Annotated in this window: 49 protein-coding genes and 1 pseudogene (2 of these 50 running past the window's edge); 34 read left to right on the top strand and 16 right to left on the bottom strand. The window is 68.3% G+C overall.

Going from position 1 to position 56,796, the window contains the following annotated elements; translation table 11 throughout:
• The 6 genes and pseudogenes from SD37_RS21985 to SD37_RS21965 all read left to right on the top strand — a co-directional run.
• A protein-coding gene (locus SD37_RS21985; RefSeq protein WP_044856495.1) for a winged helix-turn-helix transcriptional regulator crosses the window boundary here: on the top strand, positions 1-317 show its 3' portion. 64 nt of this gene lie to the left of the window's left edge; only the last 317 of its 381 coding nucleotides appear in the window; its start codon lies off the left edge, out of view; it ends in the stop codon at positions 315-317.
• 106 nt (positions 318-423) lie between these two features.
• The gene (locus SD37_RS21980) at positions 424-1,800 is read left to right on the top strand and encodes an MFS transporter (protein WP_044856494.1); all 1,377 of its coding nucleotides are present in this window, start codon (positions 424-426) and stop codon (positions 1,798-1,800) included.
• A gap of 121 nt (positions 1,801-1,921) precedes the next feature.
• Positions 1,922-3,181, top strand: a complete 1,260-nt coding sequence (locus SD37_RS21975) for an HNH endonuclease signature motif containing protein (RefSeq protein ID WP_065912922.1) — start codon at positions 1,922-1,924, stop codon at positions 3,179-3,181.
• Positions 3,182-3,274: 93 nt separating this feature from the next.
• Positions 3,275-3,416: pseudogene (locus tag SD37_RS43865) on the top strand (HNH endonuclease); the annotation flags it as partial.
• Between the two features lie 574 nt (positions 3,417-3,990).
• On the top strand, positions 3,991-6,891 hold the full coding sequence (locus SD37_RS21970) for a glycoside hydrolase family 48 protein (RefSeq protein ID WP_044856492.1): 2,901 nt from the start codon (positions 3,991-3,993) through the stop codon (positions 6,889-6,891).
• Between the two features lie 47 nt (positions 6,892-6,938).
• Positions 6,939-8,423 carry a cellulase family glycosylhydrolase gene (locus SD37_RS21965; protein WP_167369600.1) on the top strand — a complete coding sequence of 495 codons (1,485 nt, stop codon included), beginning with the start codon at positions 6,939-6,941 and terminating at the stop codon, positions 8,421-8,423.
• Positions 8,424-8,471: 48 nt separating this feature from the next.
• Here the strand turns inward: SD37_RS21965 and SD37_RS21960 are convergent, their stop codons facing one another.
• The 6 genes from SD37_RS21960 to SD37_RS21935 are packed head-to-tail and all read right to left on the bottom strand — an operon-like array spanning position 8,472 to position 14,815.
• A complete protein-coding gene (locus SD37_RS21960) occupies positions 8,472-9,251 on the bottom strand; it encodes an HpcH/HpaI aldolase family protein (RefSeq protein WP_044856491.1) in 780 nt (259 codons plus the stop codon).
• The gene (gene hpaH, locus SD37_RS21955; protein WP_044856490.1) at positions 9,236-10,021 is read right to left on the bottom strand and encodes a 2-oxo-hept-4-ene-1,7-dioate hydratase; all 786 of its coding nucleotides are present in this window, start codon (positions 10,019-10,021) and stop codon (positions 9,236-9,238) included. Before hpaH ends, SD37_RS21960 begins: the two co-directional genes overlap by 16 nt.
• Before the next feature lie 9 nt (positions 10,022-10,030).
• Complete coding sequence (gene hpaD / locus SD37_RS21950; RefSeq protein ID WP_044856489.1) at positions 10,031-11,125, bottom strand: 3,4-dihydroxyphenylacetate 2,3-dioxygenase; 1,095 nt, start codon at positions 11,123-11,125, stop codon at positions 10,031-10,033.
• A 30-nt stretch (positions 11,126-11,155) separates the two neighbouring features.
• Positions 11,156-12,661 carry a 5-carboxymethyl-2-hydroxymuconate semialdehyde dehydrogenase gene (gene hpaE, locus SD37_RS21945; RefSeq protein ID WP_044856488.1) on the bottom strand — a complete coding sequence of 502 codons (1,506 nt, stop codon included), beginning with the start codon at positions 12,659-12,661 and terminating at the stop codon, positions 11,156-11,158.
• Positions 12,662-12,674: 13 nt separating this feature from the next.
• Positions 12,675-13,346 carry a GntR family transcriptional regulator gene (locus SD37_RS21940; RefSeq protein ID WP_044856487.1) on the bottom strand — a complete coding sequence of 224 codons (672 nt, stop codon included), beginning with the start codon at positions 13,344-13,346 and terminating at the stop codon, positions 12,675-12,677.
• Positions 13,328-14,815 carry a fumarylacetoacetate hydrolase family protein gene (locus tag SD37_RS21935; protein ID WP_044856486.1) on the bottom strand — a complete coding sequence of 496 codons (1,488 nt, stop codon included), beginning with the start codon at positions 14,813-14,815 and terminating at the stop codon, positions 13,328-13,330. The genes SD37_RS21940 and SD37_RS21935 overlap by 19 nt, the downstream gene beginning before the upstream one ends.
• 92 nt (positions 14,816-14,907) lie before the next feature.
• Here SD37_RS21935 and SD37_RS21930 point away from each other — a divergent pair, with 92 nt between their 5' ends.
• Positions 14,908-16,284, top strand: a complete 1,377-nt coding sequence (locus tag SD37_RS21930; RefSeq protein ID WP_044856485.1) for an MFS transporter — start codon at positions 14,908-14,910, stop codon at positions 16,282-16,284.
• A 54-nt stretch (positions 16,285-16,338) separates the two neighbouring features.
• Here the strand turns inward: SD37_RS21930 and SD37_RS21925 are convergent, their stop codons facing one another.
• Positions 16,339-17,028: an IclR family transcriptional regulator gene (locus tag SD37_RS21925; RefSeq protein ID WP_044856484.1), complete on the bottom strand. Its 690-nt coding sequence runs from the start codon at positions 17,026-17,028 to the stop codon at positions 16,339-16,341.
• A gap of 59 nt (positions 17,029-17,087) precedes the next feature.
• On the opposite strand from SD37_RS21925, the gene SD37_RS21920 reads away from it, so the two are divergent.
• From SD37_RS21920 to SD37_RS21895, 6 genes are all read left to right on the top strand, one after another.
• Positions 17,088-17,636: a flavin reductase family protein gene (locus tag SD37_RS21920; protein ID WP_044856483.1), complete on the top strand. Its 549-nt coding sequence runs from the start codon at positions 17,088-17,090 to the stop codon at positions 17,634-17,636.
• A 30-nt stretch (positions 17,637-17,666) separates the two neighbouring features.
• The gene (hpaB, locus tag SD37_RS21915) at positions 17,667-19,127 is read left to right on the top strand and encodes a 4-hydroxyphenylacetate 3-monooxygenase, oxygenase component (RefSeq protein ID WP_044856482.1); all 1,461 of its coding nucleotides are present in this window, start codon (positions 17,667-17,669) and stop codon (positions 19,125-19,127) included.
• Positions 19,128-19,406: 279 nt separating this feature from the next.
• Complete coding sequence (locus tag SD37_RS21910; RefSeq protein ID WP_145926691.1) at positions 19,407-20,120, top strand: hypothetical protein; 714 nt, start codon at positions 19,407-19,409, stop codon at positions 20,118-20,120.
• On the top strand, positions 20,110-21,174 hold the full coding sequence (gene thiL, locus SD37_RS21905; RefSeq protein WP_044856480.1) for a thiamine-phosphate kinase: 1,065 nt from the start codon (positions 20,110-20,112) through the stop codon (positions 21,172-21,174). Before SD37_RS21910 ends, thiL begins: the two co-directional genes overlap by 11 nt.
• Complete coding sequence (locus tag SD37_RS21900) at positions 21,171-21,938, top strand: hypothetical protein (RefSeq protein ID WP_145926690.1); 768 nt, start codon at positions 21,171-21,173, stop codon at positions 21,936-21,938. The genes thiL and SD37_RS21900 overlap by 4 nt, the downstream gene beginning before the upstream one ends.
• A complete protein-coding gene (locus SD37_RS21895; RefSeq protein WP_052675167.1) occupies positions 21,929-22,558 on the top strand; it encodes a class I SAM-dependent methyltransferase in 630 nt (209 codons plus the stop codon). The genes SD37_RS21900 and SD37_RS21895 overlap by 10 nt, the downstream gene beginning before the upstream one ends.
• Here SD37_RS21895 and SD37_RS21890 read toward each other — a convergent pair whose 3' ends face one another.
• Entirely contained in the window at positions 22,559-22,990 is a 432-nt protein-coding gene (locus tag SD37_RS21890) for an HIT family protein (protein WP_044856478.1), read from the bottom strand. It lies immediately after the preceding gene.
• A 92-nt stretch (positions 22,991-23,082) separates the two neighbouring features.
• Positions 23,083-23,757 carry a (d)CMP kinase gene (cmk, locus tag SD37_RS21885; RefSeq protein ID WP_044856477.1) on the bottom strand — a complete coding sequence of 225 codons (675 nt, stop codon included), beginning with the start codon at positions 23,755-23,757 and terminating at the stop codon, positions 23,083-23,085.
• Between the two features lie 867 nt (positions 23,758-24,624).
• On the opposite strand from cmk, the gene SD37_RS21880 reads away from it, so the two are divergent.
• From SD37_RS21880 to SD37_RS21865, 4 genes are all read left to right on the top strand, one after another.
• Positions 24,625-25,056, top strand: coding sequence for a Fur family transcriptional regulator (locus tag SD37_RS21880; protein WP_037319824.1), 432 nt, complete (start codon positions 24,625-24,627; stop codon positions 25,054-25,056).
• Positions 25,057-25,091: 35 nt separating this feature from the next.
• Positions 25,092-27,326, top strand: coding sequence for a catalase/peroxidase HPI (gene katG, locus SD37_RS21875; protein ID WP_044856476.1), 2,235 nt, complete (start codon positions 25,092-25,094; stop codon positions 27,324-27,326).
• Positions 27,327-27,397: 71 nt separating this feature from the next.
• On the top strand, positions 27,398-28,153 hold the full coding sequence (locus tag SD37_RS21870) for a ZIP family metal transporter (RefSeq protein ID WP_044856475.1): 756 nt from the start codon (positions 27,398-27,400) through the stop codon (positions 28,151-28,153).
• A gap of 150 nt (positions 28,154-28,303) precedes the next feature.
• Positions 28,304-28,495 carry a hypothetical protein gene (locus SD37_RS21865; RefSeq protein WP_044856474.1) on the top strand — a complete coding sequence of 64 codons (192 nt, stop codon included), beginning with the start codon at positions 28,304-28,306 and terminating at the stop codon, positions 28,493-28,495.
• Positions 28,496-28,547: 52 nt separating this feature from the next.
• On the opposite strand, the gene SD37_RS21860 is transcribed toward SD37_RS21865, so the two are convergent.
• Together SD37_RS21860 and SD37_RS21855 are read right to left on the bottom strand one after the other, a co-directional pair.
• Positions 28,548-29,003: an ester cyclase gene (locus tag SD37_RS21860; protein WP_044856473.1), complete on the bottom strand. Its 456-nt coding sequence runs from the start codon at positions 29,001-29,003 to the stop codon at positions 28,548-28,550.
• A 102-nt stretch (positions 29,004-29,105) separates the two neighbouring features.
• Positions 29,106-30,119, bottom strand: coding sequence for an SdiA-regulated/phytase-like domain-containing protein (locus SD37_RS21855; RefSeq protein ID WP_044856472.1), 1,014 nt, complete (start codon positions 30,117-30,119; stop codon positions 29,106-29,108).
• A gap of 192 nt (positions 30,120-30,311) precedes the next feature.
• Between SD37_RS21855 and SD37_RS21850 the strand changes: the two genes are divergently transcribed.
• Genes SD37_RS21850 through SD37_RS21830 form a run of 5 tightly spaced genes read left to right on the top strand, consistent with a single transcriptional unit; the run spans position 30,312 to position 34,100 of the window.
• Positions 30,312-31,712 carry a fatty acid desaturase gene (locus SD37_RS21850; protein ID WP_044856471.1) on the top strand — a complete coding sequence of 467 codons (1,401 nt, stop codon included), beginning with the start codon at positions 30,312-30,314 and terminating at the stop codon, positions 31,710-31,712.
• The gene (locus SD37_RS21845; RefSeq protein WP_044856470.1) at positions 31,709-31,903 is read left to right on the top strand and encodes a ferredoxin; all 195 of its coding nucleotides are present in this window, start codon (positions 31,709-31,711) and stop codon (positions 31,901-31,903) included. Before SD37_RS21850 ends, SD37_RS21845 begins: the two co-directional genes overlap by 4 nt.
• A 2-nt stretch (positions 31,904-31,905) precedes the next feature.
• Entirely contained in the window at positions 31,906-33,114 is a 1,209-nt protein-coding gene (locus SD37_RS21840; protein WP_044856469.1) for an NAD(P)/FAD-dependent oxidoreductase, read from the top strand.
• Position 33,115: 1 nt separating this feature from the next.
• Positions 33,116-33,751: a TetR/AcrR family transcriptional regulator gene (locus tag SD37_RS21835; protein ID WP_044856468.1), complete on the top strand. Its 636-nt coding sequence runs from the start codon at positions 33,116-33,118 to the stop codon at positions 33,749-33,751.
• Between the two features lie 46 nt (positions 33,752-33,797).
• The gene (locus SD37_RS21830) at positions 33,798-34,100 is read left to right on the top strand and encodes a DUF1905 domain-containing protein (RefSeq protein WP_044856467.1); all 303 of its coding nucleotides are present in this window, start codon (positions 33,798-33,800) and stop codon (positions 34,098-34,100) included.
• 32 nt (positions 34,101-34,132) lie between these two features.
• Here SD37_RS21830 and SD37_RS21825 read toward each other — a convergent pair whose 3' ends face one another.
• On the bottom strand, positions 34,133-36,220 hold the full coding sequence (locus SD37_RS21825; RefSeq protein WP_044856466.1) for an MMPL family transporter: 2,088 nt from the start codon (positions 36,218-36,220) through the stop codon (positions 34,133-34,135).
• A gap of 106 nt (positions 36,221-36,326) precedes the next feature.
• Between SD37_RS21825 and SD37_RS21820 the strand changes: the two genes are divergently transcribed.
• Together SD37_RS21820 and SD37_RS21815 are read left to right on the top strand one after the other, a co-directional pair.
• Positions 36,327-36,800, top strand: a complete 474-nt coding sequence (locus SD37_RS21820; RefSeq protein ID WP_044856465.1) for a MarR family winged helix-turn-helix transcriptional regulator — start codon at positions 36,327-36,329, stop codon at positions 36,798-36,800.
• A 48-nt stretch (positions 36,801-36,848) separates the two neighbouring features.
• The gene (locus tag SD37_RS21815) at positions 36,849-38,312 is read left to right on the top strand and encodes an SDR family oxidoreductase (RefSeq protein ID WP_044856464.1); all 1,464 of its coding nucleotides are present in this window, start codon (positions 36,849-36,851) and stop codon (positions 38,310-38,312) included.
• Here the strand turns inward: SD37_RS21815 and SD37_RS21810 are convergent.
• A complete protein-coding gene (locus tag SD37_RS21810) occupies positions 38,309-39,304 on the bottom strand; it encodes a LacI family DNA-binding transcriptional regulator (protein WP_044856463.1) in 996 nt (331 codons plus the stop codon). The genes SD37_RS21815 and SD37_RS21810 overlap by 4 nt on opposite strands.
• Positions 39,305-39,445: 141 nt before the next feature.
• On the opposite strand from SD37_RS21810, the gene SD37_RS21805 reads away from it, so the two are divergent.
• From SD37_RS21805 to SD37_RS21780, 6 genes are read left to right on the top strand one after another with little or no spacing between them, the layout of a single operon-like run.
• A complete protein-coding gene (locus tag SD37_RS21805) occupies positions 39,446-40,375 on the top strand; it encodes a carbohydrate ABC transporter permease (protein ID WP_083255037.1) in 930 nt (309 codons plus the stop codon).
• Entirely contained in the window at positions 40,375-41,238 is an 864-nt protein-coding gene (locus SD37_RS21800) for a carbohydrate ABC transporter permease (protein WP_044856462.1), read from the top strand. The genes SD37_RS21805 and SD37_RS21800 overlap by 1 nt, the downstream gene beginning before the upstream one ends.
• Positions 41,239-41,261: 23 nt before the next feature.
• On the top strand, positions 41,262-42,596 hold the full coding sequence (locus SD37_RS21795) for an ABC transporter substrate-binding protein (RefSeq protein ID WP_044856526.1): 1,335 nt from the start codon (positions 41,262-41,264) through the stop codon (positions 42,594-42,596).
• Positions 42,597-42,599: 3 nt separating this feature from the next.
• Positions 42,600-44,144 (top strand): arabinosylfuranosidase ArfA, encoded by a 1,545-nt coding sequence (arfA, locus tag SD37_RS21790; RefSeq protein WP_044856461.1) that lies wholly within the window; start codon positions 42,600-42,602, stop codon positions 44,142-44,144.
• Positions 44,137-45,900: a glycoside hydrolase family 35 protein gene (locus tag SD37_RS21785; protein ID WP_044856460.1), complete on the top strand. Its 1,764-nt coding sequence runs from the start codon at positions 44,137-44,139 to the stop codon at positions 45,898-45,900. The genes arfA and SD37_RS21785 overlap by 8 nt, the downstream gene beginning before the upstream one ends.
• Before the next feature lie 35 nt (positions 45,901-45,935).
• Positions 45,936-47,933: an RICIN domain-containing protein gene (locus tag SD37_RS21780; RefSeq protein WP_044856459.1), complete on the top strand. Its 1,998-nt coding sequence runs from the start codon at positions 45,936-45,938 to the stop codon at positions 47,931-47,933.
• Between the two features lie 59 nt (positions 47,934-47,992).
• On the opposite strand, the gene SD37_RS21775 is transcribed toward SD37_RS21780, so the two are convergent.
• A complete protein-coding gene (locus SD37_RS21775; protein WP_044856458.1) occupies positions 47,993-49,738 on the bottom strand; it encodes a glycoside hydrolase family 6 protein in 1,746 nt (581 codons plus the stop codon).
• A gap of 267 nt (positions 49,739-50,005) precedes the next feature.
• Between SD37_RS21775 and SD37_RS21770 the strand changes: the two genes are divergently transcribed.
• From SD37_RS21770 to SD37_RS21760, 3 genes are read left to right on the top strand one after another with little or no spacing between them, the layout of a single operon-like run.
• Entirely contained in the window at positions 50,006-50,683 is a 678-nt protein-coding gene (locus SD37_RS21770) for a response regulator transcription factor (protein ID WP_044856457.1), read from the top strand.
• A complete protein-coding gene (locus SD37_RS21765) occupies positions 50,676-52,070 on the top strand; it encodes an ATP-binding protein (protein WP_044856456.1) in 1,395 nt (464 codons plus the stop codon). The genes SD37_RS21770 and SD37_RS21765 overlap by 8 nt, the downstream gene beginning before the upstream one ends.
• A gap of 57 nt (positions 52,071-52,127) precedes the next feature.
• Positions 52,128-53,255, top strand: coding sequence for an acyltransferase family protein (locus tag SD37_RS21760; protein WP_044856455.1), 1,128 nt, complete (start codon positions 52,128-52,130; stop codon positions 53,253-53,255).
• Between the two features lie 27 nt (positions 53,256-53,282).
• Here SD37_RS21760 and SD37_RS21755 read toward each other — a convergent pair whose 3' ends face one another.
• Positions 53,283-54,731, bottom strand: a complete 1,449-nt coding sequence (locus SD37_RS21755; protein WP_044856454.1) for a DHA2 family efflux MFS transporter permease subunit — start codon at positions 54,729-54,731, stop codon at positions 53,283-53,285.
• A 219-nt stretch (positions 54,732-54,950) separates the two neighbouring features.
• Here SD37_RS21755 and SD37_RS21750 point away from each other — a divergent pair, with 219 nt between their 5' ends.
• Positions 54,951-55,802, top strand: a complete 852-nt coding sequence (locus SD37_RS21750; RefSeq protein WP_256376512.1) for a maleylpyruvate isomerase N-terminal domain-containing protein — start codon at positions 54,951-54,953, stop codon at positions 55,800-55,802.
• A gap of 51 nt (positions 55,803-55,853) precedes the next feature.
• Here the strand turns inward: SD37_RS21750 and SD37_RS21745 are convergent, their stop codons facing one another.
• Positions 55,854-56,796: the 3' portion of a fibronectin type III domain-containing protein gene (locus SD37_RS21745; protein ID WP_065912921.1), read on the bottom strand. It continues 884 nt past the right edge of the window; only the last 943 of its 1,827 coding nucleotides appear in the window; its start codon lies beyond the right edge, outside the window; it ends in the stop codon at positions 55,854-55,856.

Here is a 56,796-nt window from a genome sequence, read left to right as displayed (position 1 = left end):
AAATCCTCGACCTGATCGGTGACAAGTGGAGCGTCCTCATCGTGGTGTTGCTCGGCAAACGGACCTTCCGGTTCGGCGAACTGCACCGGGGGATCGAGGGGATCAGCCAGCGGATGCTGACCCTGACGCTGCGCGCCCTGGTCCGGGACGGGCTGGTGACGCGGACGCCGTACGCGACGGTGCCGCCGCGAGTCGACTACTCGCTCACCGAACTCGGCCGGACGCTGCTCGTCCCGCTGAGTGCGCTGGACACCTGGGCGAACACGCATCGGGACGACATCCTCGCGGCGCGGGAGCGGCACGATTCGGCCGGTTGACGGTTCTCCCGCGAATGCCCCGCGGTTCGTCCTCTCAATGCGGTGGTTCGGTGTGCGAACCACCGCATTGAGAGGACGAAACGCTCAGGGTGGACGGGGTGACCGCGTGACCTCCAAGTGGGGAGGACTCGCGGCCCTGCTCGCGGGCTTCTTCGTGCTCCTGCTCGATACGACGATCGTCGCCGTGGCGAGCCCGAGCATCCAAGCGGACCTCGGCGGCGACGTCGCCGGGCTGTTCTGGGTGACGGCCGGCTATCTGCTGGCGTTCTCGGTCCCGCTGCTCGTCGCCGGACGGCTTGGTGACCTCTTCGACCCGAAGCGGGTCTACCTCTTCGGCATGGGCGGTTTCGCGGTCGCCTCCGTGCTGTGCGGACTCGCGCCGTCGATCGGCTGGCTCATCGCTTTCCGTGTCCTGCAAGGACTCGCGGCCGCGGCGATGTCCCCGCAACCGCTCACGCTGATCCGGCGGCTCTTCGCCGACGACGAACGTGGTCGCGCCTTCGGCATCTGGGGTTCGGTCGCCGCCGCGGCCACGCTGCTCGGGCCCATCCTCGGCGGTTTGCTGACCGCGAGCCTGGACTGGCGCTGGATCTTCTGGGTCAACGTGCCGTTCTGCGTGATCGCCGTCGTGATGGGGATCCGTCTGATCCCGGGAAGTCAGGGGAGCCCGGCCCGTTTCGATCTCGTTGGTGCCGCGTTGAGCACCGCGGGCTTGAGCCTTCTCGTCTGGGCCCTGTTGTCCTGGCGCACGCTCTCGGCGTCGATGATCTTCGCCGCCATCGCTCTGGCCGTGGTGCTGCTTCTCGTCTTCTACCGTCTATACCGCCTTCGCAGCCGCGCGGAGGTTCTCGCGCCGCTGTGGCTCTATCGCTCGTCCGGCTACCTGTCGGCGAGCCTCGCGATGGCGTCCCTCGGCGCGACGGTACTCGCCATGGCCCTGCCGACCATGCTCTACACCCAACAGGCGCGAGGCTTCGGCCCGATCGAAGCCGCCATGGTCCTGTCGCCGGACGCACTCGTGGCGATCGTGTTGTCGCCCCCGGCAGGCCGATGGGCCGACCGCGTGGGGGCTCGACGGCCGGCGGTACTCGGCATGAGTCTGCTCACGGTGAGCCTTGTGCTGATCGGCTTGGTGGTCGTGCTGAACCTGAGTCCGTGGTGGATCCTTCCCGGTGCCGCGATCCTGGGGGCCGCCAACGCCCTGGCGTGGTCGCCGCTTTCCGCCGTCGCGATGGCTTCGGTGGAGCAGGACGAGGCGGGCAGCGCCTCGGGTCTGTTCAATACCGTGCGGCAGGTGGGCGCGGTGGCGGGAGTGGCGGTGACCGGTGCGATTCTGGCGGGCCTCGAATCAAGTCCGAGGCTGGCGTTTGGAGTTGTTTACGGGTTTATCGGTGTTGTGGCCGCGGCCGGTGTGGTTGCGGCGGTGCGGTTGCCGGTGGTTTTGGCTGCTCCTCGGGAATCTGGGGCGATGAACGCGGCTTGAATTGGGTGAAGTCGTGAATCGGCCTGATGAACGTGGCCTGAATTGCCTGGACTTAATCTGATGTGTCACCCACTAGTAGTAATACGAACACGTGTTCGAATTTCTTTGGTATTATTGAGGTGTGTCCGAGACGATCCTTCCCGAGTTGCCGCAGGAGTTGTGGCGCGCTGGCAAGCTGGAGCTTGCTCATGGCGTGCAACAGTTCCTGCGGGTGATCAGGGTCGCTACCGCCGGGTTGGGCCGGTATTTGGCGGAGATCGAGTCTCGGGGCGCGAAAGACTTGTACGGGTATGGTTCGACGGCCAAATGGTTCGCCGATGTGGCGGGGGTGTCGTTCGGTGAGGCGCGTCCGGTGGTGAATCGGGCGATCGCGCTGAACCCGAGCCGGGCTTTGGATGGGACCGAGCTTCCGCCTTCTGCGCCCGCGACGGCGGCCGTGGCCGCGGAGGGGGCGGTCGGGGACGAACGAATCCAGCAGATTCTGGACTTCCTGGCCAGCTTGCCGCTCGACACGTCAGCAGAGGACCGGGAGCACGCGGAGAAGACCCTGGCCGACCTGGCCCGGCACGCCGGTCCCCGGCAGCTGGCCGAAGCCGAGGAGAACCTACTCGGCTGGCTCGACCCTGACGGGGCCGAGCCGAAGGAGCCTGAGTCGAAGCAGCCGCGTCGCGAGTTGACATTGGAACGCCGCAAAGACGGGTTCTGGAAACTGAACGGGCTCCTCGACGACGAAGCCGGTGCCCGAACCGCCGCCGCCCTCGAGGCCCACGCCGCGCCACGGCCGGTCGACGAATTCGGGCAAGCCGATCTGCGCACCAGACCCGAACGTCTCGGTGATGCGTGGGTCGACCTGGTCGACCTCGCGATCGCCTGCCCCGACCAGCCGGGGACCTCCGGTTACCGGACGCTGGTGCACGTCACCATCGGCCTCGACGAGTTGAAGTCCGGGCTTGGGACGGCGTGTGTGGATTTTGTCGGGACGATGACGGCTCGCGAGGCTCGAATGGCAGCGTGTGACTGTCTGATGTTGCCGGTGGTGCTGAACGCTGCTGGTGAGCCGCTGGATGTGGGGCGTCTGAGACGGTTCGTCACGCCTGGCCAGCGACGGGCGTTGAACATCCGGGACGGGGGCTGCGCGTTCCCGGGTTGTCATCGGCGGCCGAAGAACTGCCACGCCCACCACATTGAGCACTGGGCAGACGGCGGACCGACTGACCTGCGGAACCTCACGTTGCTGTGCGGTTTCCACCACCGGCTGATCCACCACGGCGACTGGCAAGTCCGCATGGCAGCCGATGGGCTACCTGAGTTCATTCCACCCCAATACCTGGACCCGCTACGACGAACCCGGCGCAACACCCTGCACCGCGCCGTTGCTTAAGCCCCCCCGCATCATCCGAGGAGCCCGCGCCAGCCACACCGGCGACGGGTCCCTCGGCATGCCCGCAGACAGACGACCCACCGCAGATGCTCGAGGCTCACACGACTCGTCACCCCAGGCCAACGACGAGCCCTCAACATCCGCGACCGCGGCTGCACCTTCATCACCGGCCGACCCACCACGGCGACTGGGGGGGGTCCGCATGACCGCAGATGGGCTACCGGAGTTCATCCCCCAGTATCTGGCCCTGTCACGAAGAACCCGCGCAACAGCGCCTCCGCCTGACCCCTGCATCCCCCCGAGGAGCCCGCGCCAGCCGCACCGGCGACCGTCACAGACCATCCGCCGCCACTGACGAACGCAGGGGGCGTTACCCACGCCAACGAAGGGTCCTCAATATCCGCGATCCGAGTCGCCACTCCCGAGCGGCCAAAGAACCGGCACCGGACAGGCGGCGGCCCATCGACCTTCGCGACCTGTCCTCAAGTAGGCGACACGTCCCTTGATGCCTTCCATTTGTAAGTTTCACAGCGGGGATCGTGCGTCGCGTTGATCAGAGTGAAGCCCTCATTGCCCCAGGCCCACCTGACCAAGGCCACCCCCTGTCCGACCTCACGACCCTCGCGTTTAGCCGACTAATCACCCACTCCGCCCACCCTCCATCGCAAGCCGCCTCGCCCCAAAGATCCTGATCATCCACAAAGGACAGAAGACTCCGTTCGGCGGAGTGTGTCTTCCCAGAACGTAGCCGCCCGGCTACCCTGCATGGGAGCGCTCCCAGTCGCCCGTCCGGCCAGAGGAGAGGATTCATGAGATCCAGAAGAGCCTTACCCGCCTTACTGCTGACGGTGTTGCTCCCAGTCGCGCTGATGACCGCGGCGCAACCCGCGGCGGCGGCGGTTTCGTGCACGGCCGAGTACGGCGTGACCAACGAATGGGACACGGGTTTCGGTGCCACCGTGACCATCCGCAACCCGGGCACCGAGCCGATCAACGGCTGGGATCTGACCTGGACGTTCGCCGACGGCCAGCGGATCAGCCAGCTGTGGAACGGCGTCCTCACCCAGACCGGGGCCGCGGTTTCGGTCCGCAATGTGGACTGGAACAGGACGATCCCCGTGGGCGGTTCGGCCCAGTTCGGGTTCAACGGTAGCAAGGGGGCCGCGAACCGGGCTCCGGTGGACTTCGCCGTCAACGGGACGGCGTGTACCGGAGCCAACCGGGCGCCGTCGGTCGCCTTGACGAGCCCGGCGAACAACTCCAGCCATCCCTTGTCGACGGTCATCCCGCTCGCCGCGGAAGCGAACGATCCCGATGGCACGGTCGGCAAGGTCGAGTTCTACGCCGGTACCGAACTGCTCGGCACCGACACCTCGGCCCCGTTCCAGCTCGGCTGGACCCCGGCCGCGGCGGGGCAGTATTCGGTCGCCGCCAGGGCTTATGACGACAAGGGCGCGTCCACCGTGTCCTCGCCGATCGCGGTCCGGGTCCTCGCGGCGCCGACGATCGTCGCGACCCCGTCGACCGTCTCGGTCAGACAGGGTACGTCGGCCACAGTGGATGTGACGCTGGCGAGCGCACCGTCGGCGACCGTCCCGGTCACGGTCGCCCGGGCGTCGGGCAGTGCGGATCTCACGGCCGCGCCGACGCAGCTGACCTTCACGACCGCGAACTGGAACGTCGCGCAGAAGGTCACGATCACCTCCGCCGCCAACGGGGGAGCACTCGCCTCGGCGACCTTCTCCGCCACCGCGGCCGGTTATGACGCGGCCACCGTGACGGTGAACGAACTGGACCCGGCGACGCCGGCGTTCAAGACCGCGTTCCTGACGCAGTACAACAAGATCAAGGATCCGGCGAGCGGCTACTTCCGGCGGTTCGGCGACCTGCTCGTTCCCTACCACTCGGTGGAGACCCTGCTGGTCGAAGCACCGGACCACGGCCACGAGACGACGTCCGAGGCGTTCAGCTACTACCTGTGGCTCGAAGCCGCGTACGGCCAGATCCAGGGTGATTGGGCCCCGTTCAACGCCGCCTGGGCGTCGCTGGAGAAGTACATCATCCCGCCGCACGCCGACCAGCCCACCAATGACAAGTACAACGCGAGCAAGCCGGCGACGTACGCACCCGAACATCCCCGGATGGACCGCTATCCGTCCCAGCTCGACTCCGGCGTCTCGGTCGGTTCCGACCCGATCGCCTCGGAATTGAAGACGGCCTACGGTACCGACGACATCTACGGAATGCACTGGCTGCTCGACGTCGACAACACCTACGGCTTCGGCCGGTGCGGCGACGGCAGCAGCACCGCGCCGGCGTACATCAACACCTACCAGCGCGGTTCCTCGGAATCCGTGTGGGAGACGATCCCGCAGCCGTCGTGCGACACGTTCAAGCACGGTGGGCCGAACGGGTTCTTGGACCTGTTCACCAAGGACTCGTCGTACGCGCGGCAGTGGAAGTACACCAACGCGCCGGACGCCGACGCGCGGGCCGTCCAGGTCGCCTACCTCGCCCAGAAGTGGGCGACGGCGCAGGGCAAGGGCACGCAGGTCGACGCGGTCGTGAAGAAGGCGTCGAAGATGGGCGACTACCTGCGGTACGCCATGTTCGACAAGTACTTCAAGAAGATCGGCGGCTGCGCGAGCCCGAGTTGCCCGGCCGGAACGGGCAAGGACAGCGCGCATTACCTGATGTCCTGGTACTACGCCTGGGGCGGCGCGACCGACACCTCGGCGGGCTGGGCCTGGCGTATCGGCGACGGCGCGAGCCACCAGGGTTACCAGAATCCGCTCGCGGCGTACGCGCTGGCCAACGACCCGGCGCTCAAACCGCGTTCGGCGACGGGTGCCGCGGACTGGGCGAAGAGCCTGGACCGCCAACTCGAGGTGCTGCAGTGGCTGCAGGCGAACGAAGGCGGGATCGCCGGTGGCGTCACCAACAGCTGGGAAGGCCAGTACGGCGCGCCGCCCGCGGGGACGCCGACCTTCTACGGCATGTTCTACGACGCGCACCCGGTCTGGCGTGACCCGCCGAGCAACCGCTGGTTCGGCTTCCAGGTGTGGAACCTGGAACGGGTCGCTTCGCTGTACCAGCTGACCGGCGACGCCAGGGCGAAGAAGATCCTGGACAAGTGGGTCCCGTGGGCGATCGCCAACACCACGACCGGCGCGGACTTCAAGATCCCGGCCGACCTGGAATGGACGGGTGCGCCGGAAACGTGGAACCCGGCGAACCCCGCGGGCAACACGGGCCTGCACGTCAAGGTGCTCAATCACAACCAGGACGTCGGGGTCGCGGCCGCGTACGCGAAGGTTCTGCTGAACTACGCGGCCAAGTCCGGCAACGCCGCCGCCAAGAGCACGGGTGAGGCGCTGCTGAACGGGATGCTGGCGCACACCGACACGCTCGGGGTCGCTACGCCGGAGACCCGCGGCGACTACGGCCGGTTCGACGACGCCTACAACTCCACCACCGGTGAAGGTACTTACGTGCCGCCGGGCTGGACCGGGAAGATGCCGAACGGGGACGCCATCGGAGCGAACAGCACGTTCCTTTCGATCCGCTCGTTCTTCAAGAACGATCCGCAATGGCCGAAGGTCCAGGCCCATCTGGACGGTGGGGCGGCACCGACCTTCACCTTCCACCGGTTCTGGGCGCAGGCCGAAGTGGCGACAGCGTTCTCCCTGCACGTCCAACTCTTCGGCTGACCAGGAGGACATCGGTGAAAGCATGGCGTTCACGCACACTGAAGTGCTTGATCGCCGCGTTGGTCGGGCTCGCCTCCTTCACGGCGGTGAGCCCGACCGCATCCGCGGCGGGAACGGGATCCGGCTATTGGAGCGCTCGTGGCGCGCAACTGGTCGATGCCAAGGGCGATCCGGTGCGGATGACCGGCATCAACTGGTTCGGTTCCGAGACGGCGAACTTCACCTTCCACGGCCTGTGGAGCCGTAACTACCGCGACATGGTCGCGCAGATGGCGGGCCTCGGTTACAACACCATCCGGATCCCTTACTCCAACCAGATGCTCGACGCGGGTTCGGCGCCCACGAGCATCGATCTGACGAAGAACCCCGATCTGGCAGGCCTTTCCGGGATCCAGATCATCGACAAGGTGATCGCCGAGGCCGGGACGCGCGGGATGCGGGTGATCCTGGACCGGCATCGCCCGGACGGCGCCGGGCAGTCGCCGCTCTGGTACACCGCCGCCTATCCCGAATCACGCTGGATCGACGACTGGAAGACCCTCGCCGCCCGGTACAAGGGAAACACCACCGTGGTCGGTGCGGATCTGCACAACGAACCGCATGCGGTGTCCGGCGGCGGCGGGGCCTGCTGGGGCTGCGGCGATCAGGCCGTGGACTGGCGGCTGGCGGCGGAGAGGGCCGGTAACGCGATCCTCGCGGTCAACCCGGATTGGCTGATCATCGTCGAAGGTGTCGACTGCGTCGCCGGCACCGGTTCGCCGCAATGCGGCTGGTGGGGCGGGAACCTCTCCGGTGCCCGGCAGTTCCCCGTCCGGCTGAGCAAACCGGGAAAGCTGGTCTACTCGGCGCACGAGTACGCCACTTCGGTGTTCGCGCAGCCGTGGTTCGACGACCCGGCCTTCCCGGCGAACCTGCCCGCGCTGTGGGATCACTGGTTCGGCTATCTGGAGAAGGAGAACATCGCGCCGGTGCTGCTCGGCGAGTTCGGCACCACGCTGCGGGATCCGCGTGACGGCGTCTGGCTCCGGGAACTGATGCGGTACTCGGGATCCGGACCGTCCGGAATGGACTTCACCTACTGGTCCTGGAATCCCAACTCCGGGGACACCGGCGGCATCCTCAACGACGACTGGACCACGGTGAACACGGTCAAGCACGGGTATCTGAGCCCGTACCTGATCCCGCCGTCGGGCGGTGGGACGCAGGAGCCGCGACCGGGGTGCACGGCGGCGTACCGGGTCGAAAACACCTGGAACGGCGGCTTCACCGCCTCGCTCCGGCTGACCAACACGGGAACCGGCGCGATCGCGAACTGGACGGCGACCTGGACCGTGCCGTCCGGTGTGCAGGTGACCGGCGGCTGGAACGCGACGGTGGCCCAGCAGGGCAGCACGGTGACGGCGACCGCTCCGGCGTGGGCGCCGTCGCTGGCGGCCGGGGCGAATGTGACTATCGGATTCCAGGCCAACGGGGCGGCATCCCCGGCGCCGTCGGAATTCCGGTTGGGGACGGCATCCTGCACAGCAGGGTGAAACGCGGTGGGTCGCCGCGATCCGATGGCGTGGCGACCCACCGCCCGGTCAAGGGTTCCGAGGATGGCGCCGGGCGAGGGCCTCCGAACCCTGGGCGAGCAGCGTGACGTCGGCACCGACGAGGACGAACGAGGCGCCGGCGTCGAGGTAGCGCTGGGCCTGTGCAGGGTCGAAGGCGTTGACGCCCACCGGCTTTCCCTGTGCCCGCACGGCCTCGAAGGTGCCGAGGACGGCGGCGGTGACGTCGGGATGTGTCTGCTGTCCGAGCAGGCCCATCGAGGCGGCCAGATCGGACGGGCCGACGAAGACGCCGTCGACGCCGTCGACAGCCGCGATCTTCGCCGCGTCCGCCACCCCGGCCGTGGACTCGATCTGCACGAACAGCGAGGTGAACTCGTCCGCCTTGGTGAGGTAGTCCTCGACCCGGTTCCATCGTGCCGACCGGGAGAGGGCACTGCCGACGCCGCGTACGCCCCGGGGCGGGTAGCGGACGGCACGCACGACGGCCTCGGCCTGCTCCGCGCTGTCGACCATGGGGACGAGCACGTTCTGCGCGCCGAGATCGAGCAGCTGCTTCAGAGCGACGGGGTCGCCGGACGGCGCGCGCACCATCGGCGTGATCGGATAGGCGGCGATCGTCCGCAGCAACGACTCCACCGTCTCCAGACCGGCGGGGGAGTGTTCGGTGTCGACGAGCAGCCAGCCGAGCCCGGAGCCCGCGCAGATCTCCGCGACGACCGGACTGCCCGAGGTGACCCACATGCCGATCAGCGGACGGGCGGACTCGGCCAGTCGCGCGCGGAACGTCGGGGCTAGACGAAGCGGCATGTGATCGCCCCCAGGTCCCGGTAGTCGGCGGTCACCGTGTCACCGGGGTGGACCCACATCGGCCGGGTGAACGACCCGGCCAGCACGATGTCGCCCGGATCGAGCCGGTCGCCGTGTTTCGCGAGTTTGTTCGCCAGCCAGGCGACGCCGTTCGCGGGATGGTTCAGCACCGCGGCCGCGACGCCGGATTCCTCGATGGTCTCGTTGCGGTACAACAGCGCCGACACCCACCGGAGGTCGACGGCGTCCACCGCGACCGGGTTGCCGCCGTAGACCATCCCGCCCATGGCCGCGTTGTCGCTGATCGTGTCCACAATGGTCCGTCCCGCCATCTCGACCCGCGAGGACAGGATCTCCAGCGCGGGCACGACGTATTCGGTCGCACGCAGCACGTCGAACACCGTGGTGTCCGGTCCGGCGAGGGAATCACGCAGCACGAAGGCCAGCTCGACCTCGATGCGCACGTTCGAGAACCGGCCGTGCTCGATGACGGAACCGTTCTCGAACACCATGTCCGCGAAGATCGCGCCGTAGTCGGGTTCCGTTATGCCGGTGGCGGCCTGCATGACCTTCGAGGTCAGCCCGATCTTGCGGCCGACCGGACGGCGCCCCGCCGCGATACCCCGGCGCCGCCATTCGTTCTGCACGGCGTAGGAGTCTTCGACGGTCATGTCCGGATAGCGCGCCGTCAGCAACGGCACCGTTTCCCGGGCCTCCTCCGCGGCCGCCAGTTCGTCGGCGATCGCGGTGATCGTTTCCTGGTCGAGCATGTCCCCGCCTCAGAGCTGGTTGCCGAGTTTGTACTCGCCCTGTTTCCAGGACGGTAGTTCCCCTTCGTCGTCGCCCTTGCGGGTGTAGGAGAAGCCGTCGGCGCCGATGGTGACCTCCAGTTCGCTGTCCTCGGTCCTCGCGGCCACCGGCTGCGGTTTGCCGTCGAGGTCGAGCACGAGGGACGCCTCGGTGTACCACGACGGGACCACCGGCGTGCCCCACCAGTCCCGGCGCTGGTTGTCGTGCACGTCCCAGGTGACGACGGGGTTGTCCGGGTCGCCGGTGTAGTAGTCCTGCGTGTAGATCTCGACGCGGTGCCCGTCGGGATCGCGCAGGTAGAGGTAGAAGGCGTTCGAGACGCCGTGCCTGCCGGGGCCGCGTTCGATGTGGTCCGACATCCGCAGCGAACCGAGTTTGTCGCAGATGGACAGGATGTTGTGCTTCTCGTGCGTGGCGAACGCGACGTGGTGCATCCGCGGGCCGTCGCCGCCGGTCATCGCGGTGTCGTGCACGGTCGGCTTGCGGCGCATCCACGCCGCGTAGGTGACGCCCTGGTCGTCCTGGATGTCCTCGGTGACACGGAAGTTCAGGTCTTCCAAGTGCTTGACCGCGCGCGGGACGTCCGGGGTGACCTGGTTGAAGTGGTCGAGCCGGACCAGCGCGCCCGGTACGTGCAGGTCATAGCGCCAGCTGAGCCGTTCGACGTGCTGGACGTCGTGGAAGAACTCGAGCGGGAAGCCGAGCGGGTCCTGGACGCGCACCGAGTCGCCGATGCCCCTGGTGAACCCGTTCTCCCGGCGCTCGACCCGGCAGCCCAGTTCGGTATAGAAAGCGACGGCCTTGTCGAGATCCTCCGGGGACCGCACCCGATAGGAGAAGGCGGCGACCGCGGCGACCGGGCCCTGGCGCAGCACGAGGTTGTGGTGGATGAACTCGTCGATCGTGCGGAGGCTGATCGTGGTCTCGTCCTCTTCGGTCACCGTCAGGCCGAGGACGTCGGCGTAGAACGCGCGCGAGCGGGCGAGATCGGTGACGACGAGTTCCATGTACGCGCAGCGCAGGACGTCCGGCGGCGGTGCGGACGGGGTGGGGATCGGCTTCATTGCGAAATCCTTTGTGGACGGAGGGAAGGGTCAGCCCTTGCCGAAGGCGGGGTTGTGCACCTCGCCGAGGTTGATGTGCACCGCCTGCTGGTCGGTGTAGAAATCGATCGAGCGGTACCCGCCCTCGTGCCCCAGTCCGGACGCCTTGACCCCGCCGAACGGCGTGCGCAGATCCCGGACGTTGTTCGAGTTGAGCCAGACCATCCCGGCTTCGACGGACTGCGCGAAGTTGTGCGCCCGCTTGAGATCGTTGGTCCAGACGTAGGCGGCCAGACCGTATTTCGTGTTGTTCGCGAGTTCGAGCGCCTCTTCCTCGCCCTCGAACGGCGTGATCGCGACGACCGGGCCGAAGATCTCCTCCTGGAAGATCCGGGCGTCCGGTTTGACGTCGGCGAACACCGTCGGCGCCACGTAGTTCCCGGTCGGGAAGCCGTCCGGGCGGCCGCCGCCGGCGACCAGCCTGCCCTCGGTCTTGCCGATCTCGATGTACTTCATGACCTTTCCGTAGTGCTCGGGGTGCACCAGCGCGCCGACCTCGGTCGCGGGGTCCGCCGGGTCACCGACGACGACGCGTTTCGCCTGTGCGGCGTACCGCTCGACGAACTCGTCGTAGATCGCGCGTTCGACCAGGATCCGGCTGCCCGCGGTGCAGCGTTCGCCGTTGAGGGAGAACACGCCGAAGATGGTCGCGTCGATCGCGGTCTCCAGATCGGCGTCCGCGAAGACGATGGCGGGCGACTTGCCGCCCAGTTCCATCGACAGTCCTTTGAGGAACGGCGCGGCGTTGCCGAAGATGAGGCTGCCGGTGCGGCTCTCACCGGTGAACGAGATCAGCGGGACGTCCGGATGCTTCACGAGCGCGTCGCCGGCGTCCTCACCGAATCCGTTGACGAGATTGAACACGCCCGGCGGGAGCCCGGCCTCCTCGAAGATCTCCGCCCACAGCGACGCCGAAAGCGGAGTGAACTCGGCGGGCTTGAGCACCACGGTGTTGCCGGTCGCCAGCGCCGGGGCGAGCTTCCATGACTCCAGCATGAACGGCGTGTTCCACGGCGTGATCAGCCCGGCGACACCGATCGGCTTGCGATTGACGTAGTTGACCTGGCGGCCGGGCACCTTGTAGGCGTCGTCGGCCTGCGCGACGATCAGATCGGCGAAGAACCGGAAGTTCTCCGCGGCCCGGCGTGCCTGGCCCAGCGCCTGCGAGATCGGCAGGCCCGAGTCGAAACTCTCCAGCGCCGCCAGCCGTTCGTCCCGCGACTCGACGAGGTCGGCGATCCGGTTCAGCACCCGCGACCGTTCGCGCGGCAGCAGCTTCGGCCACGGTCCCTCGGTGAACGCCTTCCGCGCGGCGGCGACGGCGCGGTCGACGTCGGCCTTCTTCCCGGCGGCGGCCCGCACGTAGACCTCGTTGGTCACCGGGTCGAGCACGTCGAAGACGGCGCCGTCCGCCGAATCGACGAGTTCGCCGCCGATGTAGTGCCGGATCCGCTCGGGGACACCGTCCGGGATCGGCCGGGGAGTCGTGCTGGTCAAAAGTCCTCCTCAGTCAGCGGTTCGCGCGCTCTCGAGCGTCCAAAAAGGCCTGCATGGTGGCCCAGCGGTGATTGCGCGCGGCGAATTCGATGTCGAGCGGGTCGGCCTTCTCGGAGATCAGCCGGAGGATCTGTTCGTGTTCTTCGACCGAGTGGTGCGCGCGGTCGGGGACGAACGCGAAGGTGGAGTCGCGCAGTCCGGACAGCCGGGTCCAGCCCTGGTGCACCAGGTCGAGGATCTGCGGATTGGGGCAGCAGGCGAACAGCAGCGAGTGGAACTGCTGGTTCAGCGCGGTGAACTCGTGCGCGTCGAAGTGGTCCAGCAGCGAGATCATGCGCTCGTTCACCCTGCGCGCCTTCGCGATGTCCTCTTCGGTCAGTCCCGGCGCGGACAGCGCGGTGGCGACACCTTCGACCACACCCAGGGTCTGCATGGCGTGGACGTATTCGTTCTGGTCCACCATGGCCACCCGCGCGCCGACGTTGCGCTCGAAGGTCACCAGCCGTTCGGCCTCCAGACGGCGGATCGCCTCGCGCACCGGGACGACGCTCATGTCGAGCGCGCCGGCGATCTCGGCGAGGACGAGCCGGTAGCCGGGTCCGTACTCGTGCCGGGCGATCCGCTCACGCAGCCACTCGTAGGCGAGTTCGGACTTGCTGGCCGTCTTCACTGTTTCTTCTGCCATGCCTCATACCTTTCCCGCCACAACGGGTTCAGCGGGAAGAGCCCCTCGATCGGGCGCCCCTGTCCGACCTGCTCCGCGATCCAGGCGTCTTCGTCCTCCTGGACGAGTGTCGCCGCGACGACCTCTTCGGCCAGCTCCGGCGGGATGACGATCACGCCGTCGTCGTCGCCGACGATGATGTCGCCGGGCAGGACGGTCGCCCCGCCGCAGGCGACCGCGACGTCGGTGTCCCACGGAACGTGCTTCCGGCCGAGGACGGCGGGATGCGCGCCTTGGGAGAACACCGGGAGGCCGGTCGCGGCCACGGCGCCGAAGTCGCGGACGCCGCCGTCGGTGACCACGCCGGCCGCGCCGAGATACCGTGCCCGCATCGCCAGGATGTCGCCGAGCGTGCCGGAACCCGCGTCGCCCCGGGCCTCGATGACGATCACCTCGCCGCTGCTGACCGAGTCGAACAGGCGCTTTTGCGCGTTGTAGCCGCCGCCGTGGGATTTGAAGAGGTCTTCGCGGTTCGGGACGAAACGCAAGGTCCGTGCCGTGCCGACGATCTTCGAGCCGGGGATGTTGGGGCGCACGCCGTCGATCGCGACGTTGTTCAGCCCGCGCTTGCGCAGCTGGGCGGACAGGCCCGCGACGGGCGCGCGCAGCAGCTTGGCCCGGAGTTCTTCGCCGAGCGCGGAAGCAGGCTCTTCCTCCTGCTCGGGGACGACGGGAATGCCCCAGGCTTCGGCGCGCTGCTTATCGTCGACCTCGGGCAGGCCGCCGATGTCCGAAAAGGACCGGATGCCCTGGGTGACGGTGGTGTGGAGCCGTCCGCTGCTGACCGAGGTGCCGGGAACGTCCACTTCGACCACGACGACGTCGCCGGGGGAGACCACGGAGGATCCGGCGGGGGTGCCGGTGAGGATGACGTCGCCGGGTTCGAGCGTGAAGTGCTGGGAGAGGTCGGAAACGAACTGTCGCAACGGGAACAGCAGCCCGGCCGTGGTGTCCTCCTGCACCAGGTCGCCGTTCACCCAGGTGCGGACGCGCAGGGCGGCGGGATCGACGTCGCGAGCGTCGATGAGGCCCGGCCCGAGCGGGGTGAAGCCGTCGCCGCCCTTGGACCGGACGTTGGAGCCCTTGTCCGCGGCGCGCAGGTCGTAGAGGCCGAAGTCGTTCGCGGCGGTGACCGCGGCGACGTGGTCCCACGCCCGCTCCGGTTTGACCCACCGGGCCGCGGTGCCGATGACCAGGGCGATCTCGCCTTCGAAGGCCAGCAATTCGGTCCCGGCGGGGCGTTCGACGGTGCCCCCGGACGTGCCGAGCGAGCTCGACGGCTTGAAGAAGTACGACGGGTTCGCCGGTCGCCGCCCGCGCTGCTCGGCCCGTGACGCGTAGCTGAGATGGACGGCGATGATCTTGCCCGGCTGGATCGCCAGTGGACCGGATCCGCGTCCCGATGGCGCCGGTGCCTCGTATGTGCCCATGTTCCCCTGAATCCTCGACCCTTGCTTCGTATCTAATAACGTATATGATTCTGTGCCACAGTGGCAAGGCGGCCGACGACAAAGGAGTCCACGTGTCGAACCCAGCGCAGGATCAGCGCACCTCCGGTCGGACCGCTCCACCGTCCGCCGAACGGCGTCGCGTCGCCTTCGCGACCGTCGTCGGCACCACGGTCGAGTGGTACGACTTCTTCGTCTACGCGTCCGCCGCCGGTCTCGTCTTCGGCAAGCTGTTCTTCTCCGGCCTCGGGGCGAACAGCACCCTCGTCTCCTTCGCGACCGTGGGCGTGAGCTTCCTGTTCCGCCCGCTCGGCGCCTTCCTCGCCGGGCATTTCGGCGACAAGTACGGCCGTCGCGTGGTCCTGGTGCTCACCCTGATCCTGATGGGCGCGGCGACCACGCTGATCGGCGTACTCCCCACCTTCGACCGGATCGGCGTCCTCGCACCGGTCCTGCTGATCCTGCTGCGGGTCCTGCAGGGTGTCTCGGCGGGCGGCGAATGGGGCGGCGCCGTGCTGATGGCCGTCGAGCACGCGCCGTCGAACCGGCGGGGGCTCTTCGGTGCCTCGCCACAGATAGGCGTCCCGCTCGGCCTGCTGCTCGCCTCCGGGGTGCTGGCGCTGACCAGCCTGCTCGTCCCCGGCCAGGCGTTCCTCGACTGGGGCTGGCGGATCCCGTTCCTGCTCAGCGTCGGGCTGATCCTGGTCGGGCACTACGTCCGGCGCCGCGTCGAGGAGAGCCCGGTCTTCCGGGAGATCGCCGAACGCCGCGAGCGGACCCGGACCCCGATCGTGCGGCTGTTCCGTGAGCACGCGGCGCTCGTGCTGGTGGCCGCGCTGGTGTTCGCGGGCAACAACGCCGTCGGCTACATGACCACCGGTGGCTACATCCAGAACTACGCGACCAACCCGAAGGGCCCGATCGGGCTCGACCGCGGTCCGGTGCTGTGGGCGGTGACCGCGTCGGCGGCGACCTGGCTGGTCTCGACCTGGGCGGCGGGCGCGGTGTCCGACCGGATCGGCAGGCGGCGCACCTACGTGCTGGGCTGGTTCGCGCAACTCGCCGGCGTCGCGGTGCTCTTCCCCCTGGTGGACAGCGGAAACATCGTGCTGCTGGCCTTGGGTCTGGTCATTCTCAGCGTGGGGCTCGGGTTCACCTACGGCCAGCAGGCGGCGTTCTACGCGGAGCTGTTCCCCGCCTCGATCCGGTTCTCCGGTGTTTCGATCTCCTACGCGCTCGGCGCGATCCTCGGTGGCGCGTTCGCGCCCACGATCGCCACCGCGCTGGTCGGGGCGACCGGTACCTCGTGGTCCGTCGCCGTCTACCTGGCGGGGATGACGGTAATCGGCCTGATCGCCACCTTGTTGTTGCGTGACCGGTCGGGAATCCCGCTCGGGCCGGACCACGAAACCGAGCAGGCGGTGAGCCCGCTTCGGTTCGGGAAGCACTGAACGCCGCTGCGGTTGCTCGCCTCTGCAGTCCGTGAAGCGTCCCTTCCCAGACGCTCATCCGCCGAGGGCGTCACGGACGGCCTTCGCCGCCGCTTTGAGCCGCTCCGCGAGTTCGGCGGGGGTGTGCGGGCTGGACAGATAGACCACCGCGAGCGCGGCGGGGTTGTGCCCACGCAGGGGGAGGGGCACGGCGACGGCGCTGAGGTTCTCGATCACCTCACCATGGCTGTCCGCGTATCCGCGGGCGGCCACTTCACGCACGTCCACCGGCCAGTCTTCCGACGGCAGCTGGGAAAGGATCGCGCGGCCAGGCGCGCCCGCGGTGAAGGAGTGCCTGGACCCCGGGCGCTGCGCGACGGACGCGACGGCGTGCCGGGGTTCCACGCTGACCAGGGTCACGCACTCTTCGCGGTCCAGCACCGCTACGAAACAGGTCATGCCGAGTTCGTTCGCGACCGCGGTCAGCTCGGGCAGCGCGGCGGCCTGCAGATCGTGTTTGATCCCCGCCGCGAGCGCGGCAAGTCGCGCGCCCAGTTCGTATTTCCCGGCAGGCTCCCGGGTCACCAGACCGTGGTCTTCGAGTGTGCGGATGAGCCGGTACGCGATCGACCGGTGCACGCCGAGCCGTTCGGCGATCTCGTCGACGCTGAGCGCTTCTTGGGCGTCGGCAAGGACTTCGAGGACGCGGATGCCGCGGCTGAGTGTCTGGGACGCACTCGCGGTCTTGCGGGAGTCCGAAACCATCGTATACGATCCATTTCGATAGTTGAACTGTCTGTTCGATTATAGAACAGGAACCGACGATGATGTCACGCGAGTTCAGTTTTCCGCCGGGTTCGAACCTCTACCGGCCTCCCGCGCAGTTCTTCCGCGGTTGTCTCGGCCGGTTCGCCACGGGCGTCGCGGTGGTGACCTTCGACGCCACCACGACCGACGGGACGGTGAAGCGGCACGGGCTGACGGTGAACTCCTTCACCGCGGTTTCGATGGATCCGCCGCTCGTCCTCGTTTCCATCCAGCGCACCGTGAAGAGTCACGACCTGCTCGAAGGGTGCCCGTTCGCGGTCAACGTCCTCGGCGCCGAACAGCGTGCGCTGGCGATGAACTTCGCCGGACGGCCGACTCCGGAAGGCAGCCCGGTCTGGGTGGAAGGCGGGCACGCGCCACGGCTCGGCGGCGTCCTCAGCTGGTTCGACTGCACGCCGTGGGCCGCTTACGACGGTGGCGACCACACCTTGTTCCTCGGCGAGGTGCGGGAGTTCGACTACCGCTCCGGCGACGCGCTGGGTTTCGTCGACGGGCAGTTCTCGACGATCCACGAATCCGCGCAAGGCCACGAATCCCTGTTCTGACAATGACGTCCACCCGAGAAGGAGCACGACATGGGAGCCCGCACCGGACAGCAGTACCTCGACAAGCTCAACGCGATGACGCCGGAGCTGTACGTCGACGGCGAGAAGGTGACCTCGAAGGTCGCCGAGCACGCGGCGTTCCGCAACAACGCCTTGACCTACGCGAAACTGTTCGACCTCCAGCACGATCCGGCGCACCGCGACGTCCTGACCTACGAGTCGCCGACCACGGGGGAGCGCGTCGGGACGTCGTTCCTCGTGCCGCGCACCGAGGAGGACCTCAAGCGCCGTCGCGCCGCCTTCTCCGTCTGGGCGCGGTACTCCAACGGGTTCCTCGGCCGCACCGGCGACTACATGAACTCGTCGCTCACCGCGCTTTCGACCGCGAAGAAGTTCTTCTCACAGGCGGATCCCGTCTTCGGCGAACGTATCGAGAAGTACTACGAGATGGCGCGTGAGAACGATCTTCTCGCGACCCACACCCTGATCCCGCCGCAGGTCAACCGTTCGGTTTCGGGGAGCCAGCAGGGTGGCGGCAACCTTTCGGCCAAGGTGGTGGAGGAGCGGGCGGACGGCATCGTCGTCCGCGGGGCCCGGATGCTCGCCACGATCGCGCCGATCGCCGACGAACTCCTGGTGTTCCCGTCGACCGTCCTGCGCGGCACCCCCGAGGACGCGCCGTACTCCTACGCCTTCGCCGTCCCGAACGACGCGCCCGGGCTGAAGTACTTCTGCCGCGCCGGACTCCACCACGGCCGTTCGCATTTCGACGAGCCGCTCGCCTCGCGCTTCGAAGAGATGGACGCGGTCGTGGTGTTCGACGACGTCTTCGTCCCGAACGAGCGCGTCTTCCTGCTCGGGCATCCGGAACTGTGCAACGCCTGGTACTCCGAGACCGGGGCGGGCGCCCTCATGACCCACCAGGTCGTCACCCGTACGCTGGCCAAGACCGAGTTCTACCTCGGGCTCGCCAGCGAGATAGCCGCCGCGATCGGCATCGGCGGATTCCAGCACATCCAGCAGGATCTCTCGGAGCTGATCTCCTACGTCGAAATCGAGAAGGCTGTGCTGCGCGCGGCCGAGGCCGACGGCGCGGTGAGCGAGGACGGCGTCTTCCTGCCGAAGTGGGAGGTCCTCAACGCCGCCCGGAACTGGTACCCCACCAAGGTTTCGCCGCGGCTGACCGAGATCATCCGCAAGTTCTCCGCGTCCGGCCTGATGGCCCTGCCGGGGGAGGCGGACTTCGACGCGGAAGGGCGTCCCGACATCGACGTGTACCTCCAGTCGGCCACCCTGCCGGCCAAGGACCGCGCGCGGCTGTTCAAGCTGGCGTTCGACGCGTCGGTCTCGAGCTTCGCCGGGCGGGAGTCGCTGTATGAGTACTTCTTCTTCGGCGACCCGGTGCGGATGGCGGGCGCCCAGGTGAACGCGTACCCGCGCGAGGCCTTGCAGGAGCGCGTGCGCGAACTCCTGGCACGGGAAGGCTACTAGGAGAGAAGGCGCGGATTTCGTCGATGGATCGCCGTTCGCGCGCGATTTCATCGGCGATTCCCCGGGCGCGCGCCCGGGGCGACGATCCACTCTTCCGGCGGCCGGTGTTTTCGCCCATGATGTGTCCCGAATTTGTCCAAAGTTCCGTTATCACGAAGCGATGAGCGCGTTGCGACGTTCGAGCTAATCTCCGCATTGACCGTTCAAGTCCGCCATATCGGTGCGCAAAAATCCAGGTGCCCTGATCGACGATGGCCAGGACGAGCGGCAGGGGGAGACATGATCGAAACCGTGCAGTGCGCGGGCGCGGATTTCTGTGAGGAGCTTTCGGGCTCGGGTGACACGTCCTTCACCCGTTTCTACGAAGGCGACCCACCGTCACGACTAATATATTCGACGGAAAGTTTGACCTTAATGGCCGACATGTCACCGCTCGTCCTCGGGCATCTTCTGCTGTTGCCGTCCAGCCACTACCTGTCGTTCGCGCAGGTACTTTCCCTCCACGTGGCGGAGGTCCGCGATCTTCTGGCCGGTTTCCTGCCCCTGTACCGGGAAACCTTCGGTGAACCGCTGATCTTGGAGCATGGGTCGAGCGCTGGGCAGGGAAGCCATGCCTGCATCACACACGCGCATCTGCATTTCCTCCCCGTCGACGGCGACGCCGTCGACGCTCTCCTTGTCGGGGATTCCCTCACTTACCTGGATTTGGGCGATCTCGGCGAACTCGCACTCCCCCCGTGGCCTTCTTCGGCTTATTTCCTTCGTGTGTACCGGGAGAAATATCGGGTCTATCGGCCGACCGGCGAACAGAAAAGGCAGTATCTGCGCTCGATCGTCGGAGCCGTGCTGGCGATCGAAGAACCCGAATGGGATTACGCGGTGGTGATGCGGAAGGCCGCGCTCCGCGAGACCATGCGAATGGTGGACTACTGGCCGGGGAAACTCGGCGAGACCGTCATGACCGCCGATGCGGAGGTGGCCCGTGTCCGCTGAGAACTTCTCCGACGAGCCGACCCGCCTCGCCGAGACGATCGTGCCGCTGTTCGCCCGGCAGGCCGGTGCGTTCACCCCGGTCGCGGCCCCGGACGGCAGCCGGGTGGAGCTGATCACAGGCGCCGACGACCAGGACGACTGCGCGGTCTTCCGGCTGACCGGGAACCACGATCTCGTGGTGGGCACCGATTACGTCCGCGGCCCTAAGTTCAGGTTGTACGAGATGGGCCACCTCGACGAGTACGACCTCGGGTACTACCTGGTCGCGGCCAACCTGAGCGATATCGCGGCGATGGGGGCGAAACCGATCGGCCTGCTCTCGGTGGTCAGGTATCCGGCCGAGATGGACGACGTCCTGTTCGGATTCGTCATGAAGGGTATCCACGACGCGTGCGCCGCGTTCGGCTGTCCCAACGTGGGCGGTGACATCGGCGGTGCGGAACGGCTGATCCTCGCGGCCTCGGCGCTGGGTGTGTGCCCCGCGGGCGGTGCGTTGCTGCGGTCGGGGGCGAAACCGGGTGACGTTGTATGCCTCACCGCACCGACGGGGCTCGCCGGCGCCGCGATGGCCTATCTGCGGGCGGGGATTCCGGACCCGGTGATCGAAGGGCTCCTTCCGTCTTTGCTCGCCAACTGGAAACGACCGGTGGCGCGGATCGGCGAAGGACTCGCGCTCGCGGCCAGCGGGGTGGTCAGGAGCTGTCAGGACACTTCGGACGGACTGAAGGCCACCTTGCTGAGCATCGCCGACCTCAGCGGTGTCGGGATCGCCGTCGACGAGCGGGCGGTCCCCGTCCCGGGGTCCGTGGCGGCCGTGGCCGCGCACGTCGGCGTGGAGCCGCTGGCCCTGGTCCTGGGCGATTCGGTCGATTTCGAACTCGTCTTCACCGTGCCGCCCTGCCGGGTGGACGAACTCGCGGAATCGGTGGATTTCCACCGGATCGGCGAGGTCGTCGAGGAACAGGAAGTGGTACTGGTGGGCGAGGACGGCAGCCGTGCGGCGTTGCCCGGAAAGGCGTGGCGGCACCAGGGCGGCGGCGACGGGAAGGCATGAGCCGGATGACGGCCAAGGCCGCCGACAAGGTGATCCTGCTTTCGGCGACGTTGTTCTTGGCGGGCAAGGCCTACAACATTCCGTCGAAGGCTTTCTGGGATTCTCTCCTGAGTGGCCGCGGCTATCTGCTGTTGATCTTTCTCGTGGTGGCCGGCGTGTTCGGCGCGTTCACTCCGTTCGAAAGCTGGCGGCGGCGTTCGTTCGTGGACCGGAATGTCATCATGCGCCGCCGGGTGCTGTCCACCTTCGGCAGGCTGCTGGAGATCAGTGCGGAAATCGAGCCGCCGTTGGAAATCGGCGATCTGGCCCTCCATCTGTGGCGGCGGAAGCGGACTCTGCGGCATCCGGTCCACGGTGTGCTCAAGCGCCTCTCCTCCTATCGGATGTCATCCTTTCCGGCGACCCGGACCTTCGCGCCGGTCCGCGGTGTCGGCGCGGTGGGACTGTGCTGGCTCCACGATCGTGAGGTGGCGATCGACGTCGCGCCGCTGGCCGCGGCCCTCACCGACCCGGCGAAATACGACGACCACGTGGCGCGGCACGGCAAGGAATCGGTGATGAACCTGTCCTGGGAGCAGTTCCAGGCGCTCAAGCATCGAACCGCGCTTTTCGTCACCCCGATCAGGAGCGGGCGCAACAAGTTCGTCGGCTGCGTGAGCGTCGACGCCGGCCGTGGTCACGAAGTGCTCAACCGGCGGCAGCTGCTCGAGGAGATGACCAACCTGGGGATGGCCGTGGGCCGTGAGGATTTCGAATGCACCTGAACGGCGAGGATCTGCGCGCACTCGTCTCGAAGACTCGCCGGACCTATGACGAGCATGCCGCGATCTACGTCCGGACCACCGGGACGCTCGACATGTTCCCCGGTCTTGATCGGGAGCTGGCCCGGTTTTTCGGGGCCCTCCCCGGCGGTGTGGTCCTGGACCTCGGTTGTGGCGCGGGACGCGACTCCGAGTATCTGATCGGGCTGGGCGCGGCTGTGCTCGCGGGTGACGTCAGCGAGGAGATGCTGCGGATCACCCGGGGCCGTTGCGGTGTCTTCGGTTCGGTGCAGTGCGACCTGCTGGCGTTACCGCTCGCGGCCGGGGTGTTCGATGGCGTGTGGGCTTGTGCGAGCGTGCTGCATCTGCCACGCCGGGTACATCCCGCTGCCTTCTCCGAAATCCACCGGGTGCTCGCGCCGGGCGGGGTCGCCGCGATCAGCCTCAAGGCGGGGGAGGGCGAAGGATGGGTACGGGACGTCCGGATGCCGTCCGCGCGATGGTTTTCGTTGCGCAGGCCCGAATCCGTGCTCGAAGAACTGCACGCCGTCGGCTTCGGGACGGCCGAGGTGCTGCCGAGCGGCAGAGGTGACTGGTTCGTCGTGGAGGCGGTGAAGACCTGATCAGGCCCATTCGTCGGGGTCGATCCCCGGCAGGATCTGGCGGATGCCGCCCCGGGGGTCCGCCACATCGCCTTCGTAGCGCGGGATCAGATGGATGTGCAAGTGGTCGATGGTCCGGCCCGCGGCCCTTCCTTCGTTCACCCCGATGGTGTAACCGGCAGGCTGGAACTGTTCTTCGATCCGTTGCCTTGCTTGCTTGATCAGAGTGTAGACCTCGGCATGTTCGGACTTGGTGAGGTCGAAGTAGGACTCGACATGTCTTTTCGGGACGACTTCGACATGACCTTTGGCGAGGGGGTAGTTGTCCCAGCGGACGTAGATTTCGTCGCCATTGATCACCAGGTCATTGACGTCGGGATCATGAATCTGACAAAAGAGGCATTTGCCGGTGGCCGGCTCGGCTTCGTGTTCTTTCGCCATCGCCGGTTCCATCACTAAATACTCCTTGTCATTGATCGATCACTTGAAGTCATACCCGGTGGTCAACTTAGCTTCGTCGCAGACAAAGCAAAAGCGTACTCGCACTATCGGTTGATCTCTAAGCCTCGGTTGAGACACGCCGAAGACATCCGGCTCACCACCTGATCGAGAGTGAGACCGGAGGTGTCGATCCTGATGGCGTCCTCGGCGGCTGCCAACGGCGAGACCGCGCGGGACATATCGGCTTCGTCCCGGCGGATCACGTCTTCGAGCACGTTCTCGTAGGAGCCGGCCCGTTCTTGGCGTACTCGCCGCATCGCCCGGACTTCGGGTGTCGCGGTCAGGTAGAACTTCACGGGCGCGGTGGGGAAGATCGTGGTGCCGATGTCCCGTCCTTCGATGACGCACTGCGCCTGGGATTTGGCCCAAAGCCTGATGAGGCTGGTGACGCGCTGCCGGACGTCCGCGATCTTGGCCACGGCCGAAACGGCCACGTTGACCGGGGTCGCCCGCAGTTTGTCCGGGGCGTAGCGCTCGGACGTCAGCAGTCCGGCGGAGCGGCTTTCCCTGATCAGGTCATCACAGAGGCCGGTGACCTCGCGCGCATTGTCGACAGGAATCTCGCGTCGCAGCGCTTCGAAGGCGATAATGCGATAAGTCCGGCCGCTTTCGAGGTAGCGCAGGCCGAAGATTTCCGCCAGTGCCAGGCAGGTGGAGGTCTTGCCCGCCGCCGCCGGCCCGTCCACCGCGATGACCGTGCTGACGCCTGGTTCGGGCATGTCAATTCCTTGCTGGTGAGCGGGCGCCGGAGTTGGATCGAATGAGCAGGGCGCAGACGCTACCACGGAAGGAATCGGTACGTGGCAACGTCTTGCGTACGGTCGAGAGGCGAGTTGGCGACGCTCTGGTGATACTCGCTCACCCGTACAGGGTATTCGATGAGCCCCGGATGGGTTGATGCGTAACCAAAGTGCTCTCCGACGGCGGAAAGCGCACCGCGCGGTCGTAAGCGGTCGAGTGAACTCCTTGCCACGAGAGGAAGTTTCGCCAGGAGTTCGCACTTCGGTGGTGCCGGGGTCGTGAGTGGCAAGTGTCGTTCTAGCGACACTTGCCACTCACGACCAGGCCTGACTTCGCAAGTAGTCGACTACGTGCGACATCCCGCACTGAGCCGTCTCAACCTGGTATGGCTCGGGGCTGAAGGGCGCTTTCCCCGCATCGCATGCGGTGAAAGCGCCCTTCGTCGCGTGAGATGAGGGGAAAGTTCCCTTCAGTCACGCCCGTCGCGACCTTGGCCGGTCACTCGAGACCGCAGCGCGCCTCGCTCCCTCGGAACCCCCGGGTGAAAAGGTTCAGTGCAGGTCCAGACCAGTAGCCGGGGCCGCGCGGGCAGGGCGCTCGGGTCTTTTCGGGAAAAGTGCAAACGGTGCCGAGAGAATATGTTTTTCCGCAAACCGGATGTCCTGGGGGCAAAATCTCCGAATGGTTTTTGTAACGAAAGCCACAAAGATGACGTCAGTAGTGGCAACCGCCCTTGAAGGGCCAGGCGGCTCGCGGAGCACCCCGTGAAGCCCGCGTGAAGCGGGCGGGACACGCCCGGGATCCACGAACTTGATTCATTCCAGAAAATGGGCCAGACTGCGGCGGTGCCCACGACCCCGGACTTCGAGCGGATGCTGCGCGGGGCCGCCCTGCGCGTGACGCGTCCCAGGGTGGCCGTGCTGACAGCGGTACGCGACCATCCGCACGCCGACACCGACTCGATCATCGGTGCCGTGCGCGCGGAGCTCGGTGAGGTCTCTCACCAGGCGATTTACGATGTGTTGCGGGCACTGACCACCGCGGGCCTCGTCCGGCGCATCCAGCCGGCCGGGTCCGTGGCACGCTACGAGTCCCGGGTCGGGGACAACCACCACCACGTCGTGTGCCGATCATGTGGTGTCATCGCCGATGTCGACTGCGCCGTCGGTCCCGCACCCTGTTTGAGCGCGTCGGACGACCACGGCTTCGTGATCGAAGAGGCCGAGGTCATCTACTGGGGCCTGTGTCCCGACTGCGCGACGAAAGCCCGTTCCTGAGCCCTGCAAAGCTCGAATACTCCGGAAGGATTCCCGTGTCTGACAGCCCGGACGCCGTCGTCGGCGAAATGAACGAAGAGAGCGCGGGCGGCTGCCCCGTCTCGTCGGGCCGCCGCAACCACCCCACCGAAGGGGCGGGCAACCGTGACTGGTGGCCCAACCAGCTCAACCTGAAGATCCTCCGGAAGCATTCCGCCGCCTCCGACCCGATGGACGCCGGGTTCGACTACGCCGCCGAGTTCAAGACCGTCGACCTCGACGAACTCGCCAAGGACGTCGACGCCGTCCTCACCACCTCGCAGGACTGGTGGCCCGCGGACTTCGGCCACTACGGCGGCCTGATGATCCGGATGGCGTGGCACAGCGCGGGCACGTACCGCATCGAGGACGGCCGCGGTGGCGCGGGCGCCGGCATGCAGCGGTTCGCCCCGCTCAACAGCTGGCCGGACAACGGCAACCTGGACAAGGCCCGCCGCCTGCTGTGGCCGGTGAAGAAGAAGTACGGCCGCAAGATCTCGTGGGCCGACCTGATGATCTTCACGGGCAACCGCGCCCTGGAGACCATGGGCTTCAAGACCTTCGGCTTCGCCGGTGGCCGCGCGGACGTGTGGGAGCCGGACGAGGACGTGTACTGGGGCCCGGAGCGCACCTGGCTCGGCGACGAGCGGTACACCGGTGACCGCGAACTCGAAGACCCGCTGGCCGCCGTGCAGATGGGTCTCATCTACGTCAACCCGGAAGGCCCGAACGGCAACCCGGACCCGCTGGCCGCGGCCCGCGACATCCGCGAGACCTTCCGCCGGATGGCGATGAACGACGAGGAGACCGTCGCGCTGATCGCCGGCGGCCACACCTTCGGCAAGGCGCACGGCGCGGCGAACCCCGACGAGTACGTCGGCGCGGAGCCCGAGGGCGCCTCGATCGAGGAGCAGGGCCTCGGCTGGAAGAACTCCTTCGGCAGCGGCAAGGGCCGGGACACCATCACCAGTGGTCTCGAAACCACCTGGACCTCCACGCCGACCCAGTGGAGCCACGGCTTCTTCCAGAACCTGTTCGGCTACGAGTGGGAGCTGACCAAGAGCCCCGCCGGTGCCCACCAGTGGCAGCCGAAGGACGGCGCGGGCGCGAACACCGTGCCCGACCCCGAGACCGGCGAGCTCACGCGTCCGCCGACGATGCTCACCACCGACCTGGCGCTGCGCTTCGACCCGGTCTACGAGCAGATCTCGCGTCGCTTCCTGGACAACCCGGACCAGTTCGCGGACGCCTTCGCCCGCGCCTGGTTCAAGCTGACCCACCGTGACATGGGGCCGATCCAGCGCTACCTCGGCCCGCTGGTCCCGCAGGAGACGCTGATCTGGCAGGACCCGGTGCCCGCCGTCGACCACGAGCTGATCGACGACGCGGACATCGCCTCCTTGAAGGAGAAGCTGCTCGCTTCGGGCCTTTCGGTCTCGCAGCTGGTCTCGACCGCGTGGGCGTCGGCTTCGACGTTCCGCGCCAGCGACAAGCGCGGTGGCGCGAACGGGGCCCGCATCCGTCTCGAGCCGCAGCGTGACTGGGAGGTCAACGACCCGCAGACGCTGGCCCAGGTGCTGCGGACCCTGGAAGGCGTCCAGGAGTCGTTCAACAGCGCACAGACCGGTGGCAAGAAGGTCTCGCTGGCCGACCTGATCGTGCTGGGTGGCGTCGCCGCCGTCGAGCAGGCCGCCAAGGACGGCGGCCACGAGATCAAGGTGCCGTTCACCCCGGGCCGCACCGACGCGACGCAGGAGCAGACCGACGTCGAGTCGTTCGCCCCGCTGGAGCCGACCATCGACGGGTTCCGCAACTACCGCGGCAAGGGACACCGTCTCCCGACGGAGTACCTGCTCATCGACCGCGCGAACCTGCTGAACCTGAGCGCGCCCGAGCTGGCCGTCCTCGTCGGTGGCCTGCGTGTCCTCGGCGCCAACGCCCAGCAGTCCACCCACGGCGTGTTCACCGCGAAGCCGGGGTCGCTGACCAACGACTTCTTCGTGAACCTGCTCGACATGGGCGTCCAGTGGACCGCCGCGTCCGGTGACGCGGAGACCTTCGAGGGCCGCGACACCGCGACCGGCGAGGTCAAGTGGACCGGTACCCGGGCCGACCTCGTGTTCGGCTCGAACTCCGAGCTTCGCGCTGTGGCGGAGGTCTACGCCAGCGATGATGCCAAGGAGAAGTTCGTCCGCGACTTCGTGGCGGCGTGGGACAAGGTGATGAACCTCGACCGGTACGACCTGGTCTGAGTTCGATCTCCGACGTCCGGGCCCGTCGCGCTTCGCGGCGGGCCCGGACGTTTTCTTTTGGAGGGGGTTGGATGGGCGCGGTGCTCGAAGCGGGCGGCTGGGGTCTGCTGGCCGGGTCGGCGTTGCTGTTCGGCGCGCTGCTCGGGTTCCTGGTGCGGATTCCGAGCAGGGCCGTGGCCAGCGTGATGGCCTTCGGCAGCGGGGTCCTGATCTCCGCGGTGTCCTTCGAACTGATCGCCGACGCGCACGAACGGGGCGGCTTCCTGCCGACCGCCTTCGGCGCCTTGAGTGGGTCGCTGATCTACACCCTCGCCAATATCGTGCTCGCCAAAAGAGGCGCGCGTCATCGCAAACGCTCGGGCGGCCAGCAGCCGTCCGAGACCGAGCAGGCCGGCTCCGGTACGGCCATCGCGCTCGGCGCGCTGCTGGACGGCGTCCCCGAATCGATGGTGATCGGCACCAGCCTGCTCGGCGGTGGGAGTGTCAGCGTCGTGACCGTGGCGGCCGTCTTCATCAGCAATGTCCCGGAAGGACTCTCCAGTGCCGCCGGGATGAAGCGGGCCGGCCGGAGTCCGCGCTATGTTTTCGCGCTCTGGAGTGGTATCGCCGTGATCAGCGGGGTCGCCGCACTGCTCGGCTACGGGCTGCTGGGCGGCGCGTCCGGCACCGTCATGGCCGTGATCACCGCACTCGCGGGCGGGGCGATCCTCGCCATGATCGCCGACACGATGATCCCCGAGGCCTTCGACGACGCGCACCTGTGGACCGGGCTGATCACCGTCGCGGGCTTCCTCACCGCGTTCGGCCTTTCGCGCCTCGAAGGCTGAGCGCGGGGAGCCCGGGCGGCCGTACGCTGTCACGCGTTCGGCGTAGTCGAAAAGCACGAAGCTGGGATGATGGATAGCACTGGATGCGAAGGCCCTGGTGACGGACGATTTCGCTGCCGACGAAACACCGAACGCCTGGGAGCGAGTCGCATGACGAACAAAGCCGCCGACACCATCACCCTGCTCTTCACCGGCCTCGGGATCGACACCGCGAAGGCGGGCAGCGAGATCGAACTCGTGATCGACCGCTTCGACAACTGGACCGACAAGGCGAGGGTGGACGCCTTCAGGTGTTTCACCGGTGCTTGCTGCGTCGTCCCGCCGCTGGCCGAAGCCAGGTGACCCGCTGATCACGTCTCGCGTCCTTCGGCGGGCGCGAGACGTGACCGCCGGTTCAGGCTTCGCCCGCCGCGAGCATCGTCAGCAGTTCGGCATGCCCGGCCTGGGTGATCAGGCCGGCGGCGTCGAAATAGACCCGCTCGTTGGTGATCCTGTCGTCGTCGAAGAAGAACACCGCGATGATCGGTACGCGGAACGCCTTGCCGGTGGGCGGGCGGCCGTAGAACTCGCCGAGGTTGGTGCCGAGCAGATCGAACTCGACGATCACCGTTTCGTCGGCGAAGTGGTAGCGGACGTTCTCGTGCCGCTGGTCCGGGAAGGCCGTGCGGGTCATGCGGTAGTAGCCCATGACCTCTTCGCCGCCGTCGAAGATCTGCCCGGTCGCCATGATCTCGTAACGCGGATGACCGTTGAAAGTGCCCAGTGTGCGGTCGAACTCCTGGGTCACCTCGGTGTCCATGTGCTCTTCGATGATCTTGAGGCGCCGCTCGCGCAGGTCTTCGGTGATCACTGTTCCTCCATGATCCGGAGCCTACCGCCCGTCTCGTGAGTGGTAATGACGGTTCTAACCGTCATTACCACTCACGAGGCACTCGCGAGGCGCGTCGCGGGGTCAGCAGGGCAGGGTGCCGGCGCGGAGCGCGTGGCCTCCTTCGTTCCCGTCGTCGGCCCAGATCACCTGCTTGCTCCCGGCGGAACAGGTCGACGCGGGCGCGATGGCGAAGCCTTCGTTGTTGTAGTCCGGCATCCCGCCCGGCCGGTCGTACGTGCCGGTCACGGCGAACTTGCCGGTCGCGGAGACGGCGAGTGTCGTCGAGTCACCGCCGCAGTTGTCGTCGCAGACCGCCCACAGCCTGCCGGTCGAAGCCTCGAACTCGAGTTCCATGATCGAGTCGAGCCCGCTCGCGAAATTGGCGACACGGGTGTACTTGCCGCCGGCCTGGTCGAGCGCGTAGGCGTAGATCATCCCGTTGCTCTCGAGTCCGACGAAGTAGAGGCCGCTGCCGTGGCCGGGATAACCGGCCGGGTTGTACGGCGCCTTCGTCCGCCCGTCCACGAACCCCTTCGCGGTGAGGACGCTGTCCGGAACCCAGGAGACGGCTTCGAGGCCGTCGTTGGCCGAGACCTTCGGCAGGTCCGCGGTCAGGTTCCATTCCGCTTTGGCGGTGAGGCTCTTCGCGGTACCGGACACGTCGTACCGGAGCACCTTGAGCGCGCTCGTCTTGTCGTTGTCGCCGTCGCGTTCGGTGGCCACGACCACGCCGTCCGGGGTGGCCACGACGGCTTCGGCGTCGGGGTCGCCCTTGCCGTCGCGGTAGCGCAGGGATTTGCCGGAGGACCAGCCGTTCGCGGTGTCGGGCTGCCACTTCGTGCCGTTGCGCACGAGGCGGTACAGCGTGCCGGGCCCGTTCTTCACCGCCCACAGGACGCTGGGGCTTTCGAAGGACAGGCCGCTCAGGTTGCCGCCGAGGACGTTCGAGCCGTCGGCGTTCGTGACCGCGGACGAGCCCGGCCACGGGCTGTTCGCCGCCTCGGCGGCGGTCGCGGTGGTGACGGGCAGGGCCAGCAGGGCGACGGACAGGGCGGCCGTGGCGGCGGATCGGATCGTGCGGGGTGATCGGGGCATTCGCGCTCCTCCGGGGCGGACGAAGGTGAACCGCGGCGTGGTGCACAAGTTAAGTAAGTTTCCTAACGAAGAGAAGATATCGCCGAATTCTTACGAAGGGAAGCAACGGCAGGTTTACAAAAGATGATGACTTGTCAAACTGGGTGTACATCACCTACAGTTTTGTAAACCCAGCCAACGGAGGAGGGTGCGATGAGCGAGATGACGGGCACGGTCCCGGCGGGCTCGACCGAACGATGGACGGACCGCAAGCGATACCTGTGGCTGATCGGGCTGGTGGTGCCTTCGCTCGCGTTCCTCGCCATCGGGCTGCACGCGGCCACCGGCTGGGGCGTGTGGTTCTGGATCGGGCCGATCGTGATCCTCCTCGTCGTCCCGCTGATCGACCTGGTCGCCGGACTGGACCGCGACAACCCTCCGGACGACGTCATCGAACGGCTGGAGCGGGACCGCTACTACCGGTGGATCACCTTCGCGTTCCTGCCCATCCAATACGCGGGCTTCGTGGCCGCGTTCTGGCTGATCGCCCGCGGCGATCTGTCCGTTGTGGACAAGGTCGGCCTGGCGATCTCGATCGGCTGCATCGGCGGTATCGGCATCAACACCGCGCACGAGCTGGGACACAAGAAGGAGAGCCACGAACGCTGGCTGTCGAAGATCGCGCTGGCGCAGAGCTTCTACGGTCACTTCTACATCGAGCACAACCGCGGGCACCACGTCCGGGTGGCGACCCCGGAGGATCCGGCCAGCAGCAGGGTGGGGGAGAGCTTCTACCGGTTCTGGCCACGCACGGTGTTCGGCTCGCTGAAATCGGCGTGGGGCCTGGAACGCAAGCGGTACGCGCGCCGCGACCGGCATCCGTTCCGGATCGGCAACGACGTGCTCAACGCCTGGCTGATGTCGGCGGTGCTGTGGGCGGCGATGACCGTGTGGCTGGGCCCGGGAATCCTGCCGTACCTGGTGATCCAGGCCGTGATCGGTTTCTCGTTGCTGGAGGTCGTGAACTACATGGAGCACTACGGCATGCGACGGCAGAAGGTCGGCCCGCCGAACCGCCGCCGCTACGAACGGGTGGATCCCAGCCACAGCTGGAATTCCAACAACATCGCCACCAACGTCCTGCTGTACCACCTGCAGCGGCACAGCGACCACCACGCCAACCCGACCCGCCGCTACCAGACGTTGCGCGACTTCGCGGAATCACCGGTGCTGCCGACGGGATACGCCGGGATGATCGTGCTGGCCCTGTTCCCGCCGGTCTGGCGCCGCGTGATGGATCCGCGGGTACTCGCGCATTTCGACGGCGACATCTCCCGGGCCAACATCCAGCCGTCGAAACGCGCCAAGATCCTGGCCCGCCACGGAACTCGCGTCACCGCACCGTCCCGGGTGGTCGCCGACACGCACGGGGACGCGACCGAGGGTGGCATGTGCCCGGGCTGTGGCTACGTGTACGACGAGGAACGCGGCGACCCGCGTGAGGGCTTCCCCGCCGGCACGCCGTGGTCGGCGATCCCGGATTCGTGGTGCTGCCCCGACTGCGGGGTGCGGGACAAGGTCGATTTCGTGGCACCGGGAAGGGTCGGAGCATGATGAAGATCGAGGCGGACCGCGCGAAATGCGACGGCCTGGGCATGTGCGAGGCGATGGCACCCGACTTCTTCGAAGTGGGTGACGACGGCACCGTCGTGGTGCTCGACGAGCGGCCCGGCGAGGAGCACCGGCAGGACCTGGCGGCCGCCGTCGACGCCTGCCCGGTCCTCGCCCTGAAACTGCGGGACTGACCATGGCCCTGGTCGTGGTGGGAGCGTCGCTGGCGGGCCTGCGCGCGGTGGAGGCCGCGCGTCGCGACGGGTACCGCGGGCGGATCGTGCTGATCGGCGCGGAGGAGCACCCGCCCTACGACCGCCTTCCGCTGTCGAAATCGTTCCTCGGCGCGGAAGGACCCGGACGGGTCGAGCCGTTCCACAGCGTGTCCGTGCTGCGCGACGAACTGGGTATCGAAGTGCTGCTCGGCGAGCCCGCGGAGGGGCTCGACACCACCGCCCGCGAGGTGTCGGTGGCGGGCCGGACCGTGCCCTACGACGCGCTGGTGATCGCGACCGGGGCCACCGCGCGGCGACTGCCGGGAAGCGAGGGGATCGCCGGGGTTCATCCGCTGAGGACGGCTGAAGACGCCCTCGCGATCCGGTCCGCGCTCGATCGTGGGGCGCGCACGGTCGTGATCGGGGCGGGCTTCATCGGCTCGGAAGTCGCCGCCGCGGCCAGGAAACGCGGGCTGCCCGTGACGATCGTGGAAGCGCTCGACGTGCCGCTCGCCCGATCCGTCGGGGCCGAGGCCGGTGCGGTGTGCGCCTCGCTGCACCGGGAGGCGGGGACGGAGCTGCGGTTGTCCACGGAAGTCACCGGCCTGGAGTCCGCCGGGGGCGTGGTGACCGGCGTCCGGCTCTCGACCGGCGAGGTGCTGCCCGCGGATCTGGTGGTCGCCGGTATCGGCGTCGTCCCGGCGACCGGCTGGCTGGCCGGGAGCGGGGTGCCGCTGCACGAGCGTGACGGCGGCGTGGTGTGCGACGCGACGCTCGCGACCGGGGTCCCCGGCGTGTACGCCGCGGGCGACGTCGCGCATGTCGAGAACCCGTTGTTCGACGGCGAGTCGATGCGGCTCGAGCACTGGACGAACGCCGCGGAGCAGGGTGCCGCGGCCGCTCGCCACGCGCTCGCCCCGGAGTCGGCGCGAGCGCTGACTCCGGTGCCGTACTTCTGGTCGGACTGGTACGACCACCGGATCCAGTTCGTCGGCACGCCGCGCGCGGACGAGGTGGTGACCGCGGTCCCGGCTTCCGGCGGGTTCACCGCGCTGTACCGGCGCGGGGACCGGATCGTCGGCGCGCTGACCGTCGACCGGCCGCGCGAGATCATGAAGTACCGCCGCCACATCGCCGGGCGGGCACCGTGGCCCGAGGCGCTGGCGTTCGCGGCCGGGACGGCGGCCTAGAATGACGATCATGAGCGAGGCACCGTCAGTCGCGGTCACGGGTGGCCCGTACCGTCAGCCGATCGTCGCGTCGGCGATCGAACTGACCGTGCGTTCCGGCTGGTCCTCGGTGACGATGAGCAAGCTGGCGGAGATCGTCGGCGTCAGCCGTCAGACCGTCTACAACGAGCTGGGTTCCAAGACCCAGCTGGCCGAAGCGATGATCTCGCACGAACTCGCCCGGTTCCTCTCGGTCGTCCGGGAAGCCTTCGAACGGCACCCCGACGACCTCGTCGAGGCGATCCACGACGCCGTCCGCGGCGTCCTCGAACTCGCCGACGACAATCTCCTGCTGCGCGCCATCGTCTCGGCCACGCACGGCGCCGACACCGAGCTGCTGCCGCTGCTGACGGTCCGGGCGGGCAGCTTGCTGAGCGAAGCGACGGTCATGTTGCGCGGGCGCGTCCGCGCCTACGATCCGCCGCTGGACGCCTCGCAGTTGGACGTGGCGATCGACGTCGTCGTCCGGACCGTGCTGAGCCACATCATGCAGCCGTCGGACACCCCGGCACGCACGGCCGACGGGCTCGCTTGGATGGCGTCGCGCGTACTCGGCACGAGCACCACCCGCTCACTGCGGCATCCTTCGCGGGACTAGCGCCGCTGTCGGCGATACTGTCGGTCCCTTGTGCGACCCTCCACGGATGATCGTCGTGTTCGATGCGGAACTCTGGGTGTGGGACGCCCGCCGCGAGGAGACCTGGACCTTCGTCAGCCTGCCCAAGGACGTCTCCGAGGAGATCCGCGAGATCACCGACGGACCGAGGCGCGGGTTCGGCGCGGTCCGAGTCCAGGTCGGCATCGGTGGCAGCAAATGGAAGACGTCGATCTTCCCGGATTCCCAACGAGGCGCCTACGTGCTGCCGGTCAAGAAAGCGGTCCGCAAGGCGGAAGGGATCGAGGAGGGGGATGTAGCGAAAGTGACCGTGGAGCTGATCGACCTCTGAGCGTCAGAGCAGGCTCTCGCCGAGCGGGGTCGTCAGGTAGAGGTGGTGCGAGCGCCACGCTTGAGGCGGTGATCGTCCTCGGCAGGGCGCGGGGGACACCCGGCTTTCGCCAGCTTCGAGGGCCACCAGATCTTCCGTCCGACATCCACCGCGAGAGCCGGTACCAGCAGTGAACGCACCAGGAGGGTGTCGAGCAGGACGCCGAACGCGACGATGAACGCCAGCTGCGCCAGGAAGAGGATGGGCAGGACGGCCAGCGCGGCGAAGGTCGCGGCGAGCACGACGCCGGCGGAGGTGATCACGCCGCCGGTGACGCGCAGTCCGCGCAGCGTCCCTTCCCGCGTGCCGATCCTGCCCGCCTCTTCGCGGACCCGCGTCATCAGGAAGATGTTGTAGTCGATCCCCAGTGCGACAAGGAAGACGAAGCCGAACAGCGGGACGACGGGGTCGGCGCCGGGGAAGTCGAAGACGTGGTTGAACACCAGCGCCGAGACGCCCATCGTCGCGGCGAAGGACAGCACCACCGTGCCGATCAGCAGCAGCGGTGCCAGCAGTGAGCGCAACAGCAGGGCGAGTACCAGGAAGATCACCACCAGGACGATCGGGATGATCACCATCCGGTCGTGCTCGGAGGTCGTCCTGGTGTCGAGCAGGGTCGCCGTCGGCCCGCCGACCTTCGTGCCCTCGACCGGCCGCACGGCCGCGCGGATCCGTTCGACCGTCGCGACGGCGGCGTCGGAGTCCGGGGGATCGGCCAGTACGGCGTCGATCTTCGCGAGGCCGCCCGCTTCGGTGCCCTGCCGTACGTCCGAGACGCCGGGCACGCGCGCCAACCGGGCGACCGTCTGGGCCTGCGCCGCCGGGGTGATGATCACCGTGGGGGAGCCGGAACCACCGGGGAAGTAGCGGGAGAGGACCTCCTGGCCCGCGACGGAGTCGACCGGCGTGAGGAAGACGTCCGACTGCGCGGTGCCGGAAGCCTTGAGCTGCGGCAGGAACGCGCCGCCCGCGAGGAGGACGACGGTGGTGACGATCCAGATCGTGCGGGGAGCGCGGGCGACCCAGCCGGAGACGCGGCCCCAAAGCCCGCCGGTCTCTTCGCGGGAAGTGGTCACCGCCGGACGGAAGGGCCAGAAGGCGTTGCGCCCGCACAGGGCCAGGACGGCGGGCAGGAACGTGACGGTGGTGAGGAAGGCGGCGCCGATGCCGATGGCGGCGACCGGACCGAGTCCCTTGTTGGAGTTCAGGTCGCTGAACAGCAGGCAGAGGACGCCGAGGATCACGGTCCCGGCGGAGGCCGCGATCGGCTCGATCGTCGAACGCCACGCGGTGCGCAGGGCCTCGCGGGTGTCGTCGGTCGTCCGGAGTTCTTCGCGATACCGCGAGATCATCAGGAGCGCGTAGTCGGTGGCGGCGCCGAAGACGAGGATGAAGAGGATCCCCTGGCTCTGCCCGTTCAACGCCAGGACGTCGTTGTCCGCGAGCAGGTACACCGCGAGACTCGCCGTCCCGAGGGCGAACACGGCCGACAGCAGGACGAGCAAGGGCAGCAGCGGGCTTCGGTAGACGATGATCAGGATGAGCGCGACCACCGCGCCCGCGACCAGGAGCAGCAGCCCGTCGATCCCGCCGAACGCCTCCTTGAGGTCGGCGACCTGCGCGGCGGGGCCGGTCACCAGCACCTTCAAACCGTCGGGCGTCTCGCGGGCGAGCGCGTCGCGTAGGGTCTCGACGCCGTCTCCGGGGTCGCCCGTGGCATCCAGCGGTACGACCACCTGCGCGGCGGCGGCACTGCCCGGGGCGGGGATGAGCCTGGCCTGAGAAGTCCGGTCAGCGAGGAACCGCTTGTCGCCGTCGGTCAGGCCCGACGGCCGTTCGGCGACGACGATCGCGGGGATGACGGTGGCACTGGAGAACTGCTTCAGGAGTTCGCCGACCTCGGTGGCCTCGGCCGAAGCAGGCAGGAAACTGCTGCTGTCGTTCTCCGTGACCTGGCTCAGCTTGCCGGCGTACGGGCCGCTGAACCCGCCGAAGATCAGCCAGGCGACCGCGACCAGAGCGGGGAGCAGCCAGCGCAGACGTGACCGCGTGCGTGCGGGGCGTTCGACTTCCGAGATCATGGGCGGATGGCTCCTGTGGCGACGCTACTTCGACGAGTGAATAGTTCGACCATCGAAATAGTAGAGTGTTCACCCGGACGGGGCGCGGTGAGGGGAGATTCCGGGCATGGCCGATGACGCCGAACAGGTCACGGACGACCTGCTCGTCCTCCTGCTGCGGCAGCTGACCGTCGAATCCGACCGGTTCGCCGAGATGTTCGGGGAGGCGCACGGCCTGCACCGGACCGACCTGAACGCGCTCGCGGTGATCATGGACGCGGCCAGGATGGGCACACCGATGAGCCCGAGCAGGCTGGCGGAGGCCCTGCACCTCAGCGCGTCCGCGACGACGTCGGTGCTCGACCGGCTCGAACGGGCGGGCCACCTCTACCGGGACCGCAGCTCGACCGACCGGCGCAAGGTCGAACTGCGCATGCACGACCAGGCACGCCGGATCGGTGCCGAGTTCTTCCTGCCGCTGGGTGAGCGCTTTTCCGCCGCGTGGCGGGACCTGGGTGAGGACGAGCGCCGGACGGTCGCCCGGTTCCTCCGCAGCAGCATCGCCGCGACGGTGGAGGTCCGGGGACGGCTGGCACCCTGACGGGCCACTCGGGCTGCGCGCCGCGGCTTCGCCGGGAAGACTCGGGGAATGCGATGTGTGGTGCTCGGTGCGACGGGATACGTCGGCGGACGGCTGGTGCCGCAACTGCTCGACGCGGGCCACGAGGTGCGCGTGGTGGCGCGGTCCCCGGAGAAGATCGCCGAAGAGCCGTGGCGTGACCGCGTCGAGGTCGAACGCGGCGACGTCACCGATCCGCCGTCGATCGAGCGGGCGCTGACCGACGGCGAGGTCGTCTACTACCTGGTGCATTCCCTGGCGCGCAAGGACTTCGTCGACGTCGACCGGGAGGCGGCCCGGACGGTCGCCGAGGCCGCGAAGACGGCGGGCGTCGGGCGGCTGGTGTACCTGGGCGGCATCGTGCCCGACGACGAAGAGCTGTCGCCGCATCTCGCGTCCCGGGCCGAAGTGGGGCGGGTCCTGCTGGAATCCGGTGTCCCCGCCGTCGTCCTGCAGGCCGCGGTGATCATCGGTTCCGGTTCGGCGAGCTTCGAGATGCTGCGGTACCTGACCGAGCGGCTGCCGGCGATGATCACCCCGCGGTGGGTGCACAGCCGCATCCAGCCGATCGCCATCCGCGACGTGCTGCACTACCTCGTGCACGCCGCGGAGCTGCCGTCCGACGTGCAAGGTGCCTTCGACATCGGCGGCCCCGACGTACTGACCTATTTGGACATGATGCGCCGCTACGCCGTCGTCGCCGGGCTGCCCCGGCGAGCCGTCGTCCCGGTGCCGGTGCTGACGCCGTGGCTTTCGGCGCAGTGGGTCAATCTCGTCACGCCCGTGCCGAAGTCGATCGCCGTCCCGCTGATCGAATCGCTGGTGCACGAGGTGGTCTGTCACGACCACGCGATCGCCGAGCACATCCCCGATCCGGAAGCGGGCCTGACCCACTACGAACACGCCGTCGAACTGGCGCTCACCCGGATCCGCAACGCCGACGTGCCGACCCGGTGGTCGGACGCGTCGACGGCGTCCGCGCCCTCGGATCCGCTGCCGAGCGACCCGGAGTGGGCGGGCGGGACCGTGTACGAGGACAAGCGCGAGCAGAAGACGGACGCCTCGCCGGAAGCGCTGTGGGACGTCATCGAGTCCATCGGCGGCGAGCACGGCTGGTACTCGTTCCCGCTGGCGTGGTCGGTCCGCGGCTGGGCCGACCGGCTCGTCGGCGGTGCCGGGCTACGGCGCGGCCGCCGGGATCCGCGACGGCTGCACCTCGGCGAGGCACTGGACTGGTGGCGCGTCGAATACCTCGACCGGCCACGCCTGCTGCGGCTGCGCGCGGAGATGAAGCTGCCAGGGCGGGCCTGGCTCGAACTCGGCGTCGAGTCCACTGAGGACGGTGGGACGATCTACCGCCAGCGGGCGGTGTTCGAACCGCACGGTTTCGCCGGGCACGCGTACTGGAAGGGGATCGCGCCGTTCCACGGCGTCATCTTCGGCGGCATGGTCCGCAACATCACCGGTGCCGCGCGAACGCCATCAGAGGACTAAACGCGGGACCCACGCCCCGGGGGCGCGGTGCTGGACCGGACGATCAGTTCGGTCGGCACGCTGATCGCGCCCGCCGCGCCCTCGTCGGCGATCTCGGCGAGCAGCGCGGCCACGGCCCGCTTCCCGACCTCGTCGAACGACTGCCGGACGGTGGTCAGCGGCGGCCAGAAGTGGGCGGCCTCGTCCATGTCGTCGAAGCCGACCACGCTCACCTCGCCGGGGACCGAGCGGCCCTTCTCGTGGAACGCCCGGAGCAGGCCGAGCGCCATCTGGTCGTTGGCGGCGAACACGGCGGTGACGGCGGGATCGCCCGCGAGCCGGACCCCGTGCTCGTATCCGGACCGCGAGGACCAGTCGCCGGTGAGCGGCGGCGGCACCTCCCGCCCCGCGTCTTCCAGTGTCTCCTGCCACGACTTCCGGCGGCGCTCGGCAGCGTAGGACTCGGGCGGACCGGCGACGTGCCAGACGGTCTCGTGCCCGAGGTCGAGCAGATGCCGGGTCGCGGCGATGGCGCCGGAGGCCTGGTCGAAATCCACGACCGGATGGTCGCGGCGCCCGCCCGCGTCGATGACGACGACCGGCAGCCCGTGGGGCAGTTCTATCTCGCTCTGGTCCAGCTGATGCTGCTCGATCAGGATGATGACACCGTCGACTGCCTGTTCGTCCAGTCTGCTGAACGCGCCCGACACCTCGCCTTGGGACGGCCTGGTCACCGGCATCAGGACGATCGTGAACCCCTCGACAGCGGCCGCCGAGGCGACGGCGTCGAGTGTGCGGCTGTTCCCGAAGGTCGACAGCGCCGCGATGATCACGCCGATACTGCGGAACCGGCCGTTGCGCAGGGCGCGGGCGGCGCTGTTGGGCCGGTAGCCCACCCGGCGCATCGCCGCGAGCACCCGTTCGCGGGTGGCCTCGTCGACGTTCGACCTGCCGTTCGCGACCCGGGAGACGGTCTGGCCGGACACCCCCGCTTCCCTTGCCACGTCGGCCATCGACGGCCCGCGTCCGGCCACTGTGGTCTCCTCGGGGTTCTTCTGGACATGTTTACGTCAACACGATACCCTCCGCCGGTCTGATGTTGACGTAAACATTTCGCCGAGTCGCGGTTTCGCTCGGGGAATCCGGAGGGGACGATGACGTCCACAGCGGTCGCGCCCGCACAAGCGCCACCTCGTCGCGCGGCCACCGTGCGCCGCACCCGCCGCAACTGGCGCGGCTGGCTTTTCGTCGCCCCGTTCATGCTGGTCTTCGCGCTGACCTTCCTGGCGCCGATCGTCTACGCCTTCGTCCTGAGCCTCTTCCGGGACCAGGCCTTCTTCGGTGGCACGACGTTCGTCGGCGGGGACAACTACGCCCAGGTGCTCGCCGACCCGAAGTTCTGGGACTCCTTCCTGCGGGTGCTGGTGTTCCTCGCCGTGCAGGTGCCGATCATGCTGGTGCTCGCGCTGATCGCGGCGCTGGCGATCGACAGCGCGCGGCTGCACGCGTCCGGTTTCTTCCGGGTCGTGATCTTCCTGCCGTACGCCGTGCCCGCCGTGGTCGCCGCGCTGATGTGGGGCTTCATCTACGGTGACCACTTCGGACTGGCCGCCGACCTGAACCACCTGCTCGGGCGCGACGTGGTGAAACCGTTGTCGGACAACTGGATGCTCGCGTCCATCGGCAACGTCGTCACCTGGGAGTTCGTGGGCTACAACATGCTCATCTTCTACTCCGCGCTCAAGGTGATCCCGAAGGAGCAGTTCGAGGCCGCGGCGATCGACGGCGCCGGCGCGTTCCGCACCATCGTGAGCGTGAAGCTGCCCGCGCTGCGCGGAGCGATCGTCATCGCGACGATCTTCTCGATCATCGGCAGTTTCCAGCTGTTCAACGAGCCGAACATCATGCGCACCTTGGCGCCCAACGTGATCGGCACCTTCTACACGCCGAACATGTACGCCTACAACCTTTCCTTCGGCGGACAGCAGTACAACTACTCCGCCACCGTCGCGATCGTGATGGGCGTGATCACCGCGATCATCGCCTATGTCGTGCAGCTGCGCGGCTCCCGGAAGGAAATGTGATGGCCACGTTTTCGGTGACGCGGCCCCGGAAATCCCGCGTCCTCACCGCGGTGATGACGTTGTACCTGATCTACACGCTGGTTCCGCTGGTGTGGCTGGTGATCAACGCGACCAAGACGCAGCCCGCCCTGTTCACCACGTCGGGCCTGGCGTTCGGCGGGCCGTTCGCGCTGTTCGAGAACATCGGCGAGACCTTCACCTACGACAACGGGATCTTCCTGCGCTGGTTGGGGAACACGCTGCTCTACGTCGTCGTCGGCGCCGGGGGAGCGACCATCCTCGCCACCGCCGCGGGCTACGGGCTGGCGAAGTACCGTTTTCCCGGCCGCCGCGCGGTGTTCGCGGTCGTGCTCGGCGCGGTCGCCGTCCCCGCCACGGCGCTCGCGGTGCCGACCTTCCTGATGTTCAGCAAACTCGGCCTCACCAACACCCCGCTGGCGATCATCATCCCGTCGCTGATCAGCCCGTTCGGGCTCTACCTGATCTGGGTGTACGCCGCCGACGCGATCCCGGACGAACTGCTGGAGGCGGCGCGGATCGACGGCGCGGGGGAGATGCGGATCTTCCTCGCCGTCACGCTGCGCCAGCTGGTGCCCGGGATCGTCACGGTCGCCCTCTTCACCATGGTGTCCACTTGGAACAACTACTTCCTGCCGTTGATCATGCTCAGCGAACCGAAGTGGTATCCGCTCACCGTCGGGCTCAACCAGTGGAGCGCGCAGGCCTCCGGTGCCGGTGCGCAGCCGGTCTATCACCTGGTGCTGACCGGTTCCCTGCTCACCATCATCCCGCTCGTCCTCGCCTTCCTGCTCATGCAGCGCTACTGGCAGTCCGGCCTCAGCGCGGGCAGCGTCAAGCAATGAACACCGTCCCGAAAGGACACTCGATGTCACGCATCCGTAGAAGCGTCAAGGTCGTCGCAGCCGTGACACTGGCCGTGGCGCTCGCCGCCGGCTGCTCGTCCGGCGCGGGCGGCCCGGCCACCGCCACCGGGACGCAGGATTCGGTCGACGCCGCGCTCAAGGCGGGCGGCACGATCACCTACTGGAGCTGGACCCCGTCGGCCAAGGACCAGGTCGCGGCGTTCGAGAAGGAATTCCCGAACGTCAAGGTCAACTACGTCAACGCGGGTACCAACAAGGAGCAGTACACCAAGCTGCAGAACGCGATCAAGGCCGGCACCGGGGGACCCGACGTCGCCCAGATCGAGTACTACGCGCTGCCGCAGTTCGCGCTCACCGACTCGCTGGTCAATCTCGACCAGTACGGATTCGGCTCCTTCGAGAAGGACTACGCGCCCTCGACCTGGTCCAGTGTCCGGGTGAATAACGGCCTATACGGCCTCCCGCAGGATTCCGGCCCCATGGCGCTGTTCTACAACAAAGAGGTCTTCGACAGGCACGGCATCGCCGTGCCGAAGACCTGGCAGGAGTACGTCGCCGCGGCCGAGAAGCTGCACGCGGCCGACCCCGGCAAGTACATCACCTCCGACACCGGCGACCCCGGCTTCGCCACCAGCATGATCTGGCAGGCCGGTGGCAAGCCGTTCACCGCCGACGGCCGGAACGTCAAGATCAACCTGGCCGACGCGGGTACCAAGAAGTGGACCGCCACCTGGAACCGGCTGGTCGAGGGCAAGCTGCTCGCGCCGATCAAGGAGTGGTCCGACGACTGGTTCCGCGCGCTCGGTGACGGCACCATCGCCTCGCTGGTCACCGGTGCCTGGATGCCGGGCAACTTCAAGTCCTCGGTCCCCGGCGGTGCTGGTAAGTGGGCGGTGGCCCCGATGCCGACCTACGACGGGCAGCCCGTCACCGCGGAGAACGGCGGCAGCACGCAGTCGGTGCTGAAGCAGAGCGGCAACCCGGCGCTGGCCGCGGCGTTCGTCCGCTGGCTCAACCACGGCAACGGCGTCAAGCCGTTCATCGCCAGCGGTGGTTTCCCGGCGACCACGGCCGACCTGAACTCGCCCGCCTTCCTCGACGCGGCCGATCCCTACTTCGGCGGGCAGAAGATCAACCAGGTGCTCAACGACGCGTCGAAGAGCGTCGCGAAGGGCTGGACCTACCTGCCTTACCAGACCTACGCCAACAGCGTCTTCAGTGACACCGTCGGCAAGGCCTACCTCAACGGCACCTCGCTCGACGCCGGTCTGAACGCCTGGCAGCAGGCGCTCGTGGACTACGGCAACCAGCAGGGCTTCACCGTCAGCGCGGGGTGAGGCGTGGGCATCCAGATCGAAGCCGACGTCTCCGAGGCGATCGGCCCGGTACCGCGGCGGTTGTTCGGCTCGTTCGCCGAGCACATGGGCCGGTCCGTCTACACGGGACTGTTCGAGCCGGGACACCCCACCGCGGACGATCGCGGGTTCCGGGGTGACGTCCTCGGCCTGGTCCGTGAACTCGGGCCGTCCGTCGTCCGCTATCCCGGCGGCAACTTCGTCTCCGCGTACCGCTGGGAGGACGGTGTCGGGCCGGTGGAGGACCGTCCCGTCCGGCTGGATCCCGCCTGGCACAGTGTCGAGCCGAACCGCTTCGGCCTGCACGAATTCGCCGCGTGGGCCGAAGCCGCGGACGTCGAGGTGATGTACGCGGTCAACCTCGGCACCCGCGGGATCCAGGAGGCCGCCGACGTCCTCGAGTACTGCAATCACCCCGGCGGCACGGAACTGAGCGAACGGCGTCGCGCGAACGGCGCCGACCGGCCGTTCGGCTTCCGGTTGTGGTGTCTCGGCAACGAGATGGACGGGCCGTGGCAGGTCGGGCACAAGACCGCCGACGAGTACGGCCGCCTCGCCGCCGAGACCGCGCGGCTCATGCGGATGATCGACCCGGGCGTCGAACTCGTCGTCGCGGGGAGTTCGAGCAGTGACATGCCGACGTTCGGGTACTGGGAGCGCACCGTCCTGGAGCACACCGCGGCGCTCGTCGACCACCTGTCCCTGCACGCCTACTATCAGGAGCACGACGGCGACGTCGCGAGTTACCTGGCCAGCGCCGGCGCACTCGACGGCTTCATCCGCACCACCGCCGGGATCATCGACGACGTCCTCGGGAAAGCCGGCCTGGACAAGAAGATCGGCATCAGCGTCGACGAGTGGAACGTCTGGGATCAGCGCCGCTGGAACGAGGTCGAGCAGCACGACCTGATCGGCGGCGGCTGGCGGGAGCATCCCCGGATCATCGAGGACGACTACACCGTCACCGACGCGGTCGTCGTCGGCTCCCTGCTCGGCTCCCTGCTGCGCAACGTCGACCGCGTGACGATGGCCAACCAGGCGCAACTGGTGAACGTCATCGCGCCGATCCGGACCGAACCCGGTGGCCCGGCGTGGCGGCAGTCGACGTTCTACCCGTTCAGCCTGGTTTCGGCGCTCGCCAAGGGGAACAGCCTGCGGCTGACCGTCGAGGGTGCCACCGTCCACACAGGACTCCACGGCCGGGTCGACGTCGTCGACGCCGCGGCGACCTTCGACGAGGACGGCCACGGTGCCGTCTTCCTCACCAACCGCTCCACCGTGTCCGCGACCGAAGTGCGGTTGCGTGTCCGCGGCGCCCGGCTGGCGATCGAGGAGACCTGGACCGTCGCGGTCCCGGACGGACACGACCGCCACCTCACGAACTCCGCCACCGCAGAACCAGTCCGGCCCGTCCCGTTGCCCGGGGTGACGGCCGGGCACGATCCGGAAGGAACCATCATCACCGCCACCCTCCCGCCCCTTTCCTGGACCGCGCTCCGGCTGGCCACGGTGGTGGTCCGGGATGCCTGAGTTCAGCATCGGCGAGAACGACTTCCTGCTCGACGGAAAACCGTTCCAGATCATTTCCGGGGCCCTGCACTACTTCCGCGTACACCCCGACCTCTGGGCTGACCGCATCGACAAGGCCCGCCGCATGGGGCTCAACACCATCGAGACCTACGTCGCGTGGAACGCGCACTCGCCGGAACAGGGCGAGTTCGACGTCTCCGGCGGCCTCGACCTCGACCGGTTCCTCCGGCTGATCGCCGAGGCCGGGATGTACGCCATCGTCCGGCCGGGGCCGTACATCTGCGCGGAGTGGGACAACGGCGGCCTGCCGACCTGGCTGCTGCGGGACCCCGAACTCCGCGTCCGCGAGTTCGAACCGCGGTACCTCGCCGCCGTCCGCGGCTATCTGGAAGACGTGTTCCGCGTGGTCGCGCCGCACCAGATCGACCAGGGCGGACCGGTGCTGCTCGTGCAGGTGGAGAACGAGTACGGCGCCTTCGGTTCCGACAAGCGGTATCTGGCCGCGCTGACCCACTACACCCGCGCGGCCGGGATCACCGTCCCGCTGACCACGGTGGACCAGCCCACCGACGAGATGCTGGCGAACGGTGGTCTCGACGGGGTGCTGCACCGGACGGCGTCGTTCGGTTCGCAGAGCACCGCGCGGATGAAGACCCTGCGGGAGCATCAGCCGACGGGTCCGCTGATGTGCAGCGAGTTCTGGAACGGCTGGTTCGACCACTGGGGCGCGCACCACCACACCACCTCGGTCGCCGAGTCCGCGGCGGATCTCGACGCGCTGCTCGCGGCGGGCGCGTCGGTCAACCTCTACATGTTCCACGGCGGCACCAACTTCGGCCTCACCAACGGCGCCAACGACAAGGGTGTCTACCAGGCGCTGATCACCTCCTACGACTACGACGCGCCGCTCGACGAGGCCGGCGACCCGACGCCGAAGTACCACGCCTTCCGCGAGGTGATCGCGCGCTATCACAAGGTCCCCGACAGCGTGCCGCCCGAGGCCCGCCCGGCACCGACACCGGTCGCGGCCCTGCGTGACCCCGCCTGGCTGCTCGATTCGCCGCGGCGCTGGGGGACCGCGCAGACGCACGAGATCCTGCCGACGTTCGACGAACTGACCCCGACGCCCCGGCTGGCGTTCCTGCGGACGACCATCGCCGCCGAACGGCCGGGTGTGCTGACCTTCTGCGAGGTGCGCGACCGGGCGACGGTGTTCTTCGACGGCGACCGGCTCGGCACCCTCCTGCGCGAGCACCACGACCGCGCGATCCGGTTGCCCCGGGCGAACGGTGAACTTTTGGTGCTGGTGGAGGATCAGGGCCGGGTCAACTACGGGGAGCGGATCGGCGAGGCCAAGGGGATCATCGGCGGCGCGCGGCTGCACGGTGAACCGCTGACCGGCTGGGAGGTCGTCCCGATCGACGTCGCCGCGCTGCCGGATCTCCTGCCGGAGGTCTCCACGGACGAGAGCCCGGCGGGACCATTGTCCGGGCCGGTGGTGGTGCGCGGCGGGTTCGAGCTCGACGAGGCCGCCGACCTCTTCCTCGACACCGCGCTCTGGGGTAAGGGCCTGGTCTGGATCAACGGGTTCCTGCTCGGCCGCTACTGGCGCCGGGGTCCACAAAGGACGTTGTATGTACCGCGCCCGGTGGTCAAGGCCGGCACCAACGATCTCGTCGTGCTCGAACTCGACACGATGCTCGAACCCGAGGCGCGGTTCGTGCCGAGGCCGCTGTTGGGACACACCGAAGCCTGATCGGCAAACGGATCCGAACGAAGGGCAGTTCACCGATGAACTCGAGAACCACGTTCCGCCGTCTGTTCACCCTCCTCTGTGTACCGCTGACCGTGACCGGGCTGACCGTCGCGACCGCCTCGGCGGCCGACGCGATCACCGTCCGGCCCGACCCCACCTATCGCCATCAGTCCTTCGAAGGCTGGGGTGCGAGCCTCGCGTGGATGGCCGAAGCGACCGGGCGCTATCCCGACCCGATCCGCACCAAACTGGCCGACATGGTGTTCGGTGAGGACGGGCTGAACTTCACCATCGCCCGGTTCAACATCGGCGGCGGCAACGCCCCGGACGTCCCGCCGTATCTGCGTCCCGGCGGCGCGGTCCCCGGCTGGTGGAAGGCACCCGCCGGGACGACCCGCGTGGACAAGGACTGGTGGACCCCGGGGGATCCCGCGGAGTTCGATCCGGCCGCGGACCCGAATCAGCGCTGGTGGGTCGACCGGATCAAGCACCGGGTCACGCGCTGGGAGGCGTTCAGCAACTCGCCGCCGTACTTCCACACGGTGTCGGGTTATGTCTCGGGCGGGTTCAACCCCACCGACGAGCAATTGCGGACCGAGAAGGCCGGCGACTTCACCGCGTACCTGGCGAAGGTCACCAAGACCCTGGAACAGGCGCACGGCATCAAGTTCGCCTCGGTCAACCCGCTGAACGAACCCAACACGAACTACTGGAAGACCACCCTCGGCGCCGACGGGAACCCGACCGGTGGCAAACAGGAAGGCGCGCACATCGGGCCGTCGGTCCAGTCGCGGCTGATCCCCGAGATGGCGAAGGCGCTGGCGTCGGCCGGTTCGCGGGCGATCGTGTCCGCGCCCGACGAGACCAATCCGGACATCTTCGCCGCCGACTGGAACGGCTGGTCGCCCGAAGCCCGCGCGGCCGCCGGGCGGCTCAACGTGCACACCTACGGCACCGGTAACCGGCCGATCCCGCGCGATCTGGCCAAGGCGGCGGCGAAACCGCTGTGGATGAGCGAGGTCGGCGGCAGCTGGAAGGACGGCCAGGACTTCACGAGTATGGACCCCGGCCTCGGCCTCGCCCGGCAGATCACCGGTGACCTGCGCGAGCTGGAACCGAACGCGTGGGTCGGCTGGCAGCCGATCGAGGACTACAACGCGATGAAGCCGGGCGGCGAACGGCCGGAGGGGATGAACTGGGGCGAGATCCAGATCCCGTTCGACTGCGCGGCGAACGCCACGCTCGCGAACTGTCCGATCAGGACGAACACGAAGTACCACACCATGCGGAACTTCACCCACTACATCAAGCCGGGTGACCGCTTGATCGGCGTGAACGACCCGTCCAGCACCGCCGCGCTGCGCGGGGAGAACCTCGCGACGGTGGTCCATGTCAACGGGGGCGACACCGAGCGGGACGTCACCCTGGACCTGTCCGGCTTCGGGCGGATCCAGCCCGGGGCGAAGGTGACGCCGGTGGTGACCGACGTCGGCGGCGCGCTCCGGACGGGCAAGGCGGTGAAGGTCAGCGGCCAGAAGGCGACGCTGCGTGTGCCGGCCCGGTCGGTGACCAGTTTCGTGGTCGACGGTGTCGGTTCGGTCGCGTCCGGTACCGGGCTCGGCTCGGGCAAGGCGTTCGGCTTCTCCGGTGTGCAGAGCGGGAAGTCGCTCAGCGCCGAGAACGGTGCGCTGGTCCAGCGGACGACGGACGCCTCCGCCGCGGCTCAGCGCTGGACGCTGGCCGATCGCACCGGCCGGTACGGGAACCGGGACCAGTTCACGATCTCGAACGCCGGGACCGGGCAGGTGCTCAGCACGGCGGGTGGCGCGGTGACCCTGGCCCCGGCCGGTACGGACGGTCCCGCGTCGCGCTGGATGATGTCGACCACGGGTGACGGGACCTGGGCCTTCGTCAACGTGGGGACGGGACAGCTCCTCGACGTGACCGGCGAGTCCCGTGAGGACGGTGCGCGGATCGGGCTCTACCAGCCGACCAACGGCGCGAACCAGCGGTGGCAGGCCTTGGCGCGCTGAAAACGCTCGTGAGTGGTAATGACGGTTAGAACCGTCATTACCACTCACGAGACGCACCCCTAGAGCGCCGGGTACGCGTTCTTCATCAGTTCCTGGAACTGGGCGGAGAACCAGTGCCCGGACAGCGGCGCGTCGGGAAGCGCCCCGGACAAGTTGTACTGGTTCCGCGGGTTACCGGTGTACGTCGGGTCGCACATCCGGTCGAATCCCTTGCCTTCGGTGTTCGGGATCTCCTTGCTGGCACCGTCGGACTCACCCGGCGGCTTGACCCAGACGTAGGCGTCGATCCCGGGTTCCGGCGCGGCCTTGGGGCGTTCGCCGAGCCCCGCGCCCGCCTGGTTGCACCAGTTGCCGAGGTGGATGCGGCGATCCGTCCGGCTGCCGTTCACGTAGGCGTCGACCGTGGTGGACGGCCCGGGGCCGGTCGGCCGGGCGGCGCCGCCCCAGCCGTTGCGGGAGGTGTCGATGAGCATGCCGACGTCCGCCGAGAACCCGGCGCGGATGGCTTCCTGCCGGAATCCCTGGGCGTAGGACAGTTCGTCGACGTAGCGGTTCCAGTCGACCCACTTCGACGTCCGCACCGAAGTCCCGCCGACACTGTCGTTCACGGTGAAGTACGGCTCCTTGAGCGCACCGTAGTTCGCGGCGTTGGCGATGAAGCCGTGCACGTTGGCCGTCGTGCTGCCGGAGGTGCGTGCGGCCTCGGCCATGAGCGCGGCGGACGGGCCGAGGTTGTCGTCCCAGCCGAGCCAGCCGTGGTGCCCGATGTCGATGTAGTTGTAGACGTTCGGGATCGGGCCGAACTTCGCCAGCGCGTGGCCGACGCCCTTGACGTAGTTCCCGTTGGCCTTCATGACGTCGCATTCGGGGGTGGCCGTCGGGCGGGGCGTCACGTTGGTGACCAGGTTCGGCAGCGAGTCGAGCTCGATCACGTTCACGATCCGCAACGTCGAGTACTTCGGATCGGCGAGGATCGCGGCGATCGGGTCGATGTACTCCGTCTGGTACCGCCCGAGTTCGTTCGCCTTGAGTTCGCCGTTCGAGGCGAGCGCGGAGCAGTCACGGCCGGGCAGGTTGTAGATCACCAGCTGGATGACCAACGGTTTGCCTGCGCTCTGCCGGACCGCCTCGTCGAGATGGGCGCGCAACCCCCGGCCGCTGGTCGTGCCCGTGATGGCGGCGATGCGGTCGAGCCAGACGGCGGTGGGCTGGTTCGCGATCCTGGCGCCACCCGGTTCCGCGGCGGCCTTCGCCGACCAGTCCGGGTTCACGTACACCCCGGCGCCGACGTAGGGGTTGTCCACCTTGGGGCCACCCGGGTTCGGGGTGGAGGTCGTGGTGGTGGGGGAGGACGTCGTCGGGGTGGTGGTCGTCGTCGGGGTGGTGGAGCCGGTGCAGGTGGTGCCGTTCAAGGTGAAGACCGCGGGTTTCCCGTTGGTGCCGGAGTAGCTTCCGTTGAAGCCGGGGGAGGCGGTGCCGCCGGTGCCGAGCGAACCGTTCCACCCCGCGTCCCGGACCGTCACGCGGGTGCCCTGCTGGCCGAAGTTCCCGTTCCAGCCCTGCTGTACCCGCTGGTTCCCGGGGAAGTCCCACTCCAGCGTCCAGCCACCGGTGATCGGTTCCCCGAGGTTGGTGACGGTCACGGTGGCCCCGAAACCGGTGTCCCATTGGTTGGTGATCGTGTAGTCGACCTTGCACCCGGGCGCCGCTTCGGCGCTTGAGCCCAAGACCGCCGGTACCCCGACCATCGCGAGTACCGCGGTGACGGCCAGGGGTGCCGAAACACCCTTTCTGCGGAATCTCATGCGTCGCCTCCTTGCGACCGGAATCCGATTTATGGGAGCGCTCCCACGAGGACCGTAAGCGGACGAGCCGGACATGACAAGGTCGGCCGGTCCGTAATGTGGGATCGCTCCCAGAAGGCTACGAAAGGACTAAGCCGACCGGTGGAAGGTTCGTCCTGACGGCGGCTGCGCTTCCCCCGGATGGCCTGACCGCCGATGGGCCTGGCCGGTGCGCACTTCCCGGCGCGGTGACCGCGGGTCGCCGGAGGCGTATGGGATCGTGACCGGATGAGGATCTTGCTCGTGGAGGACGAGCGGCGGCTGGCCGAATCGCTGCGCGCCGGGCTGAGCGCCGAGGGCTATGCCGTCGACGTCGCGCACAACGGCCGTGACGCGCTCTGGTACGCGGCCGAGCACCCGTACTCCGCGATCATCCTCGACATCATGCTGCCGGGTCTCAACGGCTACCGCGTCTGCCGCAGGCTGCGGGAACGCGGCGACACCACCCCGATCCTCATGCTGACCGCCAAAGACGGTGAGGACGACGAGATCGAGGCGCTGGACACCGGCGCCGACGACTTCCTGCCGAAGCCGTTCTCCTACGGCGTCCTCCTCTCCCGGCTGCGGGCGCTGATCCGGCGCGGGGGAGCGACCCGCCCGGGCACACTGCGGCTCGGCGACCTCGAACTCGACCAGGCGAGCCGCGTCTGCCGCCGCGGTACCGACGTGATCCCCTTGACCACCAAGGAATTCGCGCTGCTGGCGTATCTGCTGCAACGGCAGGGTGAAGTGGTGACCAAGGCCGAACTGCTCGAAAACCTCTGGGACTTCGCGGCGTCGGCGACCGCGAATCTGGTGGAGGTCCACATGAGCGCGCTGCGGCGCAAGATCGACCTGCCGTTCGGGGCGGAGACGATCCGCACCGTCCGTGGCGCCGGGTACCACGTGGTGACCTCCGGTGCCTGACGCGGTGCGCTCGACGCGTTTCCGGGTCGCGCTGACGGCGTTCGTGGCCTCGCTCATCGCGCTGGGGGTGGTGTCGGCCTGGCTGGTGGCCGATGCCCAGAACCGGCTGGAGAACGGCGCGGCGCAGGTGGCGCGCGCCAGGGCGGCCGCGATCGTCCAGGTCCTCAACACCGGCGCCAAGCCCGTCGACCTGCGGTTGCTCGTGCGGGATTCCGCCTACGAGGTGACCGACCAGGCGGGCAGGCGGCTGATCACCTGCCCCGGTCTGCGGCACGGCTCGATCGCCCCGGCCGACGGATTCCAGCGCGGCGATTCCGTGACGGTGCTCCGGCCCGGCGACGTCGATCTGGCGATGGAGGAATCCGTCGGCTGTCAATGGATCCTCGGCCGGAACGTCGAAATCACCGAAACCCGGGTGCACGTCGCGGCGGATACGAGCGGCGACAGCAAATACCACATCTACGCCGCCGCCAGGGTCGACGAATCCGGTCAGGCGGCGCTCGACGCGGTGCGGACGACCTTGCTCGTGGGTGTCCCGGTGATCGCCGTGGCGATCGGCGTGGTCGCCTGGCTCGCGGTACGCCGGGCGCTGCGTCCGGTGGAGGCGATCCGGGCCGAGGTCGCGGAGATCGGCGCGCACGATCTCTCCCGCCGCGTGCCGGCCCCCGGCAGCGCCGACGAGATCGCGAAGCTCGCGGAAACGATGAACACGATGCTCGCGCGCCTGGACACCGCGGTCACCCGGCAGAGCCGGTTCACTTCTGACGCGTCGCATGAACTCCGCACGCCGCTGGCCTCGCTGCGGACGCAGCTGGAGGTCCTGCTCGCGCATCCGGACCGGCTGGACTGGCGCGACGCCTGCCGCAGCGCGCTCCTCGACATCACCCGGTTGCAGGATCTCGTCGCCGACCTCGTGCTGCTCGGCAAGCTGGACAACGCCGTACCCGCACGGCTCACGCCGGTACGGCTGTCGGAGGTGGTCGAGTCCTGTCTCTCCGGACGGCAGGGGGTACGGGCCGAGATCGCGGGCGATCCGGTGGTGCCCGGCGATCGCGGACGCCTGGAGCGCCTGCTCCGCAACCTGGTCGACAACGCGCAGCGCCACACCCGGACCGGCGTCACGGTCTCGGTGTCCACAGTGGACGGCGGCTGCCTGCTGACGGTCACCGACGACGGCCCCGGTATCCCGGCCCCCGACCGCGAGCGGGTGTTCGACCGGTTCGTGCGGCTGGACGACGGACGTGCGCGTGACGAAGGCGGTGCCGGTCTCGGGCTGGCGATCGTCGCCGAGATCGCCCAGGCCCATGGTGGCACCGTCGAGGTCGCCGATCACGACGGCGGCGCCCGCCTCGTCGTCCGCCTGCCGTCGGCGGGAACGCGAAGCTGAAGACGTCTTCAGCTTCCTTAAGCTTCGGTTCAGCGTCCGGGCCCGAACCTACGGGTCATGTTCCCCGCCTCACGCCGCTCCTGGTGGCGGCCGCTCGGCCACGCCGAGTACCTGGCCTCGTCCTGGTTCCCCGGCCTCACCGGGGTGCGCGCGCTCGCCGCCGTGGCCGTCGTGTTCTTCCACTACGGCGGCCCCGTCGTCGACGGCCTGCAGGGCTGGATCGCCGTTCAGTTGTTCTTCGTGCTGTCCGGATTCCTGATCACCACGCTGTCCCTGCGCGAGGAGGACCGCGCCGGGCGGATCTCGCTGCGCGGGTTCTACCTCCGCCGCGTCTTCCGGATCATGCCGGTGTACTTCCTGCTCCTAGCACTGACCACGCTCGCGGTGACGATCGGCGGCACCTACGGGAGCAGCAGGCTCGCCGACGCCATGCCGTACTACCTCGTCTTCGGCAACGAACTCGTCGACTACAACACGCCCTATCCGACCTCGTGGTCGCTGGGCGTGGAGGAGAAGTTCTACCTCGTCTGGCCCGCGCTGCTGGTGCTCACGTCGTTCGCGCGGAGCGGGAGGACGGCGCTGCGCCTGCTGCTCGGCGCGTCGGCCGTCCTCGGCGTGGTGCTGTTCGCGCTGCCGCTGGCGCCGTCGCACACCTGGGCGAGTCTCTCGGTGCATTACTGCTCGCTGGTCATCGGCTGCCTGCTGGCGATGACGCTCCATCATCCGCGGGGGTTCGCCCTCCTGCGGCCACTGACCAGTCCCGTCGCCGCCCTCGTGATCGGCTGCGGGTTCGTGGTGCTGCAGTTCTCCGTGGGCCCGCTGACGAAGGCACTGGGCGGGTATTGGCAGTTCGTGGTCCCGGTCTACGCGGCGGGTTCGGCGCTGCTGCTCGTGGCCGTCGTTTCGCCCGGGCCGGTCCGGGCCCTGCTCGCGAGCAGGGCGATGACCTTCGTCGGCGACCGCTCGTACGCGCTCTACCTCGCCCAGACCGGCGCCGCCGGGGTGACCGGCTGGCTGCTGCCCAGCGGGCTCGCCAAGGCCGCCGCGACCACGGCGGTCGCCCTGCTGTTCGCCTGCGCCCTGCGCCGGTGGGTCGAACAGCCCGCCATCGCCTATGGCCGGAAGGTGATCGAACGACGCGCGCCCGCCGAGCCTCCGGTGGAGGCCACGGCGGGCGCGAGGTGAGCGGATCCCGTCGTAAGTGGGGCGCGGTCAGTGGTGCGCGGTCGCCGCGCCCGCACCGGCGCTCTTCTTGACGAACAACGAGCCGGCGAACGCGGCCAGTCCGACACAACCGGCGACCATGAACGTGGTGCGGATGCCCGCGGAGTCGGGGCTGGCCGCCCCCGCGGTGGTCGTGCTCGCCGTGGCCACCGCGATGAACAGGGCGGTGCCGAGCGCGCCGGCGAGCTGCTGAAGGGTGGCGAGGATCGCGCTGCCGTGTGAATAGAGGTGCTCGGGCAGCGAACCGAGGGATTCGGTCATCAGCGGCGTCATCATGAGGCCGAGCCCGCCCATGAGGACGACGTGGATGGCGATGACCGCGACCAGCGGAGAGCCCGGGCCGAGCAGGGCGAACAGCCACATCGAGGCCGCCATCGCGGCCGCGCCGGGGATGACCAGGGGCCGGGGACCGAAGCGGTCGTACAGCGCGCCGACCGGACGGCCGAGCAACCCGAGGACCAGGCCGCCGGGAAGCACCGCGAGCCCGCTGACGAAGGTGCTGGTGTGCAGGACGGTCTGCAGGTACAGCGGGAGCAGGATCGCCGCGGCGCCGAGCAGGCACATGAACAGCAGCGCCGTCAGTACCAGCGAGACGACGAAACTGCGGTGGGTGAACGGGCGCAGGTCCAGCAGCGCGCGGTCTTCCTTCTGCAGGCGCAACTGGCGCCAGGTGAACACCGCGAGCGCCACGACGCCGACCGCGATCGGCGCCCACGGCGGCACCGGCTGATGCCCGCCCGCGGACTCGCCGGACACCGAAAGGCCGTACAGCACGCCGCCGAACCCGAGGGCGGAAAGGATCACCGAAAGCACGTCCAGCGGCACCTTGCGGGTGTCGCTGTCCAACCGCAGCTGCAGCATGCCGACCACCAGGGCGGCGAGCGCGAGCGGCAGCACGATCCAGAACATCCAGCGCCAGCCGAGCGAGGAGAGCACGGCACCGCCGATGGTGGGGCCGATGGCGGGGGCGACCGCGATGACGATCGTGATCGTGCCCATCGTGGCGCCGCGTTTCTCCACCGGCACCAGGCGCATCACCGTGGTCATCAGCAGCGGCAGCATCACCGCGGTACCGCAGGCCTGGATGACCCGGCCGGTCAGCAGGAGCGCGAAGCCCGGCGCGAGCGCGCTGACCAGGGTGCCGGTGCTGAACAGGGTCAGCGAGGCGAGGAAGACCTGGCGCGGGGTGAACCGTTCGAGCAGGAACCCGGTGGTCGGGATGACGACCGCCATGGTGAGCAGGAAGCCGCTGGTCAGCCACTGCACGGTGGTGGTCGGGACCTTGAGGTCGACGGTCAGGTCGCGCAGCGCGACGCTCAGGATGGTCTCGTTCAGGATCATCACGAACGCGGAAAGGACCAGCACCCCGATCAGGAGCCCGGCGCGCGCCGGTGCCCTTTCCTGGTCGTGGGAGGTTTCGGGCAGGGTTTCGGTCATCTGTGTGGGGCTCCTGGAGGCCGCGGTCCGCGTTGGGCCGCCTTCGGTGCCGTCAACGGTGACAGCGAAGGCGAGATTGGTGTGGGTTCAGTCTGCCTGTGCCGGTCGGTGCGTGTCACGTCGATTTCCGTAGTGAGTACGGCCACTTCGCGCGGAGCGGACGGCCGGTCCGCACGGGAGAGGAACGGATTTCCCGTCGTACCAAGATAAAATCGGGCGGTGACCACTGAGATCACGGCGGAACGATGGCGATCGGTGCGGCGAGCCTATCGGGTGACGGGAGCGCGTTTCGCCGACATGGTGAGCGGCGTTCCGGATCCGGACGCGAGGGTCACCGCGGAGTGGACCGTGGCCGACACCGTCGCCCACGTCGCGTTGATCGCGAAGATGTACGTGTCGCTGGCGCGGCCGGACGAGGCCCCGCTGCTGGGCGCCCGCGGGCAGGGGCAGGTCGCGAAGACCACTGTGGACACGGTTTCCGTGCTGAACGCCATGGTGCTGAAGGATTTTCCCGAACGCGACCTCGGCGTACTGGTGTCAGGGTTGCTCGCTGACATCGAGGAAGTGCTGCGAGTGACCGAGGACGCCGACCCGGCGACCCCGCTGCCCTGGCTCGGGGACTCGAAGGTGCCGCTGGCGGGCGTCCTCGCGCATCTGGTCAACGAGCTGCAGATCCACGGCTGGGACATCGCCCGGGCGCTCAAGCTGCCGTGGACCATCCCGCCTGCCGACGCGGCCTTGTTCTTCGATCTCTTCCTGGTGGGCGTGCTGAGCCAGGACATCGGGCGGCTGCTCGACACCGGCGAACCGCCACGGGACCGGCGGATCGCGGTGGCCTTCCGGTCGGCGTACACGGCTCCGGTCGTGCTGGTGCTGCATCGGGGCCGGGTCACCGTCGAGGAGCCCGGCGGCCCGGTCGACGCGCGGATCTCCTTCGATCCGGCGTCGCTGAACCTGATGTTGTTCCACCGGGTCGGCAAGGTGCGTTCCGCGCTGACGCGCAAGATCGTCATCGGCGGCCCCCGGCCCTGGCTGCTGCCCGCGTTCCTGCGCGTGGTCCGGCTGCCCTGAGTCTCGTGAGTGGTAATGACGGTTAGAACCGTCATTACCACTCACGAGGCTTTAGAGCGTCAGCGACCAGGTATCGAGGACCCCGGTGTCACCGGGGCCGTAGTCGGTGACACGCAGTTGCCATTTGCCGCCCGCCGGTGACGACACGCCGGGCACCGAGAACGTCCGCGCGCCGCTCCAGGTCGTGCACACCGAACCGCCGCTGTACTTGAGCGGATAGGTCCTGCCCGCCGGGTCCACGAGCGAGACGCCGAGGTCCTCGGCGCAGGTGTGCCGGATCGTCACCGAAACCGCGAGCGGGCTCGCGGCCTGTCCGGTGCGCGTCGAGGTCACCGGGCTGAACACCTGCTGGTAGTCCCGGATCGCGAAGTCGGTGCCGTTGCTCAGCGTCCGGCCGCCACCGTCGCCGGGCTGCGTCCGGACGGACACGACACCGCTCGCGGGCGACACGTTCCCCGCCGCGTCCCGCGCCTTGACCGTGAAGCTGTAGGCGGTGTCGGGGCTGAGACCGGTCACGGTGGCGCTGGTCCCGGTCGTGGAGGTGGCCGGTGTCGAGCCGTTGTAGATGTCGTAACCGGTGACTCCGACGTTGTCCGTGGCCGCGTCCCAGGCCAGCGAGACGCTGGTCGACGTCGTACCGGTGGAGCGCGCGTTGCCGGGCGCGCTCGGCGCCGTCGTGTCGCCGCCGCCGTCGCCGGTCACCAGGGTGAGGTTCCATTTGTTCAGCGCTTCGATCACCGGCTGGAAGAGGGACATGTCGCCGTCGCTGGGGTTCTCGACGCATTTCGAAGGGCCGCCGTCGTGCAGGCCGACCGCCTTGGTGCCGAGCAGCCAGCCGCCGCCCGAGTCGCCGCCGAGTGAACACGCCGTCGTCCAGGTCAGGTCTTCGATGATCAGCCCGCCGCCGTAGTCGACGGACTTGTGCGTGTACTTCACTTCGCCGCACTTCCAGTGCGAAGTGTTTCCGGAGTGACAGACCCGGTCGCCGACCATC

Origin of the sequence: Amycolatopsis orientalis, assembly GCF_000943515.2 — a bacterium.
Classification (GTDB): domain Bacteria; phylum Actinomycetota; class Actinomycetes; order Mycobacteriales; family Pseudonocardiaceae; genus Amycolatopsis; species Amycolatopsis orientalis.
Note: the sequence above shows the minus strand (reverse complement) of the source record. Positions and strands in the feature narration are given on the sequence as shown.

What these genes read in the sequence shown, in the direction of transcription:
- SD37_RS21890 (WP_044856478.1), bottom strand. Translation starts at nt 22,990, where the DNA reads ATGGAACCGGCGATGGCGAAAGAACACGAAGCCGAGCCGGCCACCGGC.
- SD37_RS21815 (WP_044856464.1), top strand. Translation starts at nt 36,849, where the DNA reads ATGCGATGTGTGGTGCTCGGTGCGACGGGATACGTCGGCGGACGGCTG.
- SD37_RS21785 (WP_044856460.1), top strand. Translation starts at nt 44,137, where the DNA reads ATGCCTGAGTTCAGCATCGGCGAGAACGACTTCCTGCTCGACGGAAAA.
- SD37_RS21820 (WP_044856465.1), top strand. Translation starts at nt 36,327, where the DNA reads ATGGCCGATGACGCCGAACAGGTCACGGACGACCTGCTCGTCCTCCTG.
- SD37_RS21805 (WP_083255037.1), top strand. Translation starts at nt 39,446, where the DNA reads ATGACGTCCACAGCGGTCGCGCCCGCACAAGCGCCACCTCGTCGCGCG.
- SD37_RS21910 (WP_145926691.1), top strand. Translation starts at nt 19,407, where the DNA reads ATGATCGAAACCGTGCAGTGCGCGGGCGCGGATTTCTGTGAGGAGCTT.
- hpaH (WP_044856490.1), bottom strand. Translation starts at nt 10,021, where the DNA reads ATGCTCGACCAGGAAACGATCACCGCGATCGCCGACGAACTGGCGGCC.
- SD37_RS21755 (WP_044856454.1), bottom strand. Translation starts at nt 54,731, where the DNA reads ATGACCGAAACCCTGCCCGAAACCTCCCACGACCAGGAAAGGGCACCG.
- SD37_RS21760 (WP_044856455.1), top strand. Translation starts at nt 52,128, where the DNA reads ATGTTCCCCGCCTCACGCCGCTCCTGGTGGCGGCCGCTCGGCCACGCC.
- SD37_RS21925 (WP_044856484.1), bottom strand. Translation starts at nt 17,028, where the DNA reads ATGGTTTCGGACTCCCGCAAGACCGCGAGTGCGTCCCAGACACTCAGC.
- SD37_RS21810 (WP_044856463.1), bottom strand. Translation starts at nt 39,304, where the DNA reads ATGGCCGACGTGGCAAGGGAAGCGGGGGTGTCCGGCCAGACCGTCTCC.
- SD37_RS21865 (WP_044856474.1), top strand. Translation starts at nt 28,304, where the DNA reads ATGACGAACAAAGCCGCCGACACCATCACCCTGCTCTTCACCGGCCTC.
- SD37_RS21845 (WP_044856470.1), top strand. Translation starts at nt 31,709, where the DNA reads ATGATGAAGATCGAGGCGGACCGCGCGAAATGCGACGGCCTGGGCATG.
- SD37_RS21825 (WP_044856466.1), bottom strand. Translation starts at nt 36,220, where the DNA reads ATGATCTCGGAAGTCGAACGCCCCGCACGCACGCGGTCACGTCTGCGC.
- SD37_RS21840 (WP_044856469.1), top strand. Translation starts at nt 31,906, where the DNA reads ATGGCCCTGGTCGTGGTGGGAGCGTCGCTGGCGGGCCTGCGCGCGGTG.
- SD37_RS21855 (WP_044856472.1), bottom strand. Translation starts at nt 30,119, where the DNA reads ATGCCCCGATCACCCCGCACGATCCGATCCGCCGCCACGGCCGCCCTG.
- cmk (WP_044856477.1), bottom strand. Translation starts at nt 23,757, where the DNA reads ATGCCCGAACCAGGCGTCAGCACGGTCATCGCGGTGGACGGGCCGGCG.
- SD37_RS21960 (WP_044856491.1), bottom strand. Translation starts at nt 9,251, where the DNA reads ATGCCGCTTCGTCTAGCCCCGACGTTCCGCGCGCGACTGGCCGAGTCC.
- SD37_RS21895 (WP_052675167.1), top strand. Translation starts at nt 21,929, where the DNA reads ATGCACCTGAACGGCGAGGATCTGCGCGCACTCGTCTCGAAGACTCGC.
- SD37_RS21940 (WP_044856487.1), bottom strand. Translation starts at nt 13,346, where the DNA reads ATGGCAGAAGAAACAGTGAAGACGGCCAGCAAGTCCGAACTCGCCTAC.
- hpaB (WP_044856482.1), top strand. Translation starts at nt 17,667, where the DNA reads ATGGGAGCCCGCACCGGACAGCAGTACCTCGACAAGCTCAACGCGATG.
- hpaD (WP_044856489.1), bottom strand. Translation starts at nt 11,125, where the DNA reads ATGAAGCCGATCCCCACCCCGTCCGCACCGCCGCCGGACGTCCTGCGC.
- SD37_RS21850 (WP_044856471.1), top strand. Translation starts at nt 30,312, where the DNA reads ATGAGCGAGATGACGGGCACGGTCCCGGCGGGCTCGACCGAACGATGG.
- SD37_RS21935 (WP_044856486.1), bottom strand. Translation starts at nt 14,815, where the DNA reads ATGGGCACATACGAGGCACCGGCGCCATCGGGACGCGGATCCGGTCCA.
- SD37_RS21770 (WP_044856457.1), top strand. Translation starts at nt 50,006, where the DNA reads ATGAGGATCTTGCTCGTGGAGGACGAGCGGCGGCTGGCCGAATCGCTG.
- SD37_RS21870 (WP_044856475.1), top strand. Translation starts at nt 27,398, where the DNA reads ATGGGCGCGGTGCTCGAAGCGGGCGGCTGGGGTCTGCTGGCCGGGTCG.
- SD37_RS21835 (WP_044856468.1), top strand. Translation starts at nt 33,116, where the DNA reads ATGACGATCATGAGCGAGGCACCGTCAGTCGCGGTCACGGGTGGCCCG.
- SD37_RS21775 (WP_044856458.1), bottom strand. Translation starts at nt 49,738, where the DNA reads ATGAGATTCCGCAGAAAGGGTGTTTCGGCACCCCTGGCCGTCACCGCG.
- SD37_RS21780 (WP_044856459.1), top strand. Translation starts at nt 45,936, where the DNA reads ATGAACTCGAGAACCACGTTCCGCCGTCTGTTCACCCTCCTCTGTGTA.
- SD37_RS21970 (WP_044856492.1), top strand. Translation starts at nt 3,991, where the DNA reads ATGAGATCCAGAAGAGCCTTACCCGCCTTACTGCTGACGGTGTTGCTC.
- SD37_RS21800 (WP_044856462.1), top strand. Translation starts at nt 40,375, where the DNA reads ATGGCCACGTTTTCGGTGACGCGGCCCCGGAAATCCCGCGTCCTCACC.
- SD37_RS21920 (WP_044856483.1), top strand. Translation starts at nt 17,088, where the DNA reads ATGATGTCACGCGAGTTCAGTTTTCCGCCGGGTTCGAACCTCTACCGG.
- SD37_RS21795 (WP_044856526.1), top strand. Translation starts at nt 41,262, where the DNA reads ATGTCACGCATCCGTAGAAGCGTCAAGGTCGTCGCAGCCGTGACACTG.
- SD37_RS21830 (WP_044856467.1), top strand. Translation starts at nt 33,798, where the DNA reads ATGATCGTCGTGTTCGATGCGGAACTCTGGGTGTGGGACGCCCGCCGC.
- SD37_RS21900 (WP_145926690.1), top strand. Translation starts at nt 21,171, where the DNA reads ATGAGCCGGATGACGGCCAAGGCCGCCGACAAGGTGATCCTGCTTTCG.